37 protein-coding genes and 2 pseudogenes (2 of these 39 cut by a window edge) are annotated in these 57671 nt (G+C 39.8%); 28 read left to right on the forward strand and 11 right to left on the reverse strand.

Translation table 11 applies throughout. From position 1 onward, the window contains the following. The 3 genes from H5154_RS06425 to H5154_RS06435 form a co-directional block, all read left to right on the forward strand. Positions 1-1673, forward strand: the 3' portion of a protein-coding gene (locus tag H5154_RS06425) for a glycoside hydrolase family 97 protein (RefSeq protein WP_182717783.1). The gene continues 295 nt to the left of window position 1, outside the view; 1673 of the gene's 1968 nt are visible here — the last part of the coding sequence; its start codon lies beyond the left edge, outside the window; the stop codon is at positions 1671-1673. Next, complete coding sequence (locus tag H5154_RS06430) at positions 1645-3615, forward strand: family 43 glycosylhydrolase (RefSeq protein WP_182717784.1); 1971 nt, start codon at positions 1645-1647, stop codon at positions 3613-3615. Before H5154_RS06425 ends, H5154_RS06430 begins: the two co-directional genes overlap by 29 nt. A 415-nt stretch (positions 3616-4030) precedes the next feature. Continuing rightward, positions 4031-4798, forward strand: coding sequence for an ABC transporter substrate-binding protein (locus H5154_RS06435; RefSeq protein WP_182717785.1), 768 nt, complete (start codon positions 4031-4033; stop codon positions 4796-4798). A gap of 289 nt (positions 4799-5087) precedes the next feature. Here H5154_RS06435 and H5154_RS06440 read toward each other — a convergent pair whose 3' ends face one another. The 4 genes and pseudogenes from H5154_RS06440 to H5154_RS06455 form a co-directional block, all read right to left on the reverse strand. Next, on the reverse strand, positions 5088-5507 hold the full coding sequence (locus H5154_RS06440; RefSeq protein WP_259397091.1) for a hypothetical protein: 420 nt from the start codon (positions 5505-5507) through the stop codon (positions 5088-5090). A gap of 114 nt (positions 5508-5621) precedes the next feature. Beyond that, positions 5622-7523 (reverse strand): annotated as a pseudogene (locus tag H5154_RS06445) (carboxylesterase/lipase family protein). Between the two features lie 229 nt (positions 7524-7752). Further along, positions 7753-11181: a LamG-like jellyroll fold domain-containing protein gene (locus H5154_RS06450; RefSeq protein WP_182717786.1), complete on the reverse strand. Its 3429-nt coding sequence runs from the start codon at positions 11179-11181 to the stop codon at positions 7753-7755. Between the two features lie 526 nt (positions 11182-11707). After that, complete coding sequence (locus H5154_RS06455; protein WP_182717787.1) at positions 11708-12670, reverse strand: glycoside hydrolase family 43 protein; 963 nt, start codon at positions 12668-12670, stop codon at positions 11708-11710. A 548-nt stretch (positions 12671-13218) separates the two neighbouring features. Here H5154_RS06455 and H5154_RS06460 point away from each other — a divergent pair. The 6 genes from H5154_RS06460 to H5154_RS06485 all read left to right on the forward strand — a co-directional run bounded on the left by H5154_RS06460 (position 13219) and on the right by H5154_RS06485 (position 24913). After that, positions 13219-16053, forward strand: coding sequence for a TonB-dependent receptor (locus H5154_RS06460; protein ID WP_182717788.1), 2835 nt, complete (start codon positions 13219-13221; stop codon positions 16051-16053). Positions 16054-16566: 513 nt separating this feature from the next. Then, a complete protein-coding gene (locus tag H5154_RS06465) occupies positions 16567-19398 on the forward strand; it encodes a TonB-dependent receptor (RefSeq protein WP_182717789.1) in 2832 nt (943 codons plus the stop codon). 300 nt (positions 19399-19698) lie between these two features. Continuing rightward, the gene (locus H5154_RS06470; RefSeq protein ID WP_149980054.1) at positions 19699-21036 is read left to right on the forward strand and encodes an MFS transporter; all 1338 of its coding nucleotides are present in this window, start codon (positions 19699-19701) and stop codon (positions 21034-21036) included. A 14-nt stretch (positions 21037-21050) separates the two neighbouring features. Then, positions 21051-21995, forward strand: a complete 945-nt coding sequence (locus H5154_RS06475) for a glycoside hydrolase family 43 protein (RefSeq protein ID WP_182717790.1) — start codon at positions 21051-21053, stop codon at positions 21993-21995. A gap of 22 nt (positions 21996-22017) precedes the next feature. Beyond that, the gene (locus tag H5154_RS06480) at positions 22018-24468 is read left to right on the forward strand and encodes a glycoside hydrolase family 127 protein (protein WP_182717791.1); all 2451 of its coding nucleotides are present in this window, start codon (positions 22018-22020) and stop codon (positions 24466-24468) included. Positions 24469-24478: 10 nt separating this feature from the next. After that, entirely contained in the window at positions 24479-24913 is a 435-nt protein-coding gene (locus tag H5154_RS06485) for an FKBP-type peptidyl-prolyl cis-trans isomerase (RefSeq protein WP_145234141.1), read from the forward strand. Positions 24914-25010: 97 nt separating this feature from the next. Here the strand turns inward: H5154_RS06485 and H5154_RS06490 are convergent, their stop codons facing one another. Further along, positions 25011-26021: an arabinan endo-1,5-alpha-L-arabinosidase gene (locus H5154_RS06490; RefSeq protein WP_182717792.1), complete on the reverse strand. Its 1011-nt coding sequence runs from the start codon at positions 26019-26021 to the stop codon at positions 25011-25013. A gap of 102 nt (positions 26022-26123) precedes the next feature. On the opposite strand from H5154_RS06490, the gene H5154_RS06495 reads away from it, so the two are divergent. Then, on the forward strand, positions 26124-27152 hold the full coding sequence (locus H5154_RS06495; RefSeq protein ID WP_182717793.1) for a family 43 glycosylhydrolase: 1029 nt from the start codon (positions 26124-26126) through the stop codon (positions 27150-27152). 73 nt (positions 27153-27225) lie between these two features. Here the strand turns inward: H5154_RS06495 and H5154_RS06500 are convergent, their stop codons facing one another. The 3 genes from H5154_RS06500 to H5154_RS06510 all read right to left on the reverse strand — a co-directional run bounded on the left by H5154_RS06500 (position 27226) and on the right by H5154_RS06510 (position 30470). Then, positions 27226-28290 (reverse strand): hypothetical protein, encoded by a 1065-nt coding sequence (locus tag H5154_RS06500; RefSeq protein ID WP_182717794.1) that lies wholly within the window; start codon positions 28288-28290, stop codon positions 27226-27228. Then, positions 28287-28547, reverse strand: coding sequence for a HEAT repeat domain-containing protein (locus H5154_RS06505; RefSeq protein ID WP_404936181.1), 261 nt, complete (start codon positions 28545-28547; stop codon positions 28287-28289). The genes H5154_RS06500 and H5154_RS06505 overlap by 4 nt, the downstream gene beginning before the upstream one ends. A 294-nt stretch (positions 28548-28841) precedes the next feature. Beyond that, a complete protein-coding gene (locus H5154_RS06510; RefSeq protein ID WP_145234135.1) occupies positions 28842-30470 on the reverse strand; it encodes a sodium:solute symporter in 1629 nt (542 codons plus the stop codon). Between the two features lie 247 nt (positions 30471-30717). Between H5154_RS06510 and H5154_RS06515 the strand changes: the two genes are divergently transcribed. From H5154_RS06515 to H5154_RS06535, 5 genes are all read left to right on the forward strand, one after another. Beyond that, positions 30718-31449 (forward strand): FadR/GntR family transcriptional regulator, encoded by a 732-nt coding sequence (locus H5154_RS06515; protein WP_145234132.1) that lies wholly within the window; start codon positions 30718-30720, stop codon positions 31447-31449. A gap of 41 nt (positions 31450-31490) precedes the next feature. Continuing rightward, positions 31491-32270, forward strand: a complete 780-nt coding sequence (locus H5154_RS06520; protein ID WP_149980061.1) for an SDR family NAD(P)-dependent oxidoreductase — start codon at positions 31491-31493, stop codon at positions 32268-32270. 98 nt (positions 32271-32368) lie between these two features. Further along, positions 32369-33076 (forward strand): sulfite exporter TauE/SafE family protein, encoded by a 708-nt coding sequence (locus H5154_RS06525; protein WP_145234128.1) that lies wholly within the window; start codon positions 32369-32371, stop codon positions 33074-33076. A 39-nt stretch (positions 33077-33115) separates the two neighbouring features. Next, positions 33116-33991 (forward strand): SMP-30/gluconolactonase/LRE family protein, encoded by an 876-nt coding sequence (locus H5154_RS06530; RefSeq protein WP_182717796.1) that lies wholly within the window; start codon positions 33116-33118, stop codon positions 33989-33991. 755 nt (positions 33992-34746) lie between these two features. Then, complete coding sequence (locus H5154_RS06535; RefSeq protein ID WP_182785244.1) at positions 34747-34941, forward strand: hypothetical protein; 195 nt, start codon at positions 34747-34749, stop codon at positions 34939-34941. A 210-nt stretch (positions 34942-35151) separates the two neighbouring features. On the opposite strand, the gene H5154_RS06540 is transcribed toward H5154_RS06535, so the two are convergent. Continuing rightward, on the reverse strand, positions 35152-36594 hold the full coding sequence (locus H5154_RS06540) for a diguanylate cyclase domain-containing protein (RefSeq protein WP_182717798.1): 1443 nt from the start codon (positions 36592-36594) through the stop codon (positions 35152-35154). Positions 36595-36812: 218 nt separating this feature from the next. Between H5154_RS06540 and H5154_RS06545 the strand changes: the two genes are divergently transcribed. Together H5154_RS06545 and H5154_RS06550 are read left to right on the forward strand one after the other, a co-directional pair. Next, entirely contained in the window at positions 36813-37700 is an 888-nt protein-coding gene (locus H5154_RS06545) for a cation diffusion facilitator family transporter (RefSeq protein ID WP_182717799.1), read from the forward strand. A gap of 130 nt (positions 37701-37830) precedes the next feature. After that, positions 37831-40554: an ATP-binding protein gene (locus H5154_RS06550; protein WP_310736605.1), complete on the forward strand. Its 2724-nt coding sequence runs from the start codon at positions 37831-37833 to the stop codon at positions 40552-40554. Here the strand turns inward: H5154_RS06550 and H5154_RS06555 are convergent. Further along, complete coding sequence (locus H5154_RS06555) at positions 40551-44999, reverse strand: EAL domain-containing protein (protein ID WP_259398465.1); 4449 nt, start codon at positions 44997-44999, stop codon at positions 40551-40553. The two genes, H5154_RS06550 and H5154_RS06555, sit on opposite strands and share 4 nt — an antisense overlap. 237 nt (positions 45000-45236) lie before the next feature. Here H5154_RS06555 and H5154_RS06560 point away from each other — a divergent pair, with 237 nt between their 5' ends. The 3 genes from H5154_RS06560 to H5154_RS06570 all read left to right on the forward strand — a co-directional run bounded on the left by H5154_RS06560 (position 45237) and on the right by H5154_RS06570 (position 49267). Next, on the forward strand, positions 45237-45800 hold the full coding sequence (locus tag H5154_RS06560) for a hydrolase (RefSeq protein ID WP_182717801.1): 564 nt from the start codon (positions 45237-45239) through the stop codon (positions 45798-45800). Between the two features lie 99 nt (positions 45801-45899). Next, positions 45900-48056: a TonB-dependent siderophore receptor gene (locus H5154_RS06565; RefSeq protein ID WP_182717802.1), complete on the forward strand. Its 2157-nt coding sequence runs from the start codon at positions 45900-45902 to the stop codon at positions 48054-48056. A 17-nt stretch (positions 48057-48073) separates the two neighbouring features. Continuing rightward, positions 48074-49267 carry a PepSY domain-containing protein gene (locus H5154_RS06570; RefSeq protein WP_182717803.1) on the forward strand — a complete coding sequence of 398 codons (1194 nt, stop codon included), beginning with the start codon at positions 48074-48076 and terminating at the stop codon, positions 49265-49267. A gap of 13 nt (positions 49268-49280) precedes the next feature. Here H5154_RS06570 and H5154_RS06575 read toward each other — a convergent pair whose 3' ends face one another. Next, positions 49281-49838, reverse strand: coding sequence for a TMEM165/GDT1 family protein (locus H5154_RS06575; RefSeq protein ID WP_145236272.1), 558 nt, complete (start codon positions 49836-49838; stop codon positions 49281-49283). A gap of 686 nt (positions 49839-50524) precedes the next feature. Here H5154_RS06575 and H5154_RS06580 point away from each other — a divergent pair. The 8 genes and pseudogenes from H5154_RS06580 to H5154_RS06615 all read left to right on the forward strand — a co-directional run. Continuing rightward, on the forward strand, positions 50525-51244 hold the full coding sequence (locus H5154_RS06580; RefSeq protein ID WP_182717804.1) for a YwqG family protein: 720 nt from the start codon (positions 50525-50527) through the stop codon (positions 51242-51244). A gap of 211 nt (positions 51245-51455) precedes the next feature. Beyond that, positions 51456-52062: pseudogene (locus H5154_RS06585) on the forward strand (hypothetical protein). 292 nt (positions 52063-52354) lie between these two features. Continuing rightward, positions 52355-52777 (forward strand): DUF2262 domain-containing protein, encoded by a 423-nt coding sequence (locus H5154_RS06590; RefSeq protein ID WP_182717805.1) that lies wholly within the window; start codon positions 52355-52357, stop codon positions 52775-52777. Positions 52778-53341: 564 nt separating this feature from the next. Then, complete coding sequence (locus tag H5154_RS06595) at positions 53342-53563, forward strand: hypothetical protein (protein ID WP_149980072.1); 222 nt, start codon at positions 53342-53344, stop codon at positions 53561-53563. Between the two features lie 294 nt (positions 53564-53857). Next, complete coding sequence (locus H5154_RS06600) at positions 53858-54274, forward strand: hypothetical protein (RefSeq protein ID WP_220493375.1); 417 nt, start codon at positions 53858-53860, stop codon at positions 54272-54274. A gap of 221 nt (positions 54275-54495) precedes the next feature. Continuing rightward, positions 54496-55449, forward strand: a complete 954-nt coding sequence (locus H5154_RS06605; protein WP_182717807.1) for a S66 peptidase family protein — start codon at positions 54496-54498, stop codon at positions 55447-55449. Between the two features lie 457 nt (positions 55450-55906). Continuing rightward, a complete protein-coding gene (locus H5154_RS06610; protein ID WP_259398466.1) occupies positions 55907-56533 on the forward strand; it encodes a YceI family protein in 627 nt (208 codons plus the stop codon). 529 nt (positions 56534-57062) lie between these two features. Next, positions 57063-57671, forward strand: the beginning of a protein-coding gene (locus tag H5154_RS06615; protein ID WP_182717809.1) for an EAL domain-containing protein. It continues 1506 nt past the right edge of the window; the window shows 609 of its 2115 coding nt (coding positions 1-609); the start codon lies at positions 57063-57065; its stop codon lies beyond the right edge, outside the window.

Consider the following 57671-nt stretch of genomic DNA (forward strand, 5'->3'; position numbering starts at 1 on the left):
AACAGTTTGTTGATTACCAGGCTAACAGTACGGTTGTAAGCGTGACTAATCAGCAACACGAAACATTGAATGTTCGCTTTCAAGTGAGCAACGATGGGGTTGCTTTTCGCTACGAGTTAGATGGGGAGTCCTCGGATACGCGGGTCGTTATGAGTGAACAAACGGGTTTTAACTTCCCAAGTGAAACCGTTGCGTGGTTACAGCCTAAAGCGCAAGCGCAATCTGGCTGGATGAACACTAACCCTTCTTATGAAGAAGAATATTTACAAGCGACAGCATTAACGACCCCTGCAATAACCAATAATGGCTGGGTGTATCCGGCATTATTTAAGCACCAAGAGCAGTATATTTTAATCTCAGAAGCTGGTGGTGAAGACTATTACAGTGGTACTAATTTAACCAATAATAGCCAAGGGCAGTTTAAGGTTCGTTTTCCTGATCAGCGTGAAGTTACTTCTAATGGTGGCTATTTACCAGAGCATACACTGCCGCTGTTATCGCCTTGGCGTTTATTGGTAATTGGCACGTTGCAAACGGTTACTGAGTCTACTTTAGGGACTGACTTAGCCCGACCAAACCAGCTAACTAACACTGATTTTGTTAAACCGGGGATTGCTGCTTGGAGTTGGGGGTTATTAAAGGATGACTTTACAACCTTTCCTGTGCAAAAACAGTTCATTGATTATGCAGCAGATATGCACTGGCAATATGTATTGATTGATGCTGATTGGGATCAAAAAATAGGCTGGGAGAAAATGCAGCAGTTGGCAGCCTATGCTAAGCAAAAAAATGTTGATTTATGGGTTTGGTATAACTCATCAGGCGCGTGGAATAACACGGTTTATTCTCCTAAAAGTGCATTACTAACGCGTGCTGATCGCATTAAACATTTTGCAAAACTTCAAGCTATGGGAATTAAAGGCATTAAAGTCGACTTCTTCCCGGGTGATGGTTCATCTGTGATGGCCTATTACGAAGCTATGCTGAAAGACGCAGCAGCACATCAGTTAATGGTCAATTTTCATGGCACCACTTTGCCAAGGGGCTTGCAGCGAACTTATCCTAATCTAATGACCTCCGAAGCAGTAAAAGGCTTTGAGATGATAAGCTTTTTTCAAGCATTTGCCGATAAAGAAGCGCAGCATGCAGCGACCTTAGTGTTTACTCGGAACGTGTTTGATCCAATGGATTTTACACCTATGGTACTTGGTGATATTCCTAATATTGAACGCAAAACCAATAATGCCTTTGAGCTCGCGCTGCCGATTTTATTTACATCTGGGATACAGCACTTAGTGACAACGCCTGAGCAAATGACGAAAGTTTCAGAGCCAGTAAAAGCTTATTTGAAATCGCTGCCTACTCTGTGGGATGAAACAAGGCTCTTGCAAGGCAGCCCAGGTAAGCATGTGGTGATGGCGAGACGTTCTCGCTGCAACTGGTATGTTGCAGCTATTAATGCGCAGGATAAAGCTATTACGTTAGATATTGACTTAAGCTTTAGTAACTTCAGTTCAGCCCAGCTACTTAGCGCAGGTAAAAAATTAACACAGGTTGAGGCGCAACAGCTCAACTCAAAACTGTTTTCTATAAAATTAAACCCCAATAGCGGGTTTGTTATAATAACTAAGGGTGATAACAACAATGAATGCACAACATCACTTGCGCACTAAATTAAAGCGTACTGCTAAAGCAACAGGCCTTGTAGGTTTATTCGCTTTGTCATTAAGCTCACTTACAGGGTGTGAATCTACAACCCGCGCAGACACACAACAAACACAAGATGCAGCACCAATCGCGAGCGCAAAAGCACCCACGCAAGATGATGGCGTATTCACTAATCCATTATTTCCTAATGGTGCCGATCCATGGCTTGAGTACTGGGATGGTAACTATTACCTAACGACGACAACATGGACATCTGAATTGGTGATGCGTAAATCACCTACTTTAGCAGGACTTGCCGATGCAACCCCAGTAAATGTATGGTCAGCGACCGATCCTGCGCGTTGTTGTAACTTTTGGGCGTTTGAATTTCATCGTGTTAAAGGCCCTGACGGCTACCGTTGGTACATGATGTATACAGCAGGGACTGATGGTACTTTAGATAACCAACATCTTAATGTATTAGAAAGTGCCGGTGACGACCCAATGGGTCCGTATGAATACAAAGGCGCACTCATGCCTGATGTATGGAATATCGATGGTAACTATTTAAGCTATAAAGACAAACTCTATGTTATTTATTCCCAGTGGCAGGGCGATCAACAGTTAAACATTATTGCTGAAATGGAAAACCCGTGGACGCTGAAAAAGAATTCACCGCACACTGTGATCACACGCCCTGAACTTGATTGGGAGATCAGCGGACGTAAAGTAACCGAAGGTGCTGAAATTTTGCAGCATAACGGTCGCACGTTTATGACTTACTCAGCAAGCTTTTGTAACACGCCAGATTATAAGTTAGGTATGTTAGAGTTGGTGGGTGATGATCCGCTAGATGCAAACAGCTGGAAGAAGTTTGACGAGCCGGTATTTGAACGTACTGATGAAGTATTTGGCCCTGGTCACAATGGCTTTTTTACCTCACCCGATGGCAGTGAAGACTGGCTGGTATACCATGGCAATGACTCAGTAGAGCATGGTTGTAGTGCCACACGTTCTTTGCGTGCGCAAAAATTTACTTGGCATGATAATGGCACACCAAACTTTGCAAAACCAGTAACACCGGGTGTTGAAGTGGCTCCACCATCAGGTGAATACGGCCCACTTGTAACTCGTGTGCAAGGTCAGCGTTATAACTTAGTTAATGCAACCAGCGGTTTATGTTTAGATATTGCAGCGGATCCTCAAGATGCGCGTGCCGTGCAACGCCATTGTGCAAGCACCAATGGTCAATGGGTGATTGATGCCACCACAGATGGTTTTGTACGTTTAGCAAATCGTGAAGACAGCAAGTTTTTAGAGCTGGCTAATTGCAGTGATGCTGATAATGCGAAAACACAATCTGCGGCATGGCGTAATAACTTCTGTCAGCAATGGAAAGTAGCACCAAGCACTGATGGTAATGTCACCATTACGAATCGCTACACTGAAAAACCATTAGCGATTGCAGGGTGTTCAGCCGCGCAAAATCAAGCGGTTTTACAACAAGGTAAAGATACTGCATGTGCTGATTGGCAGTTACAGCCTGTAGGTAGTGTCGCGGTAATGAGCCAACAAAGTGGTAAAGCATTGAGCGTTGCAGGAGCTGTTAAAGCAGGTACTAATGTTGAGCAACAAGCGTTTACTCACAGCGACGCCCAACAATGGTTCTTTGCACCAACAGACACAGGTTACGTTGCTTTAAAGCAAGACCTTGATAGCGATTATTGCGCTGCTGTGGCAAACAATGCTTTAGTGCCTGGCGCTAACGTTGAAATGGCTTCGTGCGAAACTAAAACAGCACAATGGCGCATTACTCCTGTTGCAGGTGGCGGCGTGATGTTGATCAACCGTTACACAAAGCAAGCACTGGGTTTAAGTGATTGTGGCCTTGCAGATAAAACTAATTTTGCACAACAACCTGATTTAGGTAACAAGTGCCAAATTTTCCATTTACGAGAACCAAAGTAAATGTAAATAAGCGTTCGACTCTCACCAAGCCACTGTTTCGATAGTGGCTTTTTTATGTGTATGTAGCGTGCGTTTTAATTTTATGAACTTACATTTGAATAGTCGTGTTATTGCCATCATTAATAAAGTGCACTCGCGGCCTGTACATTTAGTATTTTTTAACAAACTGCCAAAGTTAAGCGATTCGCTCAATATAAAAGGTGGTTGTATTTTAAGCTGTTGTCGCTAATTTAATTAGTGTAAGGTGACGCAGCAAAGGTACAATTTGATTGTCCATAATTGTAAGATACAGTGAACCAAGTGTAATGTTAGCGTAGGCTGCTAATATGTAAGGTAAAGCCAAAGATAATTATAAAATAAACTTAAAAAATAGCGCTTTTTATAGATAGAAGCAGGCACAGGAATAGGAAGCCTCATGATATTAAGAATGATTTTATTATTGAGTTTATTGTCAAATATAAATGCAAATGCTCAGGATCCAGAGCCTGAACTTACAATTTTGTTGAACGACTGGCCACCTTATAATTTTAACAAAGGTGGTAAGCTAGTTGGTATTAGCACAGAGTTAGTAGAAGCCGCGCTGCAAAAAGCGAACATCAAATACAAACTGTTAGTTTATCCTTTTAAACGCGCTTTATACACTGTCCAACAAACTCCTAACACTTTGCTTTTTACAGTAGCTCGCATTCCTGAGCTCGAAAATATGTATAAATGGATTGGCCCTTTGCACACCAGAGAGGTATATCTGTATAAATTAAATTCCCGATCTGATATACAGATCAACAAAATCGCAGATATCAAACAATATAAAACTAGTGTGCTGATGGGCGGTTCAGTTGAGCAATTCCTTAAGCGTAATCACTTTCAAGAAAATATAGACTACTATGTTACTGTTAATTCAGAACAAATATTAAAAGCTTTATTTAAAAAAAGGACAGATCTGATCCCTGGAGATCCATTAGATTTAGCCTATCAAATGAAAACGCTGGGCTATGATCAGTCAGCAATTGAAAAAGCCTATTTACTGTCGAACGAAGGTGGCTATTACATGATAGCTAATAAAAAAACATCAGATGAAATGATAACAAAAATTCAGAAATCTTTAGATGAAGTGCTTGCATCAGATAAGAAAGATAAAACTATCGAAAAGTATCTACAAATAAAAAGCGGTTCCTTTAACTAAAAATCTATCGATTAAACAATCACTAATTATTTTGGTGATTAAATTGCAAAGCTTATTGCGCCTGGTAGCAGAAGGCATTTTAATGGCCGATTTACTTTTGTCAGTAAAAATTGCTGTAGCAAGGAAATACGAGTGCACCAATCTGCCTAGCGATTGGCCAGTTTTTATAACTCATAATTATGCCTAATTGTTGATATTGCGCTTATTTAAGTATAGCTAAAAACACGATTGCTAATAATAGAATATGAGCAGTACTACAATAGTAACAACTAATCGCGATTTCAGTTGATCACACCATGGCACTGACAAGTGCACCTGTGTCGGTAATACCAGCTTCTTTCATCGCTTCAGCGATGGTTTGAACTAACGAACCCATTTGAGCTTGCATTGATACAATCATATTAGTTTGCGCTTCGACTTGTGCTTTAACAGCTTCATCTTGCTGGTTATCTAGCGCTTTTAACTTTTCGAGTTGCTCTTTTTGTTGTTCAATCTGTTCTTTGATTTTTTTCAGCTGTTCGATCATTTTAGCGATGTGATCGGGCATATCTGAATTGGCCTCTTTTTCTGCTTTCTCTTTAGTTTCCCGGCCTGATATATTGTCTAACTCTTTTTCTGATAAACGATAGCCAGTAGTATCGTTACTTTTTACCGTAGACTCTGATGGTGACGCAATTGGCTGTCCCAGTGGTTTATGTATCTGCATCATGGCTCTTTATAATGTGATTTAATCATACTTATCGGCTGAAAGAGGCGTTACTAAAGGGGAGGCATGTAAATAAAAGCCAAATATTAATTTGGCTTTTATTTGGATAGCTGCAGACTAACGAACTTGGTTAGCCCATTTTTCACCGGCTGGTGTGCGGCGCCATTTAAAATACTGATCAAGTGTTTCTAGCGCTTGTTTGTCGGGCACTGGGCCGACTTTTGGTTGCTGTTGAAAATACATAGTGCTGGGTTTGTCATTATTAAAAGCAGGCCAATTTGGTAATGCATCGTCATTTGGATTGCTATTTTTGGCAAAGTTAGTCCAGTAGTTTGCCATTATATCTGACATTTTTAAATCATTTTTAGTTACATTCGGATCTGCTTTATTAAGGTTTTTAAACATATAGGCTATTTCATGACCGTGGCCAGAGCCATAATCTTCATCTTTGCCGCCAAGTTTACGCTCAGGATGGTGATCAAAGTAATATAAATAAACAGGGGCTCTTCCATGTTCAGTTTGTAACTTAGCCCAGCTCCAAGTATGCCAACCAAAGGCAGCATCACGCACCAGATTACGGGCGCTGCGAGGGATGCTGTTTTTTGCAACAGGGTAAGCTTCAAGTAAGCTTGGCGCAAATTGACCGAAGCGAGACTTTACTCCATCAACAAAATTATTAACATCAGGGTCCCACACAAAGCTGACGCCTTCATCCGAGTTATAACCAATTAAAGCAGGTACATCATTAAACTTGCCTTGCTGATAGAGCTTATATTGGTCGTCTTTTATCACATAGCCGTCAACAATGGGCCAACCACCGGGAAGTGACCAGCCTTTTGGTATAAAAGTTTTTGCGCTCATTTTTCGCAGTTGTGCAATGGAGCTTGTGCCAAACTGTTTTACATAGTCGAAACCTTCTGTTTGAGCCTGTTGTAAGGTTGACATGTTTTCACCGGGGTAGTTCTTAATGCGAGTAGGACCAAATGAACCACCACTTTGCGAGATAACTTTGTTAAATAACCCTTTAGCTAACGGTGAGGCGGCAAGCATGCTAACCGAAATGCCGCCCGCAGATTCACCCGCAATGGTAAGATTATTTGCATCACCACCAAACTCACTAATGTTTTGTTTAAGCCACTTTAAGGCGGCTAGTTGGTCGAGCAACCCATAATTACCTGATACGCCAACTGGGCTTTCCTTATTAAGTTCAGGATGGGCTAAAAAACCTAATTGACCAACGCGATAAGCAATAGACACTACTATCACGCCTTTATTGGCAAGTTCGCTACCATCAAAAATAGGATCTGATGAACTGCCAAAGCTAAAGCCACCACCGTAGATCCAAACGAGCACCGGGAGCTTTTCATTATTTGATTGCGCGGGCGTTCAAATATTCAGATATAAACTATCTTCACTGCTCCCAGATACGGGATCGCCTGCTTGAATTGGGGCAGGGGCATACGCTTGTGCTTTAAGCACACCTTGCCATTTTTCAGCCGGTTGCGGGGCTTTCCAGCGCAACTCTCCAACCGGTGGTTTAGCAAAGGGCACGCCTTTAAATACGGCTAAGTTTTGCTGGGCCGTGCCTTCAAGTTTGCCCTGTGCCACGCTGACTTGGGTTAATGGTTCTGCGTTTGCGCTGGCTGCTGCTGTAGCAAAAAATGTGGCCCATAAAAGCCGTTTAAGTTTTGATACGTTCATAATCATTCCTTTAAAATTGCTTTGCTTATCTTTTAATTGCCAATCAAGCTTATAGTTTGCTGTAGCAAAAAGTTGCGCGCCATCCCAGAATTGACCTGCAATAGCGATTTTTTTCAGATTTGCGCTTTGGTAAAATTCACTGAGCAGATTCGCAAATTGTGCTCTAATCCAATCAATGACGTGAGGGAGCATGCTATTTCTGGCCTTATTTAAGAATTTGTCATCAAGGCTGTTTTGCCTTTTGCCCAGTGCTATCACTAAGTAACCATATGAATTAATCTCAGACAGCATATGCTCAAAAGGAAATAAGGTGTCCATTCAGCCGCCGTTAGCAATAACTTTAAATGCTGTCATTTTGGCAAAGCAAAAACAGGGTATAAGAACATAAGAATACGGTACATAGCCCTTACTAAGTTGTTATTATAGTACAAATGGTGTGGTAGAAGATAAGTGATTTTTTGAAATAATTGATAAATAAAAAAGCCAGACTCTCGTCTGGCTTTTCACGACAACAAACTATTGGGCAAGGCAGCTCGCCCAAAATAGTTTATTCTTGTGCAGTTGCTGCATCAAAGAGTGCTTTAATTGCATCAGCATCAATTGCACCGCTGAATACTTTTAACTCATCAATTGCACCAGCATAAGGCGTATCCCAATAGTTTACGCCTAACGCAGATTCATTGGTCTCGCCTGCAACAGTGAATACACGTGGAAAACCTGCAGCTTCAAGTTTTAATTCACCATTTACGTACATTTTTAGTGTATCACCATTGCTACCATCGACAGTCATGGCTAAGTGAGTCCATTTGTCTTTAGGTATACGAGTATCAAGCTCACCGTTATCGAAAAATGCGCCCGTAGTTGCCCAAAGTCGAGTTTTATCAGTACCATCCATTGATGGGACAAGGCTTAACCACGTTGACGAATTTGCACCGGCAAAGAATGCAGTCGTGTAACTGGTAAATACATCTGGTTTTAACCACAGTGAAATTGAATAGTCATTCGTTGTAATTAAGTTATCAGGTAATCTCACTCCAACATTACCATCTAGATGTACAGCTTGACCGATAATACCGTCAGTGAAAGTGACAGCACCGCCTTGGTTATCTATCCGGTTACCGGTTGCGTTACCTTTACCGTAAACGCCTTCAAGCTCAGCTAAATCACCTTCAAAGCTATATTGCGCAGGGGCAAGTGATTTAACGGTAACATCGAAGGTTTTAGTGTCAGTGAAGCCTTTATAGTTAATCGTTGCAGTTAAGGTGACGATTTGATCGCCTGCCAACGCACTTGGTTGATTAACGATAGCTGTGCCATTAACAGGTTTTAGGTATTCTTCATTATTTGATGTCCAACTGATACCGGATACAAATGGACCAACACGCGGTAGAGTGAGGTTATCACGCACTGCTGATACATCACCTAAATCTAATGCATCTTTTACAAAACCAGCGAATTTTGTTGGATCAGTTAAGTTATTGATAGCAGCTGCATTGATGTCTAAGTTACCAAGGGCATAGTCATATACTATTAATTCATCAATCTCGCCTTGGAATGGTAAATCCCAGCCATAGTTTACGCCAAGTGCAAAGTTACCCGTTGCATTACTAAAAAAATCAGCGCGTGGCATTGATCCTGCTAAAACCCCATCACGGTAAAGTTTAGCTTCGCCGTTGGCATAAGTGATTGCAACATGCGACCAAGTAAGCGTTGCCGGGGTTGCAGAAATGATTTGGTTCCACTGTTCAACACCCGCATCATCTAAATATTTGCTCCATAGCATTGGTGTGGTTGTAAAATGAGTGTTACCAGGGATCAAGCTCATCCATCTATCAACAGTCGTAGTGGCGAAGAATGATGGTGAAAAATCAGTTAAAACCGTTGGTTTCAACCAATAAGAAACAGTGTATGCACTTGATTGAATAAAGCTATCAGGTAATCTGACACCTGTTGCACCATCAAAACTAAATGCTTGGCCTGTTTGCCCAGCAGCATACGCTTGATTACCTGCGCCGGTGTTTAACAAATTATTATCAGTAGTTGTGGCACTTGGTAAATTTCCTAAGCTATCTGTGAGCGCATTTTCAAATGAATAATGTGCTATCGCATTTTTAAACTCAGGACGTGCGGTTAAATTAACTGTAAATGTTTTACTCGTGGTTTGGCCGTTTAGCTCAATATTGGCTGTGAGCGTCACTGATTTATTACCACGGTCTGGGGTTGGAATAAATACTGCACCGTCGCTACCTATGTAATATTCATCACTACTTTGCCAGCTGATTTGTGCGCCATCTTTACCAAGAGTTGGTAATGAGTAACCTTCATCTGCAATACTTAACTCAGTTTTAATATCCAACGCTTGAGCAACAGTGGCAAGGATATCGCTTGTTGCCGTAATATCGTCAACTTTAGTTGCCCAAACCGTTGCTCCTTCACTTGATACTCCCGACAGCGTTGGTACAAGTGCTTTATTGGCATCATCCCATTGCCATTTAGCGACGGCAAAGTAAGTGCCAGATTCTAATACTAGTTTAATATTGGTATTAGAATCATCGCTAGGATACCAAGTACCAGGATCGCTGCCTGTTACTGAGTTATCAGCATTAAGTGCAATGTGAGTTGAACGAATAGCACTGGTATTAACGGTTGTACCATGGTTTATGAATTTGTAATAACCTTGGATTTCGTCCATCGATAGTACATTCTCACCATTGAGTGGAACATAGCGTTGTGGTGAAAGTACAGGCCAACCAAGTTGGTTAATGAACATTTCATGGGTTCGTACTTGGTGTGCTTCAGCACTTTCTGGAAATTCAGTAGAGCTTAATGGGAAGCGAGTGTGAGTGACAAATAAATGTTTGCCCGATGCCTGATCATAATACGCTGAGTTATGACCCGGTGATTGATAACCCCAAGCTGGTGCTGTTTCTCCGAGCTCTTGGGTATATTCAAAACCACCTAATAGTTTTTCACCTATTTCAAGGCCGCCTGCAGAGGCAATATCGTTGCCCGCATTATCTAAATAAGGACCTTGTGGGTTCTTTGAACGTGCAACACGTACATTATAACCATCATTAGCAGCAAATCCTGCAACTGAGTAAAAAAGATAGTAGTAATCACTTTCAGGGCTATACATAGTAAATGCACCTTCCATAGCACGGAAGTCACCACCGACTAGTTTAGTTCCATAGCCTTGTCCTGCTTCAGGCATGCCTGTTGTTTCATCTATAGCAAGTACAAATATCCCGCCAGAGTATGAACCGTACACCATCCATAAATTGCCATCTTTATCATAAAAAGCGGCGGGGTCAATGGCATTGGGATCTACAGCGCCAGCCAATGTTGTTTGCCCATTATCTAATGGATACTTAGCAAATTCATCATCAGTACGGTAGCCGCTGCGTAAAAAAATGCCTTTATTTTTGTATGGACCTTCAATAGAGTCTGCTTCTGCAAGACCTAAATAAGAGCGATTAAAGCATACTTCATCAACAGTGTTAGGTGTATCTGGATTATCTTGAGCGCAATGATTGTAGTAAAACCAAAACTTGCCGTTGGGTGCTTTAATTACATCAGCAGCCCAGTTACCGGTAAAGCCATCAGTCCATTCAATACCCTCTGCAATTTCGGTTGTGTAATTAAAATCAAACAACGGGCTTTCATTTACAGCACTGTTTGCTGATAAACTTGAAATCATTTCCCAGTTCATTAAATCGGTCGATTTAGCGGCAGCTAAATGTGAGCCAAAAATATAATAAGTATCATCGACTTTTAAAACCGACGGATCATGCACGGCAACATTCGTCACTGTTACATTGCCATTGTTGTTAAATTGTACACTGCTACTTACAGTTGGCTTTGCGGTTGCAGTAGGTTGTGTCGCTAATACGCCTTCGGGCGCTGAATTGCTGTCTGAGCCGCATCCTGTAACAGCTAAAGCGCAGCTGATCACCATCGCTAATCTGGTTAGTTTCATTTTTTAATGTCCTCTTATAACTGGGATTTTTGTTATTTAATGTTGTCAATAAAATTGCTGTGCACCTAACGTAAATAGCAACTACGTAGTATTGTAATTTTATAATACTATATCAAATGTGCAAATACTTTTGCAAAAGTAATTGGTATGTAAATAAAAAGTGCTTTGTTTACAATGCTTACAGCTGTGTTTCAATTATCATCAAGCAATGATTTGCGACGATTTTTCGCTTATTTACAGCAAGTAATGTAAGTATTACGCGAAAATAGAGGGGTTTAACCAGATCTCAGGTAAAGGTATTTACGAATGCTTTGATTTAAAATTATAAAGGTTAATAAAGTGTCTACCTAGAAAGTTATCAGGGTTCACTAGGTGAGTTTACGCGTCAGGCACTTACCTATTGCAAGTTAACTCAACGCAGTTAGCGATTGAAAATCGTCTTTATAAGTAGATTTATTCACCAGCGAACAATTTTTTAAACCACGGTGATAGGGGCTCTGCAGTGAGAGCCCCTTCGTTGACTGAGTTATTTGTCTTTACTCAACCCTTCAGTGGTCATGATGATACGCTGTAAGGTACCATCATCATTGTATATAAGTGGTTCAATCGCAACTGAGCGACGAAAACGTCCGCCACTTGGCTTGCCATCTTTTGGTGGTACTGCACCTGTATGGTAAATAAAGTAACTTTTATCTTTAAACTCGATAATTGACTGATGATTAGTCTCGCTGTTACCGGCAATCTCATTGAGAATGCCTTTGTACTGCCAAGGGCCATGGATACTTTTACTCATTGCGTAGCAGATTTTTTCTGGAAATTCACATGCATAAGAAACATAGTAATATTCATCTTTCTTATGAACCCATAAAGCTTCAGTGAAATTAGGTAAGTCGATGGTTTTGATTTCACCGTCTAGGCTTAATAAATCATCACTTAGTTTTACATATTTAGGTACGAGGTTACCAAAAAATAGGTAGGTATCACCGTTTTCTTCTACGTAGATGGCCGGATCTATATCATCCCAATCATTCGGTGTTTGGGTAGTCATATCATTAGTAACCAATGCATGACCTATAGCGTCTTTAAATGGTCCGGTAGGAGATTTCGACGTTGCAACACCAATTGCAAAACCAGGTTTAGTTTCATCATGGCGAACAGTGGTGAAGAAATAAAAGGTGCCATCACGTTCAATCATATGCGCTGCCCATGCATCGCCCTTAGCCCATTTAAAGTCAGTGGCTTTCATTATTGGGCCATGCTTTTTCCAATTCACCATATCGGTTGATGAAAAAGCAAGCCAGTCATGCATCTCAAAGAAAATATCATTATTTGGGGCAACATCATGACCGGTATAAAGATAAACTGTGTCCTTATGAACTAATGCCGCAGGATCTGCGGTGAACACGTCGGTAAATAATGGGTTTTGTGCTGCAACCATACCGCTCGATAAGAGTAATGGTAACGCAAGGGCTGTTAATTTATTTTTCATATGTATCCTTATAGATGGTGTAAGCCAAAGTGTCTGCGCTTATGTGTAGTTTTAGTTAATTCATGGCAGCTGTGAGTACTAAAAATTAGTAAAAGTACAATAAAAAACACCATTAATTGTATTATTGTATTTTTATTGTGATGACATCAGCATAACCGAGGTAAATATATAGTTGCAATGCATTTATATTTTTACACAGTATTAATGTGATTGTTATTCGCATTGTCGACTTTAAGTTTTTGAATTGCATAGCCTTACCTTTTTAATTGTTAGGTGGCTAGATGAAACAAGCTAATAAATCAACTATTTCAATGGAGTGGGTGTTAACTACTCTTTACAGGTTATTTGAATTTGTTGTTTTTTGAGTTGACCCTTAAATAGTCATACAATATGATTAAAGTCCGGGTGTTAATCTATATACATAGTAAATGTAGATATCTCGTATACTGTTTTGACAACATACAATGGGCAATGCAGTGGTCACTCTTCGGTAACTTAATTGGATAGTTCAGAGTTCCGATATAACTATAATTTGGAGAACACCGCTAATGTTTAAAAAAACACACATAGCCAGTGCAATAGTTTTGGCATTTTCATGCCAACTGTCTTATGCACAGGATGAAGTAACAAATACACCGCCAGATAGCACTGATGATATCGAAGTTATTCAAGTATCAGGCATTCGCGGTAGCTTAAACAAAGCGTTAGATGAAAAACGCGCTAGCGTACAAATTGTTGATGCGATTGTTGCCGAAGACATTGGTAAATTTCCTGACAATAATGTCGTTGAAGCACTACAGCGAGTTTCAGGTGTACAAACTACCGGCCGTGGGGGCGGTGAAGTCAGCAGTGTATCAATTCGTGGTCTAAGCGATGTTCATACTACTGTAAATGGCCGTGATGTTTTTACCGGCTCAGGTCGTGATGTGTCGCTGCAAGATATTCCTGCTAGCTTACTCTCTGGTGTTACCGTATATAAAACGCGATCGGCAAAGCAAGTTGAGCGTGGTATAGCTGGCTCGATTGATATTAAAACTCAGCGTCCATTTAACTTTGATGGTAAAAAAGTAGTACTAGCAGCACGCGGTATTTATTCAGACCAACCTGACAAAGTTGACCCTAATTTAAGTATGTTATTAAGTAATCGTTGGGATTTGGATGGTGCGGGTGAGTTTGGTGCACTGGTCAATGTTTCCTATTCTAAAACGCACTACCGCGATGATACATTAGCTGCAGGGGCTGCATTACCCTATTTCACAAACCAACCAGCTACTGGTTTTAGACCTTATTCTCCAATTCCTAGAACGTTAGGAGCACCGGGTAACGAAACCTCTGTTTGGCAGAGCTTAGAAAATGGCCTACCAACAACACCAGGTTCAGCGCTTGATATAAATGGCCAGTCAGCAGAGTATTTACTTGGCCGTGACGCTGTTTTTGGTAACTCTTTTAGCGGTGAACGTAAGCGCCCAGCAATAACAGCCTCATTTCAATGGGCACCTAATGATACATTAGAGTTAACGGCTGAAGGTTTTTATACTGGCTATCGTAATGAGTCACAAAATTCATTATGGCATGCGTTTAGTTACAATGATAACGTCGGCATTGAAACACCGGTTACTTACGATGACACAAATGTCATAAAGCAAAGACAAACCCTCGGCGCAGATGGTTTTGTAAGTGGTGATGCTACTTCTCAAAAAACAGACACGTATTTATACGCATTGGGTGCGAAGTGGCAAGCATCAGATTATCTGACCATTAATAGTGAACTGGTATATCAAAAAAGTGATTATGAAAGCGACTTTTTAGCAATGCGCTTTAATCGCGCAACTTTTCCTACTCTAAACGTTGATTATAATAATGGTGGGGGTGTACCCGCAGTCGTATACGAAGACGATCCTAATACACCTGTAAATGAAGCTGATATGAGCGCTGTTGCAAACTGGAATGCTGCTGATCTATATGACAATGGTGATGGCAACAGTGGTGACTCAATTGCGTTTACGTTTGACGCAGAATATTTATTTGGTGGCACATATATTGATAAAGTTTCTTTTGGTGGGCGCTACGAAAAACGTACTGCAGAAGCATTCACCCGTACTCAGAATAAATATCAACCAACATCGCTAACTAATTTCATGAGCCAGTTAGTTGAAGCAGGTGTAAGCGATGACGGATCTGGGCTTATCTATCAGGTTGATGATTACTTTGATGGCCGAGCTAACGTTTTCAATAACTTTATCGCAGCAGATGGTGGTTACTTACTTGATAATGTAGATGCTGTTCGCTCTGTCTATGGGTTTAACAAAGAAGATAAGTATAAAACGTTTGATATTGAAGAAGATTCTTATGCTTTATATAGCACAATGAATTTTTATCTCTCTGAAAATATTAGCGGTGAGGTTGGTGCTCGTTATGTGAAATATAATCAAGATATGAAGTTTCAATCACTATTATCTAAGAATCCTGCTCAGTATGACCAAACCGTTGAATCAGAAAGTATCAATAAATTGCTACCAAGTTTATCTCTAAACTGGAATATTACAGAAGATATTGTCGGGCGTGTTGCGTATACAGAAACACTAAGAATGCCTAATTACGCTGATTTAAGCTCTGTGGCACGTTACGAAGATCCAATTACTAAAGCGCAAGAATATGGTACCGGTAGTACTGGTAATCCTAATTTACAAGCTACTGAGTCAAAAAATTATGACCTATCGCTAGAGTGGTATTTTGCTGATACAAGTTCTTTATACGCGTCTTACTTTAAGCGTGAAATTGATGGGTTAGTCATTTCATCACGTAGAAATGTTGTACGCGAAGGCGATGATGGTGAAACTCGTCCATACGTTGTTAGCTTTCCTGGTAATGCGTCAGATGGTGAATTATCTGGTCTCGAGTTAGGATTAGTCTATTTCCCAGAAAATCTGCCAGCCGTTCTTGATGGCTTAGGTATGCAGGCAAGTTACACTAACTTAGACTCTTCGCAGGACACTCCTGACTTTGATTCGCTAGGTAATATTACTGGTTATACTGAAACAAGTATGACAGGCGTTTCTGATGAATCAGTTAGTGTCGTTGGTATTTACGAGCGAGAGTCATTTGATATGCGTTTGTCATACTTATGGCGCTCAGCGTTTTATAGCGGAACAACGGATGCTACTTTTGCGAATCCATTACAAATATGGAATCGGCCAGAGCAAAGTTTAGATTTTCAGGTTAGTTATGATGTAAGCGAAGAGTTAACGGTTACATTTGATGCTACTAACTTGTTAGATGATAAGTATCAAACTTATTATGGAGAAGGTAACGAAAATCTATTTAATGCGGGAAGTAGTATTTTTTCTCGTACATTTGCTTTAGGTGCACGGTATTCATTCTAATGTAAATTAGAGTATAAAAAGCCCCGATAACCTCGGGGTTTTTTTATGCTTATTCATATTATACAGAAAATTATTCCCATTGCTTGTAAAGCTAATTGTTTCGTCTTTTTTGTTTCCCCGTACTTGGAATTACCGATCTTAATATATGTTATAGCTATGGAGCATTGGCATACCCTTTCAAGTGAGTTGTTAATTTGTAGTATAATAATTATTTGATTTAGGATGAGTTATATTTCACTTTTTGATACTTCTATCTTTCCCGTAAGATTATATTTCATCAACCAATTGTTTTTTATGGCCTTGTTACCAAGATTTGTTTTTTTGATTTTTATTTAACATTTATTTATTTTTATCAGTTGACTGTTAATTAATCATACAATATTATCAATGTCAGGCAGCAAATAATTAACATAATAAAAGGCAACCTTAATACAGGCTCTGACAACAAGTTTGTAAATAAGGGGAAGCAGAGGGTAATAGCCTTCTGGGGAAAACAAATGGAGAACACCACTCATGTTCAAAAAAACACACATAGCTAGTGCAATAATCATGGCTGTTTCATGTCAGTTTGCATATGCGCAGCAAGAAGATAATGCATCGGTAAATGCTGAGAAAGACGACATTGAAATTATTCAGGTTTCTGGTATTCGTGGTAGCTTAAATAAGGCACTGGCTGAAAAACGCTTTAGTACACAAATTGTCGACTCTATTATTGCAGAAGATATTGGCAAGTTCCCAGATAACAATGTAGTTGAAGCACTACAAAGGGTTACTGGTGTACAAACCACAGGCCGTGGTGCTGGTGAAGTGAGTACTGTGTCTATTCGTGGTCTAACGGATGTTCATACTACGGTCAATGGTCGAGATATTTTTACCGGTGCAGGGCGCGATGTTGCACTGCAAGATATTCCGGCGAGCTTACTATCTGGCGTAACAGTTTATAAAACGCGATCAGCAGATCAAGTCGAGCGAGGTATTGCGGGTTCAATCGACATTAAAACAAATCGCCCGTTTAACTTTGATGGCCAAAAAGTTGTTTTAGCTGCACGTGGTATTTACTCCGATCAACCAGATAAAGTTGACCCAAATATTAGTGCACTGCTAAGTAATCGTTGGGAAATTGACGGCGCTGGTGAGTTTGGTGCACTGTTTAATGTGTCGTACTCTGAAACCAATTATCGTGATGATACGATAACTGCAGGTGCAGCGTTTCCATTTTTTACTAATAATCCGCAAGCAATGTACTCTCCTTATTCACGTATTCCTGAATATGACTCGCAAGGAAACAAGGTTTGGCAGATTGGTCAAGAGAACGGTTTACCTAATACTCCAGGGTCTAAACTAAACGTTGAAGGTGAGCCGACAGAGTATTTAATAGCACGTGATGCTATCTTTGGTACGTCATTTACTGGTTTACGTAAACGTCCAGCAGCTTCTATCTCGTTGCAGTGGGCACCGGTTGATACTTTAGAAATAACCGCCGAAGGTTTTTACACCGGGTATGAAAACGAGTCACAAAATGCGATGTGGTTTTCAAACACGTTTGAAAACGGCAATGGCAATATTGAAACACCAACTATTTTCGATGGCACTAATGTAGTTAAAGAAAAACAAGCGATTAATGCAGGTGGTTTCCAAAGTGGTGATTTCTCATATGGTAAAACAGATAGTTACTTATATGCACTAGGTGCACAGTGGCAAGCTAGTGAATATTTAACAATTAACACTGAAGTTGTTTATCAAGAAAGTGAATTTGAAACTGATTTTTTTGCAATGCGCTTTGACCGTGTAGCCAAAGGGTTAAATGTTGATTTTAATGATAATGACGGAGTTCCTGGGATTGCATTTTGGGATGATCCTAACACCGCAGTAAATGAAGCTGATATGGCTGCAATACAAAATTGGAATGCGGGTACGGTGTATGATAACGGCGGTGGTAATCGCGGGGATTCTACGACATTTACTTTTGACGCTGAATATCTTTTTGGTGGTCGATTCATTGATAAAGTGAAATTTGGCGGTCGCTACGAAAAACGCACAGCTGAAGAGTTCACTCGAACAAATGAAGGTGGGATTGGTAATACTAGTGTTGAAAGTTTAATTCAACAATTGGCCGCAGCAGGCGCTACTGGTGATGGATCCGGTATTGTATTCCATGTGGATGATTACTTCGATGGCAGGGCAGATACATTCAGTAACTTCGTTACCGCTGATGGTGGTTACATGCTTGATAACGCTGGTGCAGTACGCAACGTGTATGGTCTAGAAGCCGAAAATGTTTATAAAAGCTTAGATATTGAAGAAAACTCGTATGCATTATATACAACCACTAATTTTTTCATAACTGAAAATATAAGTGGGGAATTCGGGGTGCGTTATGTCAAATATGAGCAGGATATGGACTTCACAGCAGAAACTGGAACAAATACTAATATTTTTGATTCCAGCTCTGCGAGCGCAGACGTCAGTAAATTACTGCCAAGCTTAGTTCTAAACTGGAATATAACCGATGATGTGATAGGTCGTTTTGCTTACACTAATACCTTACGTATGCCTAATTTTGCAGATTTAAATGCCTTGCAGTATTTTACGGATCCTCTTACAGAGGGAACTAAGAATGGGACGGGCACAGGAGGGAACCCGCAATTACAACCTGAAGAGTCGACAAATTATGATATCTCTTTAGAGTGGTATTTTGCCGATTCAAGTTCACTTTACGCAACTTATTTTTTACGAGAAATAGATAGCCGAATAGTCCCAGGGCGAAAAGTTGTGATGCGACCTGATAAGAATGGTGACATTATTCCTTACGCGCTTAGTGCCCCTGTTAATGCAAGTGAAGGCGAATTATCTGGTTTGGAACTTGGTTTAGTATATTTCCCGGATAACTTGCCTGAAATGCTAAATGGGCTTGGTCTGCAAGCAAGTTTTACCGCACTAGATTCATCTCAAAAACTACCTGAGTATAACAACGATGGAACCATTAGCGGTTATGTAGATTCAAGTATGGCTGGTGTATCTGATCAATCATATAGTGTGGTGGGTATTTATGAGCGAGATTCGTTCGATATGCGCTTATCGTATGTATGGCGTTCAGAGTTCTATACCGGTAACGAAGCGGCTATTTTTGCTAATCCATTGCAATTTTGGAACCGTTCAGAACAAAGTTTAGATTTCCAATTTAGCTATGATGTAACAGATGATTTTGTGGTGACTTTTGATGCTACAAATATACTCGACGATGTGTATCAAAGTTATTATGGTGAAGGCAACGAAAACATCTATAACTTTGGTAACGGTATATATTCACGCACTTTTGCAATTGGTGCCCGTTATTCTTTCTAAGTTTATATAATCTTTAAAGTACAAAACCTCGACTTTGGTCGGGGTTTTTACTTATCAACCCATTGAATTGATTTAACTTGTATTTATTCGCTCTGAGATAGTTGAGCTTCCAAAATTATGATTCGTCGAAAAGAGTTGCGATCCTATTAGTATGATAATACTATCAATGAAGTTATCATTAAATTTACAATAATAAGCAATACAATGGTCACCAGTGTGATAAAACAAAGAATAGGTGACCTTTATTATTTTAAATATGGCGTATTAAGGTACTACATATTTTAAAAATCAGGTAGTTGTATGGAAAATCAAAAGTTATCAGTGGTAGAAAAAGTCGGTTTTGGTGCCGGTGATATGGCAGTAAACGTTATGGTTGCTGCATTATTTTATTTTATGTCGTTTTTCTACACCGACATTTATGGCCTCGACCCTGTTGATATGGGTATTTTATTTTTAGTTGCACGTTTTGTTGATGCGTTTACTGACCCATTAATGGGCGTGATTACCGATAAAGTAAAAACTCGCTGGGGGCAGTTCCGCCATTGGTTCTTATTTTTATCTGTGCCATATGGTATTTCAATCGTCCTGCTATTTACCACTCCAGATTTTGATTACAATATGAAGTTGGTGTGGGCTTACCTTACTTATTTATTTGCCACCTTGATGTTTACCGGTGTAGCAATTCCTTATATTTCGTACATTGGCGTATTAACCGCAGATCCTAAAGAACGTTTATCAGCGAATGGTTATCGGATGTTTTTTGCCAAAATAGCCAATGTTATTATTGTATTTTCTGTACCTTTACTGGCATCAATGTGGGGCGGTGGCGATATCGCTCATGGTTATAAACTGGCAATGATTTTAGTGTCTACCTGTGGTGTAGCATTGTTTCTGTTTTGCTTTTTTACTACTCGTGAACGTATTACTCATGAACCACAAACCGAAAGCATACTGACCCAATTTAAAGTGCTGATTAAAAACGATCAATGGTTGCTGCTATGCGCCGCATGTGTGCTTGGTACTTTAGGTTATGCAATTCGTGGCAGTGTGGCTATGTACTACGCTAAGTACTATTTAGGTGCTCCTGATCTGGCGGGTACTTTTACCAGTGCAGGTATCGCAGCATCAATAGTATCTATGGTGGCAAGTACGTGGATCACCCAACGTTATTGTAAGTTAAAACTATTTAGATGGTCACAAATCGCAGTGTTGTTTATTTCGCTGATAATGTTTTTTGCAGTGCAACCTGGTGACATCTGGTTGGCCTTTGTGTTGTATATCATTTTATCTTTCGTGGTTGATTTGCATGCACCGGTGTTTTGGTCCGCGATTGCAGAAGCGGTTGACTATGGCGAAATTAAAGACGGTGTTAGGGCATCAGGTTTGTCATTTGGCGGGATTTCATTTTGCCAAAAAGCCGGTGGTGGTTTAGCGGGTCTTGCCGGTGGTTTACTGTTAGCTTTTTTTGATTACCAGCCAAATATTGAACAAAGTCAATTTACCATGACTGGATTAGCATTAATGCTGACCATTATTCCTGGTGTGTTTCATGCCATTTTGGGCTTTGTGCTATTTAAATACAAAATTACCGATAACTATTATACCGATATGGTTAAAAACCAGCGGTTACCAGAATAATTTTAGGAGCATTTATGTCAACTTTACCTAAACCTTTGATCCCACAACGTGCTGATCCATATATTCATAAGCACACAGATGGTTATTATTACTTTACCGCGTCAGTGCCTGCCTATGATGGCATTGAACTGCGCCGTGCAAAAACCCTAGAAGGGCTTGCAACTGCAACGCCAAAAATGGTCTGGATGAAGCCACAAACAGGTCCATATTCTGAGCTTATTTGGGCTCCTGAGATCCATTTTAATGATGGCGCTTGGTATGTTTATTTTGCCGCAGCACCGAGTAGTGAAATTAAGCACGATTTATTTCAGCATCGTATGTATGCAATTAGCTGTAAAGATGCGGATCCGATTGAGGGCGAGTGGCAGTTTTGCGGTCAAATTGAAACCCCATGGGATACTTTTTGTTTAGATGCCACGACTTTTTATCATAATGATGAGCTTTATTATTGCTGGGCACAAAAAGAACCGGGTGTAAAAGGTAACTCAAATCTGTACTTGGCAAAAATGTCATCACCAACAGAGATCACTGGCGAAATCACCCGTTTAACCATCCCTGAACTTGATTGGGAAATAATTGGTTTTTGGGTGAATGAAGGCCCTAACGTACTTAAACGTAACGGTAAAATATTCTTAACGTATTCAGCCAGTGCCACCGATGAAAACTATGCTATGGGCTTGCTATATGCGGACCTAGATAGTGATTTATTAGATATAAATAGCTGGACTAAAGTGCAAGAGCCGGTATTTCGTAGTAACGAGCCTAAGTCGATGTTTGGCCCCGGGCATAACAGTTTTACGCAAGATGAAAATGGTAACGACGTGCTGGTTTATCACTGTCGTCAATATACTGAAATTGAAGGTGATCCACTGTGGAACCCAGATCGTCATACCTTCACAAAATCACTAAATTGGGATGATAACGGTATGCCTGTTTTTGGTAAGCCTGGCGAACAATAAAAATAACAAAAGGACTCTGTGTATGTTTGTTTTAGCAGTAAAAAAATTACCACACGTTATTAGTTTTTCTCTTGCGGTAATGTTGTTATCGGCTTGCAGCGAACACCCTAATGCAGATGATAAAACTGTTAATACGCATCATACACAGCGCACACCACAACAACTTTTTGCACTTGAGCAAGTTAGCTTAAGTGCAAGCCCATTTTTACATGCCCAGCAAACTAACGTTCGTTATTTATTGGCATTGCACCCAGATCAATTATTAGCCCCTTACTTACGTGAAGCTGGTATCGAGCCCAAAGAGTCATCTTATGGTAATTGGGAAGACTCGGGGCTTGATGGTCACATTGGCGGTCATTATTTATCGGCGTTAAGCCTTGCGTGGGCTGCAACTGGCGATGAAGAACTAAAGCGCCGTTTAGATTACATGTTAAATGAGCTACAACGCGCACAACAGGTTAATGACGGTTATTTAGGAGGCATACCAAATGGTCAAGCGATGTGGCAACAAATCCATGATGGCAATATTAAAGCCGATTTATTTAGTTTAAATGATCGTTGGGTGCCGCTTTATAACATAGACAAAATTTTCCATGGCTTGCGTGATGCTTACTTGATTGCAGGCAGTGAACAAGCAAAAACCATGCTGTTTGATTTAGGCGAATGGTTTTTAAACTTAACCTCTAAGTTAAGCGAGCAGCAGATTCAACAGATGCTGTATTCAGAATATGGCGGTTTAAATGCGGTATTTGCCGATATGGCGACGATCAGTGGCGATAAGCGTTATCTCAAATTAGCGCAACAGTTTACTCAAAATAGCATTGTCGATCCGCTGTTAAAAAAACAAGATAAGCTAACTGGCTTACATGCTAATACCCAAATTCCAAAAATTATTGGTATGTTGAAGGTCGCTGAGGCCACTGATGATAAAGCGTGGCAACAAGGCGCAGATTATTTTTGGCAAACAGTGACTAAAGAGCGCTCAGTGGCCATTGGTGGTAACAGTGTGCGTGAGCATTTTCACGACAAAAAAGATTTTACCGCGATGGTTGAAGACGTTGAAGGCCCTGAAACCTGTAACACGTACAACATGATGAAACTCAGCAAGCTGCTGTTTCTGAAAACCGCGGACACTCGCTATTTAGAATACTACGAGCGCGCAACCTATAACCATATTTTATCGTCACAACATCCTGAGCACGGTGGGCTTGTGTACTTTACGCCAATGCGTCCTGGGCACTATCGTATGTATTCATCGGTACAAGATTCAATGTGGTGTTGTGTCGGTTCGGGTATCGAAAATCATAGTAAATACGGTGAGCTGATCTACAGTAAAAATGACGATAACTTATGGGTAAATCTATTTATTCCAAGTACGCTTGATTGGCAGCAACAGGACTTAAAAGTAACTCAACAAAGCCATTTTCCGGATGCTAATAATATAACCTTAGTGATTAACACATTAGATAAAAAACATAACTCATCAGCGCAGCTGCATATTCGTAAACCAAGTTGGGTTACTGATGAATTGCAGTTTAAGCTTAATGGCAAAGCAATAAATGCCACTGCAGAGCAGGGGTATTACGCAATAAAACATGACTGGCATGATGGCGATAAATTAACTTTTTCTTTAGCGCCAAAACTGTACACAGAGCAGTTGCCTGATGACCAAGATTACTATGCGGTATTGTATGGTCCTGTGGTAATGGCAACCAAAGTACAAGCGTTTAAAAATGAGCATTTAAACTTTGTTGCTGATAACAGTCGCATGGGTCATATTGCAGCAGGGCCTACCTGTCCACCCGAAGCACTGCCTATCATGCTCAGTGAACCCGAGCAGTTTATTGCTGATTTAAAGCGAGCCCCTAGCGCAGAACTTGCATTTACCACAGATAAAAATGTCGCCATTGCTCAGCAGGGGATAGGGAGCACACAAACAACTCAGTTAATTCCGTTTTTTAGGCTTCATGATAGTCGCTATCAAGTTTACTGGCCGCAGCAAAGTGAAGCCGAATTTACTCAATTTGTTAAAGATTCAAAAGCGGCTGAACAAGCAAAAGAGCAATTACGATTATTGACCGTTGACCAAATTACACCGGGCGAGCAACAGCCTGAAGTTGAGCATGACTTTAAAGGTGAAAATACCCGTGCAGGTGTTAATAACGGCCATCATTGGCGTGATGCAACAGGTTGGTTTGAATATAAGCTAACTAACTCAGAGCAGCAGGCAGTTGCACTGCGTATCCGTTACTTTACTGCAGATGTTGGACGTAAGTTTACTATCACAATTAATGGTAAGGTGCTGGCAAAAGTTAGCTTACCTGCTAAGCAAACCGGTGCAGAATTTTACAGTATTGATTATCCATTAACTGATGAAATGAAAAAAGCTAGCTCATTAACACTGCGCTTTAGTGCAATAAAAGGATCGGTTGCTGGTGGTATTTACGGTATTCGTTTAATCAATAATAACTAGTAGGACGAGTATGAGTTTACAGCATTATGACGATGTGCATTCTAAAGTGAGTGTTCGGCGCTACCCGCTCGCAGAGCAATACATAACACAGCCTGGTGTGCATGTAACCGGCTCGGGTTTAATGTATCGAATTATTGAACTGGGAAGTGGCGAACCACCTTCATGGGATGCTACTGTTAAGGTGCAGCAACGCGTGATGACTGCAACAGGGCATGTGCTTTATGATACGCGGCAAATCGAGCAAGTGGCTGAGTATGAGATAGCAGAAGCAATTGAAGGTTTGCAAGAAGCACTCATGCTGATGCCTAAAGGCAGCCGTTATGAACTTTTGATTTTACCGCATCTAGCCTACGATATTTACAGTGTGGCACTGAATGAATCTTTAGCGACAAGCAGTGAGCAGCTTATTTTTATGGATATTAAACTCATTGATTTTAAAGAGTAATATTGGTGCTAGAGCAGTAATTCTTGTGTTAAGAATGCGATATATCAAAACAAAAAACCTGCAAAAAATGCAGGTTTTTAGTGGCTGTTCTTAAGTGTTACTTCTCAATCAGCTTAGTGGTGCGCTTGTTTAGATCTTTGCTATCAACTACTGGCCAGTTATCGTCCCAAGTCATCGGTAGAATACGTAATTTTTGTAAACCGTTATCAGCCGTTTCGTAAGCATGAAGTACTAAGTAATCTTTACCGTCAAAGGTATAAGCAGCATTATGACCAAGCGCTACCCAGTCTTTATTACCTTCGATCACCAGCGAACCACCGCCATTATTTAAGTCACGGCCTTCTTTATCAAGGTATGGGCCTTCTACGTTTTTACTGCGCCCTACACGGACATTGTAAGTGCTGTCTAAACCTTGGCAGCATTTATCAAACGACACAAATAGGTAGTAATAGCCATTCTTTTTAAAGATATATGGTGCTTCTACAGGTCCGTGTTCAGTGTTAGGGCGTGCTGAAATGCTATGCCATTCTTGTGGTTGTGCCAAACGTACCATATCATCGTCAAGTTTCACTAATTTAAGACCGCCCCAAAACGAACCAAAGCTCATCCATGGTGTACCATTGTCATCTTCAACAATCGCTGGATCTATGGCATTCCAGTTATCACGCTCAGGCACAGACTGTATAACTATACCGTGATCTATCCATTTATAATCTGGTGATTTAGGATCTAGAGTTTCGTTAACCGTTACACCGATCGCCGAGGTGTTTTTACCAAACGCAGACACAGAATAATAAAGGTAAAACTTGCCATCTTTTTGGTATACATCCGGCGCCCAAAGGTGGCCACCAAAGTCACTGGCAACTCGTTTTGCCCAGCTCGGCTCGTCTTTAAATACGCGCCCGGTAAGCTGCCAATTTTTCATGTCTTTGGATTCGTAATACGTGATGCCCATACCCGTGCTAAAGACGTAATAGGTATCGCCTTCTTTGGTCATTACAGGGTCGTGTACCTCAACTTGATTAGCCATGGTATTACTAGCTAAACAAAGTAATGTGCTTGCACCGAGCAGTTTACATGTATGAGCGAACTTTTTTGCGTGTTTCATAGTTGCCTACCTTTTTATTTTAATCATTAAACTTATCAGCTACTATAATATATGTAATACAATATTAACAATGGAAATTAAACTATAAAAATAGGAAATACCATGGCCAAGAATCTGATTGCCACTGCAATTGTAAGCGTACTTAGTATGTCATGCTTTTACAGTGTTGCAGAGGCAAATAATAGCCTAACATTAATGCCAATTGATAACCCGATTGTTTTGCAACGCGCTGATCCTTCGTTGGTCCGCGATGACAAAACCGGTTGTTATACCTTTATTGGTACATCCCCTAAGTTTGACGAAATTGAATTACGTCAAGCTTGTAGACTTAATGACTTGAAGCTAGCTGAACCAAAAGTGATTTGGCATAAAAATGAAAAAGGCCCAATGAGTACCAATATTTGGGCACCAGAGCTACACAAAGTTGATGGCAGTTGGTATATTCATTTTGCAGCCGGTGATGTAGAAAAGCCGTTTAGTATTCGCATGTTTGTGCTTAAAAATGACAACAAAAATCCGATGAACGGGCAGTGGCAAGAAATGGGTCAGTTAAAAAACCACCTTGATAGTTTTTCGTTGGACGCTACAACATTTAGCCATAAAGGTAAGCGTTATTTAGTGTGGGCACAGCAAAACCAACCCGCAACGTATAACTCCGCATTGTGGATTGCACAAATGGACTCTCCAACATCGATAAAAGAGCCAATAGTTAATATTTCAGAGCCAACACTTGATTGGGAAATTCAAGGCTATAAGGTGAATGAAGGTGCTGCAGTGATGATCCGTGAGGGAAAAGTGCTACTTACGTATTCTGCCAGTGCCACCGATGATCGATATGCAATGGGCTTGTTATGGGCCGATGCCGATGCAGATTTACTCGACCCCGCAAGCTGGCATAAAAAGCCACAGCCAATTTTTGCAAGTAACGAAAAAGTAGGGCGCTTTGGTCCAGGTCACAATAGTTTTGTAAAAGCAGAGGACGGTGTTACAGACTTACTAATTTACCATAGCCGTGATTATAAAGAGTTACAGGGTACACCCTTAACAGATCCAAATCGCCATGCGCGTGCACGCGTAATAAAGTGGGATGACCAAGGATTTCCTATTTTGTCTAAAGAAAAAGGAGACTAATTATTAGTCTCCCATAGTTAATAATGAGTTTACTACAGTCAGATATATGCCGATGATAGTGATTTAAAATATTCTATAGGTCAATTACGAAGGGATGTGCCAGTATCCTTTGTGTTTGCTCGAGTGTTAGCCCTTTAGCGGTTGCTGCTAAAGGAACGCGGTGCATCAGATTGTTGACGGTGGTGCTGGTTAAATCATCTTCAGTTCCATTGGCTTCTACGGGGTGAGCGAGTCCAAGGAAGTGGCCAATTTCATGCGCTGTTAATCGTGCTATCTCGTTTATAGTGCCAGGAGCACTTTGTGGGAAAGCGCAATTGGTGGGTGATACAAAAATACCATCAGCCACACCTGCGCCACCAGGGATACGAGGCGTAAACCCTGCTAAATTTTGTAGGCCAAAGCCAGTTTGTTGTTTAACGCATTTGCCAATAACAACACTAATCGTATCCTCATCTTTGCTTTTAAGTTGTGACAAGATATTTGCTAAAGGGGTTAAATCGTGAGTACTTTTCATTATGATGGCTGCATCATCTATAAATTCAACCTCAGTTACATTAACGTTCAGGTCTAATTCAAGGCCAATTAAAATAGAAAGTGATTCAACATCTATTTCAGAAGCAATAGCAGAACTTAAAGCAAACCTTACGTTAATGCTTGGATTAGCTGGTATAGCAGAGACGAGCAATTCTATATTGATATTTTTGGCTAGAGTATCTTTGGAAAAAGAGTCACACGGCACTGGTTTAAATATCATTTGAGTGACCTCCGCTGCAACACCTTCTAATACAAACAAACCCTGATCAGAAAGTTTATTTGTTCTCCAAAGGTGTTTATTTGCGCTCGACTTATCGGTTATTAGCGTATCGCCATTAACATTTAAAGCTGATGAGGCAATCAAACATCCCTTGGGCAACGTTGTTACACGAAGCGCACGTCGGGCATCACTTAGGGGGATCTTAACGGCAAAACTGTTATTTCCGGTCGTATTTTGAAAATTAACGTTAAGCGGTGTCCAATCATTTTGCTTAGTCTCTTGTTCAGTCGTTTGCTTAGTAGATTGTTCAGTAGCCTGTTCGCTATTACAGCCTGTTAAAGTAACAGCTGCAAAAGCGTATAACATTGGCATAAACTTTCTCATCTCAAATCCTTCGCGCTAAGATACCTACCAATACGTCTTTTAATGTATACATCTGATTCACGTTTATATTGAGTTACTAATAGATTTTTCGCTTCTTGTGTTTGTTGGGCGCCAAGTAAATCAATACTTGCGGCACGTAGTTGTGGATCGAGTGAATTTACACGCTTGGCAAGTGCATCAACCACGTCGGATGATGCTGCGCCACTATCTTTAAGTGCTTTGACTAATGCTGCGCTTACTGAAGGGTAAAATAAAATGGGACAGGCACATTATTTTAAAATCTGTCCCATTCGTATTTTTCACCCGTAGGAAATGGCTTCAGCCATGAATTTTTTAAGTTTTATGCGTTCCTCTTTTTAAATCAGTCAGTTAATTTTGCACAAAGATAAGTGAATGAGGGTAAGTGAGAAAGGCATGCCTGTAGGAGATGGCTTCAGTCATGAATTCTCTAAGTTTTAGACGTTGCTCTTTTTTAATAAGCATCTTTATCTGTGTGTAAAAAAAGGGGAGTGATAACACCCCCTATAAACGTGGGAACAACTAATTAAGTTTTACCAGAAGCGGTAGTAAATAAACGCAGTGATACCGATGATCCCCGCAGTATGAATGTAATCCCACTTATCTAATCCGGCAGCCACTTCTTTTAAAGTATCTTTGCCGATACTTGAGAAGGTTAAGCCTTTAAGCTGCTCTTCACTGGCGGGTTTAGTGAAAAAACTCACCACAATCATTATCACTACCACCACTACAAACAGTAAAATACAGTAGTAAAGCCAATTCATGTCGGTGATCCACGCAAGCGGTGTACCGCTGATAGCATCTTTGAAAGGCAATAGTACTAATCTGATCATACCTAACACAAACCCAGACACTAAACCGATAAAACCAGCATCAGGAGTAAAACGTTTACTGCATATACCTAGCAAGAACACGGCGGCAATACCTGGGGCTATTAACGATTGAACGCTTTGTAAGTACTCATAAAGTACATCAGCAATTAAGCTCATAATGGGGATCCACAATAAGCCTAAAATAACAATTGCAACGGTTGCTAAGCGCCCAACTTTTAACAGATGCTTTTCGCTCGATTCGGGTTTGAATTTTTTATAGAAATCGATAGTAAATAACGTCGCTGATGAGTTAAATAACGACGCTAACGAGCTCATTAATGCGGCCACTAAACCACCAATTACGATGCCTTTGACGCCGGATGGGAGTAACTCGGCAACCAATGTGGGAAACGCTTGGTCCGCACTGTCATAACTAATAATGCCTTTAACTTTTAGTGCATAGGCAATCATGCCCGGTACTAAAAAGATAAAAATAGGTAATAGCTTTAAGTAACCTGCAAACATAGTACCGCGACGAGCTTCTTTAATGCCTTTCGCCGACAGTACCCGTTGTACAATATATTGGTCTGTACACCAGTACCAAAAACCAATGATAAATGAACCAAATACGATCCCCGGCCACGGAAACTCGGTATCTGAGGCACTGCGAATTAAATGCATGTTCATATCGTTTATGCGTTCAACTTCAGACCACCCGCCGACTTTATCCAAACCGACAACTAAGATCACCACAGAGCCAATAATAAGTACTGGCGTTTGTAAAACAGAGGTCCACATGATGGCTTTCATACCCCCAAGTACAGTATAGATACCGGTGATCACTACTAAAGCAATGGCTGAGATCCAGAAGAAATCAATGCCCCAAATGCTTTCAATTCCTAAAATAGTTTTAAACGCGATGCCGCCAGCATAAACAGTCACCGCAACTTTAGTCAGTACATAACTGATCAAGGAAATAACCGATAAAAAAGTGCGTGATTTTGAATTATAGCGGCGCTCTAAAAACTCCGGCATGGTATATACTTTACTGCTCCAGTAAAAAGGCACAAACACCCAACCAAGTAATAAAATAATCCACGATTGCATTTCCCAGTGGGCTAATGCCATTCCCGATTGTGCACCTGCACCAGATAAACCAACGAGGTGTTCTGAGCCAATATTCGAGGCAAAAATTGACGCACCAATAACTAACCAACTCGCATTACGCCCAGCTAAAAAATAATCTGTAGTATCTTCTTCTTTTTGTCTCATCGAGACGACGACAACGGCTAATAACAAGACAAAAAATCCCGCTAACACTAGCCAGTCGAGTGTACTTAATTCGATCATCTTTAATTCCATCTAAGCCCGGAGATCAATCCGGATTATTTGTGTGTATAAAAATATTATAATACAAATGAGACAAATGAAAGAGATTTGTTAAAAATTAGTAATGCTTTAAATTTTTATGTTTTCAGCAATTACACAGTTCAAACAGCGGAAAAAAGTATTTACAGTAGCATTGTCAAAGATTTGCCTGATGACGCGGTAAGGTTATAGTAGTATCATAGAATAAGTATTTTTAAAGGAACTGTTTATGGCACGCATTGAAAATTTAAATTTGTCGCAACAGGTAACCAATGAGTTAGGTAAAGCCATTATTAATGGTCATTACACTGCTGAAACGGGTTTACCTACTGAAGCAAAATTATGTGAAGAGTATGGCATTAGTCGTACTGCTATTCGTGAAGCAGTAAAAATGCTTGCTGCAAAAGGGCTTATTTCATCGCGCCCGCGCCAAGGCATTCGGGTTGAACCAGCAAACACATGGAATTTATACGACACCAGCGTATTAAAATGGTTGCTTGATAGTAGCCCGACCTTGTATGTGTTAAAAGAATTTTTACAAGTACGCTTAGCTATTGAACCACAAGCAGCGGCACTTGCAGCAAGACGTGCTGATAAAGGCGCAATTGCAGAGATTGCGATTGCAGTTGAAAAAATGCAAGCGGCGGCTGATGCCTCCGATGGCGAAATCCATGAAAGTGATTTAGCTTTTCATACAGCAATTTTGTTTGCCAGCGGTAATCGTTTTTTCTTTCAATTGCGTGATTTTATTTGTACTGCTCTTAACGTTAGTATTCAGCATACAACACCCGCGAAAGGTAATAAAAAAGCCATTGCGGATGAACACTTTAAAGTGTATCAAGCAATTTTAAATGGTGAGCCTGAGCGCGCTAAAAACATGATGACGTATATGATTGACGAAGCTATGTCATTTATTGAAAAAGAAATAGCTGAAAAAGAGTCACAAAACGAATCGAAATAACCATGTTTTGTTAATGAATTATCTTAATACTTAAGGAAATCATGCCAGTCTCAACATCACACACAACAAGTTATCCAAGTCTCGCTGGTAAAAGTGTTTTTATTACCGGCGGTGCAACGGGGATCGGTGAAGTCATGGTAAAGCGCTTTTGTCAGCAGCATGCAAAAGTAACTTTTATTGATATTGCCAAACAGCAAGGTGAGCAATTGTGTAGCCAGTTAGCTGGCCAGTATCGCTTTGATCCGCAGTATATTTACTGTGATCTTCGTGACATTGAACAATTAAAAGCCGCTATTGAAACAACGGGCAAAACACAAGGTGAGATCAGCGTATTGATCAATAATGCGGCTGACGATACTCGCCACGTTGCCGATACCATGAGTGTTGAATACTGGGATGATAAGTTAGCCGTTAATTTACGGCCATGCTTTTTTTCGGCGCAAGCCGTAGCCCCGCAAATGCAGCGAATTGGTGGTGGTAGCATTATCAATATGGGCTCAGTGAGCTGGCGTATTAAGCAAACGGGCATGCCAGCTTACACCACGGCAAAAGCTGGGATCGAAGGACTAACCCGTTCATTAGCTGCGACTTATGGTAAAGATAATATTCGTATTAACACCTTAGTACCTGGCTGGGTGATGACCGAGCGCCAAATAACGCATTGGTTAACTCCAGATATGATTGAAGATGTTAGACATAATCAATGTATAAATGAAACATTACAGGCCGATGATATTGTCAATGCCGCATTATTTTTAGCCGCAGACGACAGTAAAATGATGACCGCACAATCACTTGTTGTTGATGCTGGTTGGACTTAAAATTCAATAAAAAATTTACCTAACGCCAATGATATTATAATATTAGGATATTCTTGTCTGTAAATTAGTCAAACCTAGTTAAATAAGGTAGAAACGCGTTGCCCGATATCGTATTAGTTTATTTTATATTAATAATAGGCGCATGCTTGCAATGCGTGATTGGGTTTGGTCTTGGCTTATTGTGCGCACCTATTTTATACTGGCTTATGCCAGAGTTAGTGCCAGGGCCAATGATTTTAAATGCTTTATTACTCACCTCAATTCTTGCCATAAAGCACCGTGGCGCAATAGATCTAAAGCAAACCGGCTATTCAATTTTTGGTGGCGCCGTAGGAGTGTTAATTGCTGCAGCGGTAATGTTGCATGTTGATCCCCATCAATATCGTATTTTACTCGGTTGTTGTTTACTAATTGCAGTTGCGTTATCACTTACAGGTTGGTCGCCTAAGCTTACCTTTATCTCTAATGTACTGGCATCACTAGCATCCGGTTTTATTGGTACTACCACATCCGCAGGCGGCGCTCCGATGGGACTACTTTATCAAGCGCAAAATAAAGATAAAATCAAAGCTAACTTAAGTATTTTCTTCGTGTTTATTAATTTATTTGGGATCACTGCGCTGCTGCTTACGGGCACTGCTGACTCTAATGACTTACTGCTATTTATTGAATGCTTACCCGCCATTTTAATTGGTTGGGGGCTTTCATACTTGTTAAATAATACAATTAATGAACAAGCCACGCGTATTTTAATTATTATTGTGGCGACTTTTTCAGGGCTGGCACTGATTTTCTTTCAACGTTAAAATAGCGCAATAAACTCACATGCTGTTTTAAGGTAAATAATGGCGATTAACTCGATTAAAATGATCATTCCTTGCCAATGTTTACTTGGCGAAGGGCCATATTACAGCGCATCGCTAAAGTGTTTATTTTGGGTCGATATTTTAGACAAACTACTTTACCGTTTTGATTGCCAGCAACAAACAGTGTGCCGTTACCCGATGGAGCAGGCTATTTGTTGGATAATGGAAACCACCGAACAGCGTTTAATCGCAGGTTTTGAGCGCGGCATTTATTACCTTGATAACAACACATTCCAACCTAGTGAGCTGTATCCACTGGCTACTCTTGCAGTAAATAATCGTTTAAATGATGCCAAAACCGACCGCAACGGGCATGTGTTTTTTGGTACGATGGATAAACATGAACAACACAATACTGGGGCGTTGTATCGCTTTGGTCAGCAACAAACGCCAACCATTGTTGATAGCAATTATGTGATCAGTAATGGCCCTGCAATAAGTAAAAACGGCCGTATTTTATATTCAACAGAATCATCCACCCGCACTATTTATCAATTTGATTTAAATGAGCAAGGTGAGCTTAGCAATAAGCGAGTATTTGTAAAATTTGACGAGACAATGGGCTTTCCCGATGGCATGACAGTCGATAACGACAATCACTTGTGGGTCGCGTCTTGGAATGGCCACGGCCTTTATCGTTTTTGTGAAAATGGCTCTATCGTGCATTTTTATCGACTTCCCGCACCTAGGATCACCAGCCTCACTTTTTTTGGCGATGACCTAACAACCATCGCCGTTACCTCCGCCCGTACTGGCCTAGAACCTGAGATACTAAAACAATACCCCTACAGCGGCGCCGTATTTATTTTAACGGCAAGCGTCAAAGGGATCGCAGAAAGCCCAGCACAACTGTAATTAAGTAGATCCAAATAAACGATGTGTGCACTTGTCATTAGAGGCCGCACTCGAAAGCATGTTTAATTTTTAACCTACAACAAACCGTTCAGGGGAGTATAATTACAACGATTTAGCTTTGAATGAACCGGACACGATACCTTGCTTAAGCCTTTATTTTGATCTTTAAAAATATGTTATACAAACAGTGGGTTACAATATGTCATGTTTTATAAGATAAGTTACCTTATTTAATCTAACTGTCCGTTTAAATTTTTTTACTGATATTCTATTGTTCACTGCCGCACAGGCGGCTTAGGTGACGATGGACCGACAAAAATATCGGAAATATTTTTGAACTGCGAAGCAGACCTTTATGGCGAAGGGCAGGACGCCTAAAGTAAACGACATATCTAATAAAGAGTGCAGCTTGAGGAAGTGAGGTCATGGCAGATTTTTGTTCCCGACAAAATCTAAGTACCTAAATCCATTTAGGCAATGACTGATGTAACCAAGCTCTATGGATGGATTGTTAACACCGCGGTTTGTTTGAAGTACTGTCGCGCAAGCAAGCTTAGCGCCTACGGTGGATAATATTGAAAATGGTGTTGTATATTTGTGCGCCAGCAAACTTAGCGCCTACGGTGGATAATATTGAAAATGGTGTTGTATATTTGTGCGCCAGCAAGCTTAGCGCCTACGGTTGATAATATTGAAAATGGTGTTGTATATTTGTGCGCCAGCAAGCTTAGCGCCTACGGTGGATAATATTGAAAATGGTGTCGTATATTTGTGCGCAAGCAAGCTTAGCGCCTACTGTGGATAATATTGCAAATGGTGTTGTATATTTGTGCGCCAGCAAGCTTAGCGCCTACAACACAGGCAGCTTAGGTGACGATGGACCGACAAAAATATCGGGAATATTTTTGAACTGCGAAGCAGACCTTTATGGCGAAGGGCAGGAAGCCTAAAGTAAACGACATATCTAGTAAAGAGTGCAGCCTGAGGAAGTGAGGTCATGGCAGATTTTTGTTCCCGACAAAATCTAAGTACCTAAATCCATTTAGGCAATGACTTATGTAACCAAGCTCCATGGATGGATTGTTAACAGCGCGGTTTATTTGAAATTAAGTTCACTTTGATTTGTCGCGAGGTAAACTCGCAGCTACGAGTACATGGCTCTAATGCTCTTCATCAAAGACTTGAATTTGATTGCGGCCTGATTTTTTTGCCACGTAGAGTGCGCTGTCGGCGGCGAGGATCATCATATCGGTGGTGGTGTATTTATCTGGTTTACAGCTGTAACATCCGATGCTGAGGGTGAGGTGGTCGGCTACGTTTGAATTTGGGTGCAGGATATTTAGTTGGCTTATTTGCTGTTGCAGTAATCTGGCAAATTTTAAGCAGTGGGGTTTATCAATGCTGGGTAACACAATTGCAAATTCTTCTCCGCCGTAGCGAGCTGCTAAATCACCTTGTCGCTTACATAAGCGATGCAAGGTTTGGGCAACTTGTTTGAGTGCCTCATCGCCTTGCTGGTGGCCATTATTGTCGTTATACAGTTTAAAATAATCGATATCACAAATGATTAAACTCAATGGTTGATGTGAGCGTGTTGCGCGTTGAATTTCACGGAGTAAGGTTTGATCAAAACAGCGGCGATTGGCGATATTTGTCAGGCTGTCGAGATTTGCTTGTGATTGCAGTTCTTGGTTGGCTAAAAGTAATTGCTGTTGAGCTTGCTCTAAGCGTTGTTTATACAGAACGTTTTTCAGTGCATTGGCAATAATTTCACCTACCAGTTTGATCCGCATAAGGTCGGTGTCGGTCCAGTGGCGTATATGTGTTACACAATCACAGCCAATAAAACCAAATAAGGCGTTTTCAGAGCGCAGCCCAATACATAAAACAGACTTGATCCCCTCTGATTCAAATTCAGCTTTTTCAGCAGCAGCGGCTGGGGGTAACAAGTCTACATCAGATACCTTAAAAACGTGCTTTTCGTTCATGGTACTAAAAAAATACGGTAATAAATCTTGTTGAATATCTTGCAGCTTTTCTTTAAAAGGCTTGACCTGCGTATTAACCCATTCATGAGTATTGCTCATGGCTTTGCCGTTTTCACTAAATTGGAATAAATAGCTACGATCAGCATCACAAAATGTACCTATGGTTTTTAAAGCGCTTTCGATCTGTTGATCGAGGTTGTCTATTTGTATATCAATAAGTTGTGTTGATATTTTTGCTATTACTTCGTCAAAATCAGCGTGTACAGTAAACGATGTGTGCGGTTCAAGCGCCAGCATTATTAACTGTGGGCCAATTAAACTATAGGTGACTGTAACACGCAGGAGTGTGTGTTTTGTGGCAATGTTATAGATGTGTTCGGTGTTATTTTGGGGAGTTAAAAAGGTCTGATAATCAACAATCGTGTGGTTTTCTGTGTGTTTAATTGATAAGTGTTGAAATGCTTTTTCCACTGGACTTATTGCTGGCATTAATTTAAGTAACTGCTGACTTGATGCGTTGGCGTGCAGCGTATCTGTTTGTTGATCAAACAGCACAATTGCAAGTGGCAACGCTTGTAAAGATTGCCAAATTTCGTCTACAGAATACTGTCTCACTGGATTTCCAACTTCTTATTAACATATTAAGCTTACATTCAATTTTAAGAAAATGGTATTTTAATTAGCCGTTTTATATATAAATTAACTCGATATTAAGTTTTTAGTGCGTTTGGCTTATGGAAGTACTACAATTGATACTGTATATCATTACTCTTTTAAACGTTTTTTAGAATGATGACTCTTAGCACACTTAAGCACAGGTAAAACCGCTTTTCATGACCGACATTACAACTCACCAAGCATCACGACGTAGATTATTAATTGCATTAGCAATCACTAGCTCATTTATGGTTATTCAAGTTATTGGTGCCTATTATGCAAACTCTCTTGCCGTATTAGCCGATGCTGGGCATTTATTTGTTCATAATAGTTCTTTATTTATTGCTTTGATCGCATCGAGCTTAGCGATTCATTTAGCTAAAAACTACAACGATGGTTATCAAAAAGCAGAGTTGACCGGTGGTTTGATCAACGGTTGTTTATATTTGGCGATCAGCCTGGTGATTTTATACGAAGGCGGCGAGCGCTTTGTACATCACCATGAAGGGCAAGGCCCCGTCGTCAATAGCTATTTAATGTCGGTTATTGCCGCCACTGGATTTTTATTTCACGGTGCTGCAGCATGGGTATTATATAAAGGTAGAAAGGCTAGCTTTAATGTTTATGCGGTATTTTTACATTCATTTTTTGATTTGATTTCAACTGTCTCTACGTTTATCGCCGGTATACTTATTTATCTAACTGGTTGGAGCATTATTGATATTTTATCGAGCATGCTGATTGCGTTATTTGTTTTGTTTACAGGTGTAAAAGTGATTGTTGGATGCGTTAAAGGTCTGCGTTTAAATAAAGCAAAACTACCCGATGTGGCCGATATTGAAAGTGCCATAGGACAAGTTGAGCATGTAGAAAATGTGCACAATGTTACGGTTATGCGCCGTGACAAGGAGTTAGTTGTAGGGGCGCATGTGGTACTTAAACAACATTGCACTATAGAAAAACATGATGAAGCATGCCGACTTAAAGTTGAGCAATTGCTAGCAAGGCAATTTAATGTTGGCAACAGCGTATTACAAATCGAAAGTCATGGTTGTCAGCATTAAATACAACTAGTTAACTTGGCAAAATGCGTTTTTTATTTTACTTTTAGATATAGCCTATTTTATACGGAACAATCCATTGCCGTTTTTTCAGCATCGATATTTTGCATTCAGCTGTTCTATACTTTTAGGCGTGTTGGCCGGTTTTGTTAATTTACTGCCATTTTGGTTTCTCGACAGCTCTGAATTTTTATTTGGTCAGCTGTTTGTTTTAATTTGTTTGTTGCTATTTGGCTTACGCTACGCGTTAGTTGCTTGTACTATCAGTGCGGCTTTTATTTTTTATCGTTGGGGGCATTGTTGGCCATCAATTGTGTTTGTTGGCGAAGTGCTTTGGCTGTATCACTTTAGCTTTAAAACTGCACGGCTGCTGTTTATTCGCGGTATAATTTATTGGTTGTTAATTGGTATTCCGCTGCTGGGACTCATTGGCTATTTTATCATTGAGTTGCCATTACTGGCGGTCATTACCGCCTTGGTTAAGTATTTTTTAAATGCAGCCATTGTTTTATGCGTTATTGATTTACTCAGTTTCTTCTTTATTCAGCAAGTGTGGCAAAAACGACCAAATTCGCTGTATAAAATTCTTAATTACATTGTAAGCATCCTCATTATTTTAGTGGTGTTATTAACCACCATTGTACTTACCAACAATCATTATGCGCGTATCGAATATGAAGTGAAGGCGCAGCTTGCTGAAAAATCCGAAGACATTGCTGAAAAAATTGACCTGTATTTAAATGGCTATCGCCGTGGCATCGTATTAACTGCAAAAGCCATCGAGCAGGGGGTCGATAAACAGTTAGCATTGAGTCAGTTAATGGCACTATACCCTAACTTTCTTACATCAATGGTTACGGATGAAAACGCAATAGCTCAGGTATTTAATCCACTTAGTTTGCAAGAAAGCTTAAAAGGCAGCAATTTATCGGTTGCCGATCGCGATTACTTTACGATCGGTAAAGACTCGCCAACAGGGTATATTTCTAATGTTTTTAGGGGCCGAGGATTTGGTAATGAACCCATTGTGGGTGTTTCTGCACCAGTGCATATTAACGGGCGTTTTCAGGGAGTGGTTGAAGGTTCGTTAGTGTTGGGCTCCTTTTTGCAATTTAGGCCAACCATATTTGATAATGATGGTGAACTGATAATTCTTGATGCCAAAAAACACGTGGTGTTTAGCACCTTACCTAATCATTATTCGGTATTGACTCAGCTCACTGAAGATAAATTTACCCAGTTACAAGGTGATCAACAAGCCATTATGACCACCGACATTGATGGCGAACAATATTACGTAAAAATATATTTATCACAGCAACAAGGTTGGTATGTAGCAAGCTTATTAAAACGGAAATACGCTAATCTTGTGGCGGCAAGTGCGTGGGGGCAATCACTATTACTAACTCTTGTGGTGATTATTTTGATCAGTATCTTTATCACCCAGTTGAGTCGATGGTTAGTGAGGCCAATAGATGAGCTTACTGAACAAATCGATGCCTTTGATCCTAAAGCTGAAATCAGTGATTTACAGACTCAAAATAATGCGTGGCTGGAGGTGCTGAGCTTACAGCAGCAATTTGCTACTTTAGCATTTAAATTGACCAGCAACTTTAAAGATCTAGAACAAGTAAACACTGAAAATGCAGCACTTAATCTGCATTTAAAACAGTTTAATGTAGAGCTAGAGTATCAAGTAAATGAAAAAACAGATGAATTAGTTAAAGCTGTGGCAACTGCAAATCAGGCCAGCAAAGCTAAATCACAATTTTTAGCGAATATGAGTCATGAAATTCGCACCCCGCTTAACGGTATTATGGGGCTGACTGATATTTTACTTAATGCTGATGACGTGAAGTTGGAATACCGCGAACAATTGCAAATGATCCAGCAAAGCGCTAAAAATCTATTATTGATTTTAAACGATATTTTAGACTTTTCGAAAATTGAGGCGGGGGCGGTCAAACTAGACATTCATATAGTTAATGTACGAAAACTGCTTACTCAATTAGCACAGGTGTTTACAAATACTGGCGTACAGCCAGGCGTTGAATTTATATTAAATATTGCCCCGTCAGTACCCGATGTGGTGCAGTTAGATTCACTAAGGTTAAGCCAAATTGTCAATAACTTGTTGAGTAATGCAGGGAAATTTACGAAAACTGGTAGTATAACGATGAACATTGATTATGCTGATAATCATTTATCTGTGGCTGTAACTGACACTGGCATTGGTATTTCTGGGCAACAGCAATCATCGTTGTTTCGTGAGTTTACTCAAGCTGATATTTCAACCACGCGGCAATATGGTGGCACAGGATTAGGCTTAACTATTTGTAAGCGAATAGTTCAGTTAATGGGAGGCAAGCTTAAATTACACAGCGAGATTGGTAAAGGCAGTTGCTTTACTATTACCATTCCTATTGAAGTAGCGCAACTTACCCATGAAGTAGATATACAGCAAAGCATTCCTGACTTAACTGGGTTGAAAGTATTACTGGTAGAAGATAATCAAATCAATCAAATCGTTATTGCAAAAATGCTCAGTGACACCCATTGCACCATAGAAGTTGCTAACGATGGTGAAAAAGCATTGGCGTGTTTACAACACAATATGGCCGATATTATTTTAATGGATTGCCAAATGCCTATTATGGATGGTTATCAGTGCACAGCTGAAATCCGTAACAACAGTGCTCAATTTGGTCCTGTGATTATTATTGCCATTACCGCAAATGCTTTTGAAGACGACCAAAAACGTTGTTTAGAAGTGGGTATGGACGATTTTATAGCCAAACCCGTGGATCGCGGCCAACTTTTTCAATGCCTTAAAAAGTGGGCTGATACATTGAGCTAGGTAGTTTGCAATTTCTCTAGCAGTGCTTGGATATACGCATCGCCAATGAGAATCTCTGCAGTTGTTGGTTTTGCAAAGTAATAGCCTTGAAGGTCATCACAGCCGATACTGTTTAAAAAGCGTATTTGCTCAATTGTTTCTACGCCTTCTGCAATACAATATAGATCTAGGTTTTCAGCTAAGGTGTGGATTGTTTTGATGATTGATTCATTATTACTATCTTGGCCGATATTACGCACAAAGCTTTGATCAATTTTAATCACATCAATTGGAAATTGACTTAAATACGTTAAAGACGAATACCCGGTACCAAAATCATCCAGTAATAATTTAAAACCTGCGTTTCTGAGCGCTTGCAGCTGCTTAGCTGCTTTGTTTTTGTCATCAAGCAAGGTGTTTTCGGTGATCTCTAAACGTAACTGAACAGGTTTTATATGATGCTGATTTAAAATAAGTAATAAGCGTTCGGTTAAATTAGATTTTAAAATATGCACAGGTGATAGATTTAACGATAAGTAAAACCGTGGGTTAGCTTTAAATAATGGTGCGAGATCTTCAAGTGCACGGGTCAGCGCCTGCTCGGTGAGTACATCGATTAAACCAGTTTCTTCTGCAATAGGAATAAACACTGCCGGGGATATCAATTCTGCTTGGTGTTGCCAGCGCATTAATAGCTCTACACCTTTGATTTTTTTGCTTTTATTATTAACAATTGGCTGGTAATTATTAAAAAATAAATCGTCTTTGTAGGCATCTTTTAAGGCATTTTCGAGCAGTAGTTTTTGGGTGATTTGGTTATTCATTTGTTCAGTGAAAAACTTAAAGCCGTTGCGGCCCGATTGCTTAGCATGCATCATTGCGATGTCGGCATTACGAATAAGCTCATCGGTGGTGTCGGCATCAAATGGGTAGAGTGCCACACCGACGCTTGCCGAGATATTAATTGCAAAATCGTTGATCACCACCCGTTTTGCAAGTTCTTCAGTGAGGCTACGCACTAAGTTACTCAAACTTTGTGGCGAGTCTAAGTTTTTAATTAATAATAAAAACTCGTCACCGCTTTGACGCCCAACAATGGCATTTTTATCAAGCATACTATTCATTCGATAGGTAATATCACATAACAGCTGATCGCCAACCGCATGACCAAATGAGTCATTCACCGGTTTGAATTTATCTAAATCTATAAACAGTAAAGCAACTAGACTGGCATGTGTATCGGCATCTTTTATCGCATGCGATATCTTTTGATACATTAGTGACCGATTTGGTAGCTTAGTTAATGGATCATAGTTTGCCAGATAGCGTAGTTCATTTTCAGCGCGTTTTTGCTCGGTTAAATCAGAAATAACCACCACATAATAACTCACTACATTACTGTCTTTTGCCACTGCGGTAATACTAATATGAATAGGGTGCGACGGATTTATCTTAGTTTTTATATAAGCGTCACCACGCCAATTTTGTTTCGGTTGTAATGATTTTAGAATATTGATGAAATCGACATATTGTTTTTTCCCCAGTGCTGCTAAAAACCGTTTTAGTTCAAGCTTTGCTGGGATTGTTTGAATAGAAAAGGCTTCTGCAAAGCTATTATTAACAGAAAACGGAGTCAGTTGACTGTCTAAAATAAGTAGCCAATCGTTTATTTGGCTAAAGGCTTCGCCTAATACCGCAGCTTGCTGTGCTGTAGCACGTTGTTCGGTTATATTGGTATAGATTCCAGCTAATCTTGTAGGATAGCCTTGCTCGTTCGTTTCAATCACTTTACCGATATCGTGATACCAAAGCCAGTTTCCATTAGCATGTTGAAGCCGATACGTGACCTGCCATTGTTGAGCATTTTTTTGAGTGATGAATAAATGCCAATCATGAAGAACTTTACGTTTATCATCTGGGTGTATTAATGCGCAAAAATCGTCAAAATTGAACTTTTGTGGCAAAGTTTTATAGCCTAGCTCATGTTTTAAGCGCTGCTGCTTTATCCAATGTGCGGCAATATCAACTTCCCATACACCGCTTTTACTACTGTTTAAAGCAAGCTCTGTTTGTTGTTGTGATTGCAGTATTTCATCATGAGTATGCTTAATAATGCGCTGACGGGAGCGGTATTGCCAAAAAATAACAAATAGCACTAAAAACGTAAGTAATAAATAAAGGCTTATTGCAAGTGGCGAGCGCCACGGAGCATAGGCAACAGTAAAGTTAAGTGTTTTTTCATCACCGAGGCCTGAGTCATTTAAGTTATATGCTGCGATTGTTAGTTGATAATCACCAGCAGGAAGCTTAGTAAAAAAGACTTTATTGTTATTTAGCTTTTCATAGCTTAATTTACTTGGGCCAGTTAATGACACCTTATAGCGTGTTCTATCAACATTTTGAAAATCAAAGTTGGAAAAACTAACTTCTAAACCCATGTCTTCATCAGTCAGTTGTAAAGGCTGGTTGGCGTATTGCAATGGATGATAATTAAGTGAGCGTGAGAGTAACGATATATCGGTGATTTCAGTCACTGTGCTGTCACGATCATTAGGGACAGATAAAAAGTCTTGCGGGGCAAGTGTTAGCACGCCACGGGTACTGCCAAAAGCTAAGCGGCCATCGTTTAGCTGAGTATGTGAGTCAATATTAAATTCATTCACAGTTAAGCCATCTTTAACAGTATATGCATTTAATTGCATTGAACTTAAGTCGAGTCGATAGAGGCCATTTTTACTGCTGATCCATAAAAAGCCAAATTGGTCGATTTGCAAGGCGACAATTGTTTTCGTTTTAATGCCATTACTGAGGTTTATACGGTGTTTTACTTCGTAACTGTTGGCGTCAAGACCAATTAGTCCTTCTTGGGAAGAGGCAAGCCAAAGGGTATTGTTATAATCGATCACCCAATCATCGATAGTGACATAATTTATTGGGTTATAATTTTCGACTTCGTAGATCAAGGTGAGTTTTTGGCTGGACTCATTATAACGATATAACGCGCCAGATACGCTGATCAAGTAGTCATCGGGTTTATTGGGCAATGGTTTTAAAAAAGCGTGCACATTGACGGGATCTAACTGCCCTTTGAGACCTTTAATTACGTTAGTCTGACCACTGTTTCCATCATACAGGAAATAATCATTCTCGCTAAAAAATGCAAAGGTATCAGTCGTGATTTGATGATATCCATAGCCTGGGCCGCTGTCGAGAATGGCTTGTGTATTGCCTTGCATTGGTAGAGCTATTTTTTGTTCGGTTTTTTTATCAAATAAAGCAAGACCATCATAGAGCAGTAACCACAAATAACGGTCTGGCTCATTTAAGTGCGCCGAGGCAATACCATACACAGCAAATTGGCCATAAAACGCTTTGCTGTCATCGCTGGCTAAGTAAGTTTTTTCGGTAGTCTCATCTAGGCGCATTTTGGCTAGGCCATTATCGGTGCCCAGCCACACGGCGTTATCGTCTTGGTAAACAGCAAGGATCACATTGCTGTGCAATTTATCATTACTGGTGATTTGAATATTGCCAAAACGCCTTGCTAAAGTGGACCAAGTAAAAACGCCTTGCGAGCGCGAGGCAAGCCACATAAGCCCTGTTTTATCAACCATCACATCTAAAATAGTGTTGTCGGTCATGTGAAATTTACTTTGATCAAAACGTAAAAGAAACTCATTGTGATCAGTATGGCGATGGTATTGATAAAGGCCATCCTCAGTGACTATAAATTCACCATAAGGGGTATTAACATAATCCCAAATATTATGTTCCGCGAGTAGCGTTTTTACGTTATTGAAGTCTAATAACTCATTGTTATTAAAAACAATAGAATAAAATCCTTCGACTGTGCCAACCAGTAAACCAAGCTGCGAGTCGATGGATAAAAATTTGATATTGTTATTATCTGGATTGAGCTTATCCTTGGCAACTAAAGGTATTTTAGTTATATGTTCATCAATTAATGATTTAGAGTACAACCCATCAGTGGTGGCAATATACAAAAAGTCATTATGAACAGTAATTGCGCGGACAGAATTATCATCTTTACTGATTGAAAACTCATGGGTATAGGTATTTTTTTGTGGATCAAAGGCATACACATGTTGATTAATGGCGTAATAAAACAGCTGCTGATGTTCGGCGATGGCAAAAATAGGAGAAAAGTGTTTATCTTCAGCGTTTAACTTACCTGAATAAATTTTACTAACTTTGAGTGTCACAGGATCTATAAGAAACGCACCAGAATACTCAGTTGATACAAAAATATCGCCGTTGTGTGTTTCGAACAATACAATAATTGAGAGTTGATCCAGTGAGTATTCACCAGAGAATATTTTTACCTCATAGCCATCAAACCGGTTTAAACCCTGTAATGTACCGATCCAAATAAATCCCAGTTTATCTTGCAGTGTGCTAGTTACGTGGCCTTGTGATAACCCTTCATCCGTGGATAAGCGTTGCAATTGCTGAGCATAGCTTTGAGCACTGGAATTAACACTAAACCAAGTGCATAAAATACTAAATAAGATGAAAAAAAAGTTTCTCAATCGCACTTAAGGTACTGCTCCCCTGAGATAAAGTGGTTGTTAGCCGTTAGTAAATATAGCATAACAATTTACAGTTGAATTAAAGAATTAGCTATATAAGATATACATTTGTATAACAAATCACTTATGCTGTTAGTTATGTTTAGATCACGGATGTTCACATTGCCTCATTCATTTAATGCTCACACCATGCAAAGTCTGCTGTTAGTTGTCGATATTCAAGACAAATTAAGTCCTGCGATGCCTCGTTATGAACAAGTAAAACAGGTCACAGTGCAATTAGTAAAAGCTGCACAATTGTTGCATATTCCTATTTTAGTCACTGAACAATATAAACAAGGGCTTGGCGAAACTGATCAGCAATTAAAAGCTCAGATTGGGCAAGCTGAGTTCTTTGATAAAACCCACTTTAGCGCGTGTAAAGAGGACGGTTTTTTAGAGCTTATTGCTAGCTATAAACGCCCGCAAATTATTGTAGTTGGTATGGAAGCGCATGTATGCGTATTACAAACTTGTTTAGATTTACTGGCGCAAGGTTATCAGGTGTTTTTAGTCATGGATGCGGTTAGTTCGCGTAATGATCTGCACCGCGATTTAGCTATAGCTCAGCTAAGACAAGCAGGTGCTGTGATCAGCTGCGCTGAAAGTGTGATTTTTCAATGGACCGAAGTGGCAGCGACACCTGTATTTAAAGAGATTTTAAAGATTGTTAAATAAGCTTGGCAACAAGAAGAGAATAATTTCACTTCAGCATTGTAAATGATAGTGGTTTTTATTATCATGCCGTAAATTATTTTGATTGCTGTATAAATATCAATGAAACCTTCTTTAATAGCATTAGCCCTAAGTTCTATTACCATGACGCCTGTTGTCGTTGCTGCGCAAACAACAGCAGCAGGATCTGCAACTGATGAGTCTACTGTTGTAAAAAACGACATAGAAACCATTTCAGTCGTTGGACGAGCGTTTTCACTGTATCGCCCAACAGAATCAACGTTTGGTACTCGTACCGATACGCCGCTAGAGAAAATTCCACAGTCAATCCAGGTTATTCCGCAAGCGTTAATCAGCGATCAGGCTGCACGTCAAGTAACTGATCTGTACAGCAATATTGCGGGTGTTAATGGCTTTAGTTACTCAGGTGTTACGTTTCGTGGTTTTCGCCAAGATGAAATTTTATACGATGGTGTAAAAGGTGACCCATTTAGTGGTTTTGCGGTACCACAGTTGTTTAATATTGAGCAAGTGGCTGTTTTAAAAGGCCCTAGTGGCGCTGTGTACGGCAGTGGTAACCCTGGCGGGATCATTAATTATATGACCAAAAAGCCCAGCTATGATAGTAAAACAACCGTTGCAGTTGAACTGGGTAATGATGATTTTTTTAGTGCCGCAGTCGAATCAACGGGCAGTGCCAATGACGCACAGACCCAAGCCTACCGTGTTGGTGTTTATAAAGATTCAGATAAACCATTTCGTGAAAATACCAGCGAAGATAATACTATTATTGATTTAGGCTATCGTTTTGATTTTAATAACGACACTAATCTGGTATTGCAATATACCCATGTTGATCAAGATTTAGGCGGCGCTAGATTACGTGGCGTGCCAGTGGATAAAAACGGTAACTTTATTGCCGACATAAGCTGGAATCATAATGAAGCAACGGATTATCAAACCGTTATTGCTGACGTGTTTCAAGCAAGTTTTCAGCACCAATTTAATGAGGTATTTCGCAGTGATATCACTGCGCGTTATTTTAGTAACGATGCCAATCAAAACTATCATGAGCCGCGTGGACTAATTGACACAGATGGCGATGGAGTACTGGATTGGAGCGAGCGCGAATTTCGTGATCAACAACGCGAAAATACCGGGCTTAGTTTTACTGCCAATTTAATTGCTGACACTGAGCTTGCCGCTATGCAACATGTGATGCTGGTGGGTGTAGATTGGTATAAGCATGAGTTTGAATCTGCATATAGAACAGCTGTACAAGCCAGCAAAGGCGGCCCAGTGCCAGGGATCTCAATATTAAATCCTGTGTATGGATTGACTTCAAAAGATGATTATGATTTGGCAAACGTAACACCGCGTTTATCAAGTACTGAGTCAACACGTATTGGCCTGTATGCACAAGACCAAGTTGATGTTACCGATAAATGGAATGTTACGGTTGGCTTACGGTACGATCGTTTTGAAGACACCGATGTCCTTAATAACACCGAGTTTTCAGACAGCGATGTGACGTATCGTATTGGCACAAGTTATAACTTAAACGATACCTTTTTCCCTTATGCGCTGTATGGCACAGGCTTTATGCCACAATCGGCCAGTAATCAAAATCAAGATGTAGGCGGGCCATTTAAACCAGAGCACAGCAATATTCGTGAACTTGGTTTACGTACTAAGTTACTTGATGACTCGTTGGCTGTGAATATGGCAACGTACCGCATTATCCGTAACAATATTTTACAAGCCAGCACTGAGTTATCAGACACCGGCGTTGATCAAATGGAAGCGTTAGGCGAAGTTGACAGCCGAGGCTTTGAACTTGAGATTGTTGGCGATGTCACCGAACGTTTAGTGATCACAGCAAGTTACGCATACAACGACACGCGTATTGTTGAGCAAAGTGAAAAATTTTCCGCGCAAGCAAAAGGCAGCGATAAATTTGCCAATGCGCCACAAAATACCGCAGGGTTGTGGACGCGTTATGAGTTACCGCAGTTGCACTCATCAATCGCGGCAGGTCTTGATTATGTTGATGAACAAGTCAGTTTAGACGGTGATAAAGTACAGCCGTATACCGTTTATAACATGGCTTGGAAGACTGAATATCAACAATGGGTTTGGCAGCTCTCAGTTAAAAACGTGTTTGATAAAGAGTATGCATCAAGTGGCTTTATAACTCGTGCTGGGCATTTCCCGGGGGAACCACGCCGCGTCTATTTGTCGGCTAAGTACACATTCTAAACTGACAATTTCGTACTATGAAAGCAAAGCAGTGGTTTAACTTACATGCTTGGGCAGGGCTCTTGGTTGGCAGCTTGTTATTGATAACGTGTTTATCTGGCACGTTGGCAACCTTGAGCCACGAAATTGAATATCTTAGTGATAGTAAATTTCGTGCCCTCTCGCATTCCCCTAATACTGACTTTGCTGCAATTGAGAATACACTTGCCCAGCGTTATCCTGGCAGCCAAATCATTAGCATATTGCGCCATCAACAACCTTACTTAGCAACCGAAGTGTCGCTTAAGTGGCAGCAACAGTTTTTGTTTGTGTATGTTGATGGTGCGACGGGGCAATGGCTTGGCGAAGGTCAGTGGGGGAGAGTATCGCGCTTTTTACGTAACTGGCACATGAATCTATCGATGGGTTGGACAGGTAAGTTGATCGTCACGAGTTTAGCCATTCTCTTGGTTATTTTAGTGGTTACTAGTCCGATTGTTTATCGCCAGTGGTGGCGACATTTTTTAAAAAAGCCACGGCAATTAAAAACAACCAATCGTAGCAGCTGGGCTGATTGGCATAAATTACTGGGGCTTTGGAGTTACTGGTTTATTGTGGTCATGGCTATTACTGGCGTGTGGTACTTAGTTGAACACACCTTACAAACAGCCAAAATTGACCATTATATAACCCCCCCCGCAGAGGTTACGGATCTACAAACTGATGTCGCGCATCCGCCAGCGATAAGTGCCATGGTAAACGCGGCGCAATCAGCGTTTCCAAGTTTACATATTCGCGCTATACAATACCCAAGTAAAGCAAATAAACCGGTTTTGGTACTGGGCGATAATGATGACATTTTAGTACGTTTACGAGCTAATAAAGTGTATTTAGATCCAGCTTCAGCAGATGTACTGGCAATTCAAAAAGCCGCAGATTTACCTATTGTCGCGCGCATTAAAGATACCGCCGATCCTTTGCATTTTGGCAACTTTGCAGGGCTAGGTACGAAGTTAATTTGGGCTGTGTTTGGTTGTTTAATGACCTGTATATGTATGGCTGGATTGTATATGAATTGGCTGAGAGTAAAGCGTAAGCAGCGTTCATTATTGCAATGGTTTGGTATCATGGGTGCAGTTAGTGTTTTATTAGTATGTTGTTCCCTGATCCTCACAACGCAAACATTTAGTGTACGCCAAGCACCAGCAAAACTATATTCGCCGGTGCTGTAACGTGCAGATAAAGTTAGCTAGTAACTAGGCCGTAACAACCCAAAGCAACAAACACTATTGCAGCAAGCATTCTTACTTTTGCCATTGGAATACGTTTTAGCAAGGCATTGCCAGCATAAATAACCGGCACATTGGCAAGTAACATACCTACAGTGGTTCCTATGGTTACCCACAACACTGATTGATACTGAGCGCCAAGCAATACTGTTGCTATTTGGGTTTTATCGCCAATTTCGGCAATGAAAAACAGCACCAAGGCAACTAAAAAAGCCCCGTATTGATCGTATTTATTGCTTACTTCTTCATCTTTATCTGGGATCAGTAGCCATAAGCCAACGACAATAAAACAGCCGTTCACAATCCAAGGCAGGTACGAAGAGGTAAAGCTTTGCGATAAATAATCGCCCAACCATGCAGACAAACCATGATTGATAATAGTAGCGACTAAAATACCTAAAATAAGTGCAGGTTTATTGGCAAAGCGGGCAGCTAACAACAGGGATAAAAGTTGCGTTTTATCGCCTATTTCAGCTAAAGCAACGGTGACGGTTGATGTGATAAATGTATCCATTTTACTTCTATAAGGCGGGAACATTAAACCAAGGTAAACGCCTATCTCCCGCCATGAGGATAGTGTTTACCCAGGTCTTGCCGATAATGCTTGCTACATTACAAACTTACCATGCACATGAGGTGCAATTATGTTGATAAGTTTACTTGCTGCGCTTTAAGTTAAAAGGCATCAAGCAGGCTACTCCCCCGAGAAGTGCGCACTTTGCCACATTTCTTTTTTAGAGTAAAGGTACAACAACAGGTTTTGTGGTGCGGCTGAGGGTGAACCCTGTAATTGAATATAAACGTATGCTTCACGCGCAGTACAGGAGCTAGAATACAATCAAGACTACAGCGAGTTTGAAAAAGACTACCAGTTCCCTGATATGCCTTTACCATCTATTGGCATCACAATTAATTTTTAAAGATGATAATCCTCTTACTCTAAGTGTGAGAGGGTTAAGCATCTGAAATATAAATTTAGCGTTTTATGTGAAAGTCAGTTGTCGATTGAATCAAAATAGGAACTAGGCTATGGTTGAAGCATCAATCAAAATAAAATAAAAACGAGTAATTCTACAGGCTCGTTAGATAAACAAAAGCCCTTCAAGGGTTTGGATAGTGGGTTAAGTTAATAACCCGTTGAACATATACATAGACACGGAATGAACGCCGGTTGTGTTTGCGTTATAAAAGGAGAGTTGTTTGAACCCTAAAATTTTGGAAGACTTTATTAGCACTGATGAAGATTTTTCCCCTCATAAGGCTTATTTGGATTCGATCAGTAAATCCAGCGTTGATATTTTGTTTTCAGATGGTGTCGCCAGTGACTCTGGGAGTCGGTTTGGCGGTAATCCTCTGGTTGCAAAGGACTTTGTCTGGCCAGAACATAACGTTGGCGAATACCGGTTTTTAGGCCAGATTAATTTTTCTGAAATCCTCGATTGTCCTGAGCCGCTGCCCAAATCCGGTTTGCTATCACTCTTCTATGCTTATGATCACGACGGTGAAATTTTCTGGGGTGCTGAAGGATATGTGATCGCTTACTATTATCCGGATATTAATGATTTAGTTATGTTTGAGCAAGCAGCTGTACCGCAGGAGGCAAAGGTAATCCGTTTGGAAACCGGGCTGGAAATCCCCAAACATGAAGAGTTACGCAGTGACTGGCCTTTCGATACTAATCTTTTGTATGAACTGCCTTATCTAATAGGCCATCGCGAGAACTACATGCTGGGCTATCCGTCATTTTGTTCGCTTGCTTATGACCCGACCCCTGGTGATGAATGGCTTCCGCTGCTCACTCTGGCATCTCACGATGGGCTTGGCTGGTGTTGGCATGATGGGGATAAGCTTATGGTATTTATTGAGAAAGAAAAGCTTAAAAATGCCGACTTCAGCTGCCTGAAGACCGATGCTGGGTAGCCGCATAATTAAAGTCCTGCTTATTAATACTGTTATAAAATAGGCTTTTTGGATTGCTCTGAAGTGACTATTTTTGTTTAAAGCGAGTGTAAACCGTTATCCGTGTTTAAAAATAACAAGGAAAAAATAACAAAGACATCCAGTTTAATTTTGTATTTTGTGAAACGAAGTACTAAGTTTTATTAAGTGCAAAAAATGAGCAGGGTGTCTTATTGAAATCGCAAGAAAGCGTCAAGTAAGTTTGGTTGATACAAAATATTATCACTGTATTTCACGTTGCGTACGGCGTGCATTTTTATGTGGCGAAGACCACTTTACCGGTCAATCCTACGGGCACCGCAGAGGGGGAGGGGGGATTTAGGTCACAAGTACTACTTGATGAAGCAGCATTAGCAGCCTGCATGGCATATGTTTATTTAAATCCGATTAGAGCTAAGATGGTAAAAACACCTGAAGAGTCAGGCCATATTAGTGTTAAAAAACGTTTAACATGCGCCAAAGATGGCAAGCAACCAAAACAACTACTTCGCTTTGCAGGTATACCACGTCAAATCATGCCAAAAGGGTTACCGTTTGAGCTTAAATCGTAGCTTGAATTCGTTGAGCTAACAGGACGTTGTATATGGTAAAGCAAGCGAGGGTATATTAAAAGTACACACTTACCTTTACTAGAAAAAAACTGGTTAGAACTCACCACGTAATTTACGCGCGTATTTCACGGCGCAGTAGGCAGGCTGTCTTCACAATAACGTTACGGTGAAAACTTAAATCGGAAGCGGCGTGCAAATATCAGTAATTGTAAAAAACTACTGGCATAGCGCTTGAATTACTCAGTAAAAAGTTAAAAACTGATGTCATTTTATGCATGTAATTTAGGTTTAAGAATGCTAATGACTTATTTAATGGATGAAGTAAAAGTAACCCTGTAGTAAAAGATAAATTCTTAACCTAAAAAGTAATTTTATTGTAACGGCTGTGTTTGTTCAATTAGAGTGACTGTCTTGTTTAGTTTCATTGAATCAAAATAGGAACTCGGCTATGGTTGATACATTAATAAAAATAAATTAAAAACGAGTTATTCTACAGGCTAGTTAAACGTCAGAGAGAGTTATGTACGAGAAAGCGTTAGATAATCTAGAAATGGATGAAAGAATTGAAGGTACCTACAAAGGTAGTTTCAATTTTAAAGGAGATGAAGTTCGCATTCATGTTGATCCAGATGGAGAGAAGTTAGAATACACGATTACTCTGGCCAAAAGGATTCTTTCTTCTTTGGATGCATACGACAAGAAAGCCAGAGGCTACATAATAGAAAACAGCCTGCAATCGTACAATGAAGACTGGCGGGAAGATGATGAACCAATACTGACAGCCATGGAGTTCGATAAAAACCTGCGATTGGATGGAGTAAATTTCTTATCCTCTGATAGCGTTGATTTTTTCTACAGCGAAAATAACATGTTTGGAGGCCATTCATTAATTCCACAAATCTTTGATAGTGAGAACTTTGAATATTTGCAAATGTATGGGTAAAACGTTTAACACATATGAGCCTTAACACTATCAATAGGCACTAGTAGTCTTTTTGACCGTTTTATATAATGGCGGTCAACTCTAAATCAATAAACAAATTTGTTTACTTCGTCTGTCGATGCGGCTGTTAAGCAAGTAGCTTACGGCAAACACATATAAGGAGCGCTACGCAATAATATTTACATTATTAGCACTGCATTTGCTTATATTCTTCTAAAGCGCAGCGTTTCTGAACCTCTTTGTGAATAATTCAATTAAATATTTTTTGCACAAAGAGCAGAGAAAGAGAAGTAAATGAGAACTAACTTGAAGGCTAATATTAGCAGCGTAAAATACGATGCATTAATAAAGGTAAGCCCTTACATCTTAAAATAAGCCATTAAGCACCTGTAATACCTTCCAAAACGCCAATTAAAGCAACAGCAAATCCTCCTTTATATTTTATGTGAAAGTCAGTTGTCGATTGAATCAAAATAGGAACTAGGCTATGGTTGAAGCATCAATGAAAATAAAAACGAGTAATTCTACTGGCTCGTTATGTTGGAGATCTTCGGGAGCCATAATATGAATTTGCCAAGTAAAAATGATTTTCCTGTAGGCTCCAGATTCTATATCAAAGAATTTGATGTACCACTAGTTCAGATACCAGACGCTAGTCTTTCTAAGTGGTTTAATTGGTTTGGCGGCAAGCCGAAAGAATACGCCCCAGAAGGTTTAAAGCCTGGCAACAATTGGGAAGCAGAGTCATTTAGTGAGTGGCAGAAAATTGTGAAAGAATCACTTTAAACTATGAATTATATTCCGCCTAAAGCTATTGAGTGTTGGAGAGTCGATAATCCAAGGGGAGAATTATATGAAACCTCAATCATGGATAATTATACGGTGATATCGGCATATGGAAGGTATGCTCATTGCTCGGGATGTAAGGTAGTTTCATGGCAAGAATTTCTAAGTGGTGAATTGAATGAGCTCGTTACCAACACAATGGGGAGTGAAGTATTAAATGAAATTCATCATAAATTACGCTCAATCACATAACAAAAAGCTGCAACATGACTCCGTAAGTTGGCGTTATGTGTCATGGTAGATATGGAAACACTTCAAGAAAAAAATAATAAATACGCTAAATACCACAGAAATGATTCTTGGGGTGTCTTTGTAGCATTTACAATCATGTCACCTTTATTATTCAGTTATGGATATGAATTTTTCTATTGGTTTCAGGGGGAAATAATTGAAGTTCCTCATCCCGCTTTTGTGTTAGTTGGAGCATTGTTTTATGGTGGTATAATGGTCGCAATGGGCGATATCATTATATTTCCCAAACTACTCAAAGTATTCTCGCTTATTGCGGTTATGTGCTGGTTTAGCTATTTTTGGGTTGTGCTTAATCTATCTTGGCTTGCTTTTGCACCCTTAGTTCTTGTTTTTATACTTTTACAAATTCAAATGCCAAAAATTAAAGCTAACTCAAACAAATGTGGCGATGACACATAACAAAGCAATAATGAAAGGGACGCAAAAAGCTTAGCCCGCGTCACTTCGTTCCTAATTTTAGCCAAGCTTTTCTGCGCCACATATTGCGACTAGGAGCGACACGCCGAAAGTATTGAGCTAGGAGCTATTTATTGAAAGCTGTGAAGTTCGCTCAATTTTGATGTGCATGCTGTTTAGAGTATCTTGTAGGAGGTAAATTGATAATACCCAATAAGTTAAAAATGAATGATGAAGTTAGGATAATTGCGCCTTCAAGAAGTTTATCAATTATTGACCAAGAGACGAGAGAAATAGCAAACACAAGGTTTGAAGAGCTTGGCCTAAAATTGTCATTTTCAAAAAACTGTGAGTCGATAGATGATTTTTCGTCTTCATCTATAAAAGAAAGAATTGAAGATTTACATGAAGCATTCCTAGATAAAAAGGTAAAAGCTATCTTTACTGTTATCGGGGGCGATAATGTAAATCAATTACTAAAGTATATTGACTATAATATTGTTAAAAAAAATCCAAAAATTATATGTGGGTATTCTGATACTACAGCTTTATCAAATGCCTTATTTCATAAAACCGGACTAATAACTTACTCAGGGCCTGCATATTCAACTTTGGGGATGCTTAAAGGTATTGATTTTTCGATAAATTATATTAAAAAGTGTTTATTCTCAAGTGATCCTTATGAAGTGATAAACCCCGAACAATGGAGTGATGATTCATGGTTTTTAGATCAGGAAAAAAGAAGCTTTTATAAAGACAATGGTATAAAAGTTTTAAATCATGGTAAAGCTGAAGGAAAAATACTTGGAGGCAACCTTTGTACTTTAAATCTGCTTCAAGGAACTGAATTTATGCCTGACTTAACAAATTCTGTACTATTTCTTGAAGATGACGAGTTAACATCCCCTTCAAATTTTGACAGAGATCTGCAATCATTAATTCACCAAAAACATTTCGACAGAGTTAAAGGAATAGTCATTGGGAAATTTCAATTAAAGTCAGAAGTATCTGAAGACTTACTTAAAAAGATTATACAATCTAAACAAGAGTTAGAGTCAATTCCCGTGCTTTATAACTTAAACTTTGGACATACAACACCCCATATATGCTTTCCTATTGGTGGACTTGTGAAGATAGATACGAAAAGTCGTAAACAAATAACAATAGAAAAACATTAGGTAAAGAATACTCGAGTAATTAGCTAAATTTCATAATAATTAATGGTTGCGGATTTAATATTAAGAGTAATGGGATTGCATCTCCCTTGCTTGACTGACTGCTCATTGCAATTTTGAGTAGTTCGGCTTTGATCGAGAAGTAAACATTCGAGGGTTTTCGCATCGATTGCAGGTTTGTTGAGATAACGGACGCTTCAAAACGCTAATAATTAATTACCAATTTTACTAAAGGGTTAAATTTCAACCGCTCAAATCCCGCAGCTCAAGTTATGTAAAAACGATTGATTAATAGACGAAAAATTCGCGGCTTCACTCCATCATAATATAAAAGAGAGGTTAAAATGGAAAATATGAGGCATTATATATTTTGATTTTATGAAAAATGACGTTTTATTTTACCTACACTCAACACATCACTAATGGCTTAACTACTATGAACTCAGCGTTAAAGAATACAATGCGAACATTTATACATTCGGTCTCAGTTATGTGTGCTGCGCTGTTACTGACAAGTTGTGTGAGTTGGATTGCACCAACTGTTAAATCTGAGTTGATAGCGCTTCAAGCGGGCGAATATCAGCTAGACAGTCAACATGCTGCATTAATATTTAAAATCCAACATTTAGGGTTATCAACCTATGTAGGGCGTTTTAATAAATTTGATGCACAACTCAACTTTGATCCTAATAACATGACTGCCGCGTCATTAAACGCAGTGGTGGATATTAGCTCTATTGATATTAATAATGCTGACTTAGCAGAAACCTTACAAAATGACACTTGGTTTAACAGTGAGCGCTTTGCGCAGGCATCATTTACTAGCCACACCGTTACGGTTATATCTGATAACAATTTTAATTTCTCAGGTGATTTAACTCTTAGAGGTGTTACCAAACCTGTGACGTTTAAAGCCACATTTCACGGTGGAGCAGACAACTGGATTACAGGAAAATACACCATTGGTTTTAGCGCGGTCGGTCAAATCAAACGTTCTGACTTTGGCATGGACAGTTATATACCGATTGTTGGGGATCAAATTGACTTAGAAGTTTATGCGGAATTTATTAATGTTGGTAAGCAATAAGAAGTAAGTGATAGCTACTAAATCGTCAATCAGTGACATTTTCAGATAGAATATAATCCCTGAATGACCGCTAGGGCACTTTTGTGAAGTTTGTCTAAAAAGCGAAATACGGGCTAAATATTTTTAGCATGTGTTTCCATTTTGGTCGACTTTACTTGTGCCACATACCTGTCTTTTTCTGAGCAACAATAGGCCTTGATTGGATTGTTTTACCATGTGCGATGTCATTTACTCACCTCCCCCCTCTTGGTTTACTATCGATAGCGAGGTTAAAAAGCGCCAGATCTCTTACTTTATAAAATAGTTCTAGTTGTATTCGAATAGCTCATATTTGTTGAAGTTTGAGAAGCAACCTTTGTCCTACAGGCTTATTTTTATTCCAACCCTCTTTAGGATTATATAGTGATTTGAGTTGTTTCCACTTATGTGGATGATAATTCAATATATATTAAAACTGGGCTGTATCGCTTTTCATAGAGATTAGGACTATCTTTAATTATAGGCAAATTAGATTATGGAGAGCGTTTAAATGGCAGAGCTTTGTAAAATTCTCGTTATAGATGATGAAGAGATCAACACCTTGCAACTAGAGCATGTTCTGGACGATGTTGGGTTTATTTGTTCATGTAATAAAAGTGAGGATGCCATCGCTCTTATTGAAGAGTTTATACCAGATATACTTTTACTCGATCTAGAAATGCCCAATGTTAGTGGATTTGACATATTACTAGAAATACAAAAAAGACCTCATCTTGGTGATTTACGCGTTTTGATCATCACTTCTCATAATGATCCTGACATCGAGCAAAAAGCGCTTTCATTGGGAGCGATTGATTTCATATCTAAACCTTTGAATTTAACTTTATGTCGAATGAGGGTTGAAAACCATACAAAAATTCGAATTCAAGAAAAAACCATTCAGCGCACTAAAGCAGCTTTGGCTGCTGAAAAAGAGCACTTACGGATCACGTTAGACTCTATTGCTGATGGTGTTATTTCTACTGATGAGCATGCGTGTATAACTTACCTAAATCCAGTAGCGCAACGTCTAACCGGTTGGTCACAAATTGCGGCTAGAGGGCGACATATTGAAGAAGTAATGATACTTAGAGATGCCTCAACAAAAATACCTTCTATG

The organism is Pseudoalteromonas sp. SR44-5 (genome assembly GCF_014163675.1).
GTDB lineage: Bacteria > Pseudomonadota > Gammaproteobacteria > Enterobacterales > Alteromonadaceae > Pseudoalteromonas > Pseudoalteromonas rhizosphaerae.

Bases quoted from the DNA above. Each gene is read 5' to 3' on its own strand.
- H5154_RS06430 (WP_182717784.1), top strand. From the start codon at position 1,645: ATGAATGCACAACATCACTTGCGCACTAAATTAAAGCGTACTGCTAAA.
- H5154_RS06435 (WP_182717785.1), top strand. From the start codon at position 4,031: ATGATATTAAGAATGATTTTATTATTGAGTTTATTGTCAAATATAAAT.
- H5154_RS06440 (WP_259397091.1), bottom strand. From the start codon at position 5,507: ATGATGCAGATACATAAACCACTGGGACAGCCAATTGCGTCACCATCA.
- H5154_RS06450 (WP_182717786.1), bottom strand. From the start codon at position 11,181: ATGAAACTAACCAGATTAGCGATGGTGATCAGCTGCGCTTTAGCTGTT.
- H5154_RS06455 (WP_182717787.1), bottom strand. From the start codon at position 12,670: ATGAAAAATAAATTAACAGCCCTTGCGTTACCATTACTCTTATCGAGC.
- H5154_RS06460 (WP_182717788.1), top strand. From the start codon at position 13,219: ATGTTTAAAAAAACACACATAGCCAGTGCAATAGTTTTGGCATTTTCA.
- H5154_RS06465 (WP_182717789.1), top strand. From the start codon at position 16,567: ATGTTCAAAAAAACACACATAGCTAGTGCAATAATCATGGCTGTTTCA.
- H5154_RS06470 (WP_149980054.1), top strand. From the start codon at position 19,699: ATGGAAAATCAAAAGTTATCAGTGGTAGAAAAAGTCGGTTTTGGTGCC.
- H5154_RS06475 (WP_182717790.1), top strand. From the start codon at position 21,051: ATGTCAACTTTACCTAAACCTTTGATCCCACAACGTGCTGATCCATAT.
- H5154_RS06480 (WP_182717791.1), top strand. From the start codon at position 22,018: ATGTTTGTTTTAGCAGTAAAAAAATTACCACACGTTATTAGTTTTTCT.
- H5154_RS06485 (WP_145234141.1), top strand. From the start codon at position 24,479: ATGAGTTTACAGCATTATGACGATGTGCATTCTAAAGTGAGTGTTCGG.
- H5154_RS06490 (WP_182717792.1), bottom strand. From the start codon at position 26,021: ATGAAACACGCAAAAAAGTTCGCTCATACATGTAAACTGCTCGGTGCA.
- H5154_RS06495 (WP_182717793.1), top strand. From the start codon at position 26,124: ATGGCCAAGAATCTGATTGCCACTGCAATTGTAAGCGTACTTAGTATG.
- H5154_RS06500 (WP_182717794.1), bottom strand. From the start codon at position 28,290: ATGAGAAAGTTTATGCCAATGTTATACGCTTTTGCAGCTGTTACTTTA.
- H5154_RS06510 (WP_145234135.1), bottom strand. From the start codon at position 30,470: ATGATCGAATTAAGTACACTCGACTGGCTAGTGTTAGCGGGATTTTTT.
- H5154_RS06515 (WP_145234132.1), top strand. From the start codon at position 30,718: ATGGCACGCATTGAAAATTTAAATTTGTCGCAACAGGTAACCAATGAG.
- H5154_RS06520 (WP_149980061.1), top strand. From the start codon at position 31,491: ATGCCAGTCTCAACATCACACACAACAAGTTATCCAAGTCTCGCTGGT.
- H5154_RS06530 (WP_182717796.1), top strand. From the start codon at position 33,116: ATGGCGATTAACTCGATTAAAATGATCATTCCTTGCCAATGTTTACTT.
- H5154_RS06535 (WP_182785244.1), top strand. From the start codon at position 34,747: ATGGTGTCGTATATTTGTGCGCAAGCAAGCTTAGCGCCTACTGTGGAT.
- H5154_RS06545 (WP_182717799.1), top strand. From the start codon at position 36,813: ATGACCGACATTACAACTCACCAAGCATCACGACGTAGATTATTAATT.
- H5154_RS06560 (WP_182717801.1), top strand. From the start codon at position 45,237: ATGTTCACATTGCCTCATTCATTTAATGCTCACACCATGCAAAGTCTG.
- H5154_RS06565 (WP_182717802.1), top strand. From the start codon at position 45,900: ATGAAACCTTCTTTAATAGCATTAGCCCTAAGTTCTATTACCATGACG.
- H5154_RS06570 (WP_182717803.1), top strand. From the start codon at position 48,074: ATGAAAGCAAAGCAGTGGTTTAACTTACATGCTTGGGCAGGGCTCTTG.
- H5154_RS06575 (WP_145236272.1), bottom strand. From the start codon at position 49,838: ATGGATACATTTATCACATCAACCGTCACCGTTGCTTTAGCTGAAATA.
- H5154_RS06590 (WP_182717805.1), top strand. From the start codon at position 52,355: ATGTACGAGAAAGCGTTAGATAATCTAGAAATGGATGAAAGAATTGAA.
- H5154_RS06595 (WP_149980072.1), top strand. From the start codon at position 53,342: ATGAATTTGCCAAGTAAAAATGATTTTCCTGTAGGCTCCAGATTCTAT.
- H5154_RS06600 (WP_220493375.1), top strand. From the start codon at position 53,858: ATGGTAGATATGGAAACACTTCAAGAAAAAAATAATAAATACGCTAAA.
- H5154_RS06605 (WP_182717807.1), top strand. From the start codon at position 54,496: ATGAATGATGAAGTTAGGATAATTGCGCCTTCAAGAAGTTTATCAATT.
- H5154_RS06610 (WP_259398466.1), top strand. From the start codon at position 55,907: ATGCGAACATTTATACATTCGGTCTCAGTTATGTGTGCTGCGCTGTTA.